The organism is Streptomyces sp. RKAG290 (assembly GCF_023701695.1).
GTDB lineage: Bacteria > Actinomycetota > Actinomycetes > Streptomycetales > Streptomycetaceae > Streptomyces.
The window spans coordinates 6,776,630-6,834,300 of record NZ_JAJOZC010000001.1; the positions used below are offsets into that span (position 1 = coordinate 6,776,630).

37 protein-coding genes and 9 pseudogenes (2 of these 46 running past the window's edge) are annotated in these 57,671 nt (G+C 70.7%); 15 read left to right on the top strand and 31 right to left on the bottom strand.

All coding sequences use genetic code 11. The annotated features are described in order from the left end of the window. From LNW71_RS30045 to LNW71_RS30055, 3 genes are all read left to right on the top strand, one after another. Nucleotides 1–1,552, top strand: the 3' portion of a protein-coding gene (locus LNW71_RS30045; RefSeq protein WP_250971063.1) for an amidase. Its footprint begins 8 nt before the window's first position; the window shows 1,552 of its 1,560 coding nt (coding positions 9–1,560); its start codon lies beyond the left edge, outside the window; its stop codon occupies nt 1,550–1,552. A gap of 112 nt (nt 1,553–1,664) precedes the next feature. Next, nucleotides 1,665–3,095, top strand: coding sequence for an MFS transporter (locus tag LNW71_RS30050; protein WP_250971064.1), 1,431 nt, complete (start codon nt 1,665–1,667; stop codon nt 3,093–3,095). A 47-nt stretch (nt 3,096–3,142) separates the two neighbouring features. Then, nucleotides 3,143–4,390, top strand: coding sequence for an amidohydrolase family protein (locus LNW71_RS30055; RefSeq protein WP_250971065.1), 1,248 nt, complete (start codon nt 3,143–3,145; stop codon nt 4,388–4,390). Here LNW71_RS30055 and LNW71_RS30060 read toward each other — a convergent pair. Then, nucleotides 4,360–4,926, bottom strand: coding sequence for a GNAT family N-acetyltransferase (locus tag LNW71_RS30060; RefSeq protein ID WP_250971066.1), 567 nt, complete (start codon nt 4,924–4,926; stop codon nt 4,360–4,362). The two genes, LNW71_RS30055 and LNW71_RS30060, sit on opposite strands and share 31 nt — an antisense overlap. A 13-nt stretch (nt 4,927–4,939) precedes the next feature. Next, nucleotides 4,940–5,518 (bottom strand): XRE family transcriptional regulator, encoded by a 579-nt coding sequence (locus LNW71_RS30065; protein ID WP_250971067.1) that lies wholly within the window; start codon nt 5,516–5,518, stop codon nt 4,940–4,942. A 163-nt stretch (nt 5,519–5,681) separates the two neighbouring features. On the opposite strand from LNW71_RS30065, the gene LNW71_RS30070 reads away from it, so the two are divergent. Then, nucleotides 5,682–6,119, top strand: coding sequence for a hypothetical protein (locus tag LNW71_RS30070; RefSeq protein WP_250971068.1), 438 nt, complete (start codon nt 5,682–5,684; stop codon nt 6,117–6,119). 3 nt (nt 6,120–6,122) lie between these two features. Here LNW71_RS30070 and LNW71_RS30075 read toward each other — a convergent pair whose 3' ends face one another. The 4 genes and pseudogenes from LNW71_RS30075 to LNW71_RS30090 all read right to left on the bottom strand — a co-directional run bounded on the left by LNW71_RS30075 (nt 6,123) and on the right by LNW71_RS30090 (nt 11,756). Then, entirely contained in the window at nt 6,123–7,475 is a 1,353-nt protein-coding gene (locus LNW71_RS30075; protein WP_250971069.1) for a chloride channel protein, read from the bottom strand. A 178-nt stretch (nt 7,476–7,653) separates the two neighbouring features. Next, complete coding sequence (locus LNW71_RS30080; protein WP_250971070.1) at nt 7,654–9,069, bottom strand: DUF2252 domain-containing protein; 1,416 nt, start codon at nt 9,067–9,069, stop codon at nt 7,654–7,656. Nucleotides 9,070–9,241: 172 nt separating this feature from the next. Beyond that, nucleotides 9,242–11,010: pseudogene (locus tag LNW71_RS30085) on the bottom strand (cation:proton antiporter). A gap of 188 nt (nt 11,011–11,198) precedes the next feature. After that, the gene (locus LNW71_RS30090) at nt 11,199–11,756 is read right to left on the bottom strand and encodes a hypothetical protein (RefSeq protein ID WP_250971071.1); all 558 of its coding nucleotides are present in this window, start codon (nt 11,754–11,756) and stop codon (nt 11,199–11,201) included. 208 nt (nt 11,757–11,964) lie between these two features. On the opposite strand from LNW71_RS30090, the gene LNW71_RS30095 reads away from it, so the two are divergent. Beyond that, nucleotides 11,965–12,195 carry a DUF6011 domain-containing protein gene (locus tag LNW71_RS30095; protein WP_374119466.1) on the top strand — a complete coding sequence of 77 codons (231 nt, stop codon included), beginning with the start codon at nt 11,965–11,967 and terminating at the stop codon, nt 12,193–12,195. A gap of 4 nt (nt 12,196–12,199) precedes the next feature. On the opposite strand, the gene LNW71_RS30100 is transcribed toward LNW71_RS30095, so the two are convergent. After that, the gene (locus tag LNW71_RS30100; RefSeq protein WP_250971072.1) at nt 12,200–13,081 is read right to left on the bottom strand and encodes an acyl-CoA thioesterase II; all 882 of its coding nucleotides are present in this window, start codon (nt 13,079–13,081) and stop codon (nt 12,200–12,202) included. A gap of 43 nt (nt 13,082–13,124) precedes the next feature. Continuing rightward, entirely contained in the window at nt 13,125–15,638 is a 2,514-nt protein-coding gene (locus tag LNW71_RS30105) for a DEAD/DEAH box helicase (protein WP_250971073.1), read from the bottom strand. A gap of 160 nt (nt 15,639–15,798) precedes the next feature. On the opposite strand from LNW71_RS30105, the gene LNW71_RS30110 reads away from it, so the two are divergent. Next, a complete protein-coding gene (locus LNW71_RS30110; protein WP_250971074.1) occupies nt 15,799–16,590 on the top strand; it encodes a metal-dependent hydrolase in 792 nt (263 codons plus the stop codon). Nucleotides 16,591–16,794: 204 nt separating this feature from the next. Here the strand turns inward: LNW71_RS30110 and LNW71_RS30115 are convergent. Beyond that, a pseudogene (locus tag LNW71_RS30115) lies at nt 16,795–18,575 on the bottom strand (ABC transporter ATP-binding protein). Continuing rightward, a pseudogene (locus tag LNW71_RS30120) lies at nt 18,572–20,436 on the bottom strand (ABC transporter transmembrane domain-containing protein). Before LNW71_RS30120 ends, LNW71_RS30115 begins: the two co-directional pseudogenes overlap by 4 nt. 268 nt (nt 20,437–20,704) lie before the next feature. On the opposite strand from LNW71_RS30120, the gene LNW71_RS30125 reads away from it, so the two are divergent. After that, nucleotides 20,705–21,439, top strand: coding sequence for a L,D-transpeptidase family protein (locus tag LNW71_RS30125; protein ID WP_250971075.1), 735 nt, complete (start codon nt 20,705–20,707; stop codon nt 21,437–21,439). Here the strand turns inward: LNW71_RS30125 and LNW71_RS30130 are convergent. Next, entirely contained in the window at nt 21,430–24,369 is a 2,940-nt protein-coding gene (locus LNW71_RS30130) for an FAD-binding and (Fe-S)-binding domain-containing protein (RefSeq protein WP_250971076.1), read from the bottom strand. The two genes, LNW71_RS30125 and LNW71_RS30130, sit on opposite strands and share 10 nt — an antisense overlap. 42 nt (nt 24,370–24,411) lie before the next feature. Further along, complete coding sequence (locus tag LNW71_RS30135; RefSeq protein WP_250971077.1) at nt 24,412–24,855, bottom strand: MarR family transcriptional regulator; 444 nt, start codon at nt 24,853–24,855, stop codon at nt 24,412–24,414. A gap of 185 nt (nt 24,856–25,040) precedes the next feature. On the opposite strand from LNW71_RS30135, the pseudogene LNW71_RS30140 reads away from it, so the two are divergent. The 6 genes and pseudogenes from LNW71_RS30140 to mltG all read left to right on the top strand — a co-directional run bounded on the left by LNW71_RS30140 (nt 25,041) and on the right by mltG (nt 29,845). After that, a pseudogene (locus tag LNW71_RS30140) lies at nt 25,041–26,845 on the top strand (ABC transporter ATP-binding protein). 160 nt (nt 26,846–27,005) lie between these two features. Next, nucleotides 27,006–27,704 carry a TetR/AcrR family transcriptional regulator gene (locus LNW71_RS30145; RefSeq protein ID WP_250971078.1) on the top strand — a complete coding sequence of 233 codons (699 nt, stop codon included), beginning with the start codon at nt 27,006–27,008 and terminating at the stop codon, nt 27,702–27,704. Between the two features lie 56 nt (nt 27,705–27,760). Then, nucleotides 27,761–28,294, top strand: a pseudogene (locus tag LNW71_RS37070) (FAD-dependent oxidoreductase); the annotation flags it as partial. 5 nt (nt 28,295–28,299) lie between these two features. Beyond that, nucleotides 28,300–28,554: a hypothetical protein gene (locus LNW71_RS37075; RefSeq protein ID WP_374119547.1), complete on the top strand. Its 255-nt coding sequence runs from the start codon at nt 28,300–28,302 to the stop codon at nt 28,552–28,554. Nucleotides 28,555–28,577: 23 nt separating this feature from the next. Further along, nucleotides 28,578–28,898, top strand: coding sequence for an FAD-dependent oxidoreductase (locus LNW71_RS37080; RefSeq protein WP_374119467.1), 321 nt, complete (start codon nt 28,578–28,580; stop codon nt 28,896–28,898). A gap of 104 nt (nt 28,899–29,002) precedes the next feature. Beyond that, nucleotides 29,003–29,845, top strand: coding sequence for an endolytic transglycosylase MltG (gene mltG, locus LNW71_RS30155; RefSeq protein WP_250971079.1), 843 nt, complete (start codon nt 29,003–29,005; stop codon nt 29,843–29,845). Between the two features lie 41 nt (nt 29,846–29,886). Here the strand turns inward: mltG and LNW71_RS30160 are convergent, their stop codons facing one another. From LNW71_RS30160 to LNW71_RS30180, 5 genes and pseudogenes are all read right to left on the bottom strand, one after another. Then, nucleotides 29,887–30,975, bottom strand: a complete 1,089-nt coding sequence (locus tag LNW71_RS30160; protein WP_250972193.1) for an NAD(P)-binding domain-containing protein — start codon at nt 30,973–30,975, stop codon at nt 29,887–29,889. 67 nt (nt 30,976–31,042) lie between these two features. Then, entirely contained in the window at nt 31,043–32,251 is a 1,209-nt protein-coding gene (locus LNW71_RS30165; RefSeq protein WP_250971080.1) for an LLM class flavin-dependent oxidoreductase, read from the bottom strand. After that, the gene (locus tag LNW71_RS30170; protein ID WP_250971081.1) at nt 32,248–33,276 is read right to left on the bottom strand and encodes an ABC transporter substrate-binding protein; all 1,029 of its coding nucleotides are present in this window, start codon (nt 33,274–33,276) and stop codon (nt 32,248–32,250) included. The genes LNW71_RS30165 and LNW71_RS30170 overlap by 4 nt, the downstream gene beginning before the upstream one ends. 31 nt (nt 33,277–33,307) lie before the next feature. After that, nucleotides 33,308–34,083, bottom strand: a pseudogene (locus LNW71_RS30175) (ABC transporter ATP-binding protein). Then, a complete protein-coding gene (locus LNW71_RS30180) occupies nt 34,056–34,949 on the bottom strand; it encodes an ABC transporter permease (RefSeq protein WP_250971082.1) in 894 nt (297 codons plus the stop codon). The pseudogene LNW71_RS30175 and the gene LNW71_RS30180 overlap by 28 nt, the downstream one beginning before the upstream one ends. A 381-nt stretch (nt 34,950–35,330) precedes the next feature. Between LNW71_RS30180 and LNW71_RS30185 the strand changes: the two genes are divergently transcribed. After that, complete coding sequence (locus tag LNW71_RS30185; protein ID WP_250971083.1) at nt 35,331–35,753, top strand: YjbQ family protein; 423 nt, start codon at nt 35,331–35,333, stop codon at nt 35,751–35,753. A 225-nt stretch (nt 35,754–35,978) separates the two neighbouring features. Here the strand turns inward: LNW71_RS30185 and LNW71_RS30190 are convergent, their stop codons facing one another. The 8 genes and pseudogenes from LNW71_RS30190 to LNW71_RS30225 form a co-directional block, all read right to left on the bottom strand. Beyond that, entirely contained in the window at nt 35,979–37,244 is a 1,266-nt protein-coding gene (locus tag LNW71_RS30190; RefSeq protein WP_250971084.1) for a DUF6357 family protein, read from the bottom strand. A gap of 178 nt (nt 37,245–37,422) precedes the next feature. Beyond that, nucleotides 37,423–38,076, bottom strand: a complete 654-nt coding sequence (locus LNW71_RS30195; RefSeq protein ID WP_250971085.1) for a DUF6357 family protein — start codon at nt 38,074–38,076, stop codon at nt 37,423–37,425. A gap of 137 nt (nt 38,077–38,213) precedes the next feature. After that, nucleotides 38,214–38,653 (bottom strand): annotated as a pseudogene (locus LNW71_RS30200) (hypothetical protein). A gap of 130 nt (nt 38,654–38,783) precedes the next feature. After that, nucleotides 38,784–39,311 carry a hypothetical protein gene (locus LNW71_RS30205; RefSeq protein ID WP_250971086.1) on the bottom strand — a complete coding sequence of 176 codons (528 nt, stop codon included), beginning with the start codon at nt 39,309–39,311 and terminating at the stop codon, nt 38,784–38,786. Then, nucleotides 39,308–40,525 (bottom strand): hypothetical protein, encoded by a 1,218-nt coding sequence (locus LNW71_RS30210; RefSeq protein WP_250971087.1) that lies wholly within the window; start codon nt 40,523–40,525, stop codon nt 39,308–39,310. Before LNW71_RS30210 ends, LNW71_RS30205 begins: the two co-directional genes overlap by 4 nt. Then, on the bottom strand, nt 40,522–40,779 hold the full coding sequence (locus LNW71_RS30215; RefSeq protein WP_374119540.1) for an AAA domain-containing protein: 258 nt from the start codon (nt 40,777–40,779) through the stop codon (nt 40,522–40,524). Before LNW71_RS30215 ends, LNW71_RS30210 begins: the two co-directional genes overlap by 4 nt. Beyond that, entirely contained in the window at nt 40,710–43,526 is a 2,817-nt protein-coding gene (locus tag LNW71_RS30220; RefSeq protein WP_250971089.1) for a DEAD/DEAH box helicase, read from the bottom strand. The genes LNW71_RS30215 and LNW71_RS30220 overlap by 70 nt, the downstream gene beginning before the upstream one ends. Before the next feature lie 12 nt (nt 43,527–43,538). Beyond that, nucleotides 43,539–45,221, bottom strand: a complete 1,683-nt coding sequence (locus LNW71_RS30225; RefSeq protein WP_308294528.1) for a hypothetical protein — start codon at nt 45,219–45,221, stop codon at nt 43,539–43,541. 341 nt (nt 45,222–45,562) lie between these two features. Here LNW71_RS30225 and LNW71_RS30230 point away from each other — a divergent pair, with 341 nt between their 5' ends. Continuing rightward, complete coding sequence (locus tag LNW71_RS30230; protein WP_250971091.1) at nt 45,563–46,168, top strand: class I SAM-dependent methyltransferase; 606 nt, start codon at nt 45,563–45,565, stop codon at nt 46,166–46,168. A 104-nt stretch (nt 46,169–46,272) separates the two neighbouring features. Here the strand turns inward: LNW71_RS30230 and LNW71_RS30235 are convergent, their stop codons facing one another. From LNW71_RS30235 to LNW71_RS30260, 6 genes and pseudogenes are all read right to left on the bottom strand, one after another. Beyond that, nucleotides 46,273–48,576: a glycoside hydrolase family 92 protein gene (locus LNW71_RS30235; RefSeq protein WP_250972194.1), complete on the bottom strand. Its 2,304-nt coding sequence runs from the start codon at nt 48,574–48,576 to the stop codon at nt 46,273–46,275. An 80-nt stretch (nt 48,577–48,656) separates the two neighbouring features. Next, nucleotides 48,657–49,706, bottom strand: a pseudogene (locus tag LNW71_RS30240) (glycoside hydrolase domain-containing protein); the annotation flags it as partial. A 297-nt stretch (nt 49,707–50,003) separates the two neighbouring features. Continuing rightward, on the bottom strand, nt 50,004–51,254 hold the full coding sequence (locus tag LNW71_RS30245) for a HEAT repeat domain-containing protein (RefSeq protein WP_250971092.1): 1,251 nt from the start codon (nt 51,252–51,254) through the stop codon (nt 50,004–50,006). A 264-nt stretch (nt 51,255–51,518) separates the two neighbouring features. Further along, nucleotides 51,519–53,026, bottom strand: a pseudogene (locus LNW71_RS30250) (DUF4246 domain-containing protein). 186 nt (nt 53,027–53,212) lie between these two features. Continuing rightward, nucleotides 53,213–56,071, bottom strand: coding sequence for an NHLP bacteriocin export ABC transporter permease/ATPase subunit (locus LNW71_RS30255; protein ID WP_250971093.1), 2,859 nt, complete (start codon nt 56,069–56,071; stop codon nt 53,213–53,215). Nucleotide 56,072: 1 nt separating this feature from the next. Then, nucleotides 56,073–57,671, bottom strand: the 3' portion of a protein-coding gene (locus LNW71_RS30260) for an NHLP family bacteriocin export ABC transporter peptidase/permease/ATPase subunit (RefSeq protein WP_250971094.1). It continues 675 nt past the right edge of the window; 1,599 of the gene's 2,274 nt are visible here — the last part of the coding sequence; the start codon falls outside the window, past its right edge; it ends in the stop codon at nt 56,073–56,075.

The window sequence follows — 57,671 nt, forward strand, 5'->3', positions numbered from 1 at the left end:
GCCTTTCGCCACCCTGACCGAAGCCGCATCCGCCCTGCGGTCGGGCGCCGTCGGCAGCCGTGAACTCGTCGACGCCGCGCTCGCCGACGCCGAGGTCCTCGATCCGCTGCTCGGTGTGTACGTGACCCGCTTCCCGGAACAGGCGCTCGCCGCCGCCCGTGCGGCCGACTCCCGCCCGGCGGCCGAACGCGGACCGCTGCACGGGCTGCCCCTCGCCGTGAAGGACAACCTCGCCACGGTCGAGGGCCCGGTCACCGCGCAGAGCCCCGCCCACGACCCGCACTGGTGGCGGGGGCGCGACGCAGTCGCCGTCGCCCGGCTGCGCGGCGCCGGGGCCGTCGTCCTCGGCAAGACCACCATGGCCGAGTACGCCATGGGCCGCCCCGACCCCGCCCACCCCTTCCCGGTGCCCCGCAACCCCTGGGACCCCGAGCGGTGGACCGGCGGGTCGAGCACCGGAAACGGCGCGGGCATCGCCTCCGGGCTCTTCCTCGGAGCCCTCGGCACCGACACCTCCGGCAGCGTCCGGCTGCCCGCGGCGCTGTGCGGCACCACCGGTCTGAAAACCACCTTCGGACTGCTGCCCACCGACGGCTGCCTGCCGCTCAGCCCCTCGCAGGACGTCCTCGGGCCGATGGCCGTGAGCGCCGCCGACTGCGGGCTCCTGCTCGACGCACTGACCGGACGAGCGGGGCACACGCCCCGTTCCGCAGGGCTGCGCGGGCTGCGCATCGGCGTCCCGTACGGCCTGCTCGACGCGCCGGGCGTCACCGGGCCGTGCCGCGCGGCGTTCCAGGAGGCCTTGCGGACACTGAACGAACTCGGTTGCGAAACAAGGGAGTTCGAACTCCCGGAGTTCGGGGAGCTGCTCGCGGTCAACGCGGTCACCATGCTCGCCGAGGCCTTCGCCGAACACGGCGAGCGGCTCGCCGCCGACTGGGACGGACACGGGAGGGGCTTTCGCCGGCTGGCCGCCGCCGGCGGACTGCTCCCCGCGCACCTCTACCTCCGCGCCCAGCGCACCCGCCAACGGCTCACCGCGGCACTGCTGGAGCGGATGGACGGCCCCGCCGGGGCCGACCTGATCGCCACCCCGACCTGGCCCGCCCCCGCACGCCCGTACGCCCAGGAGACCGCACCCGGCGACGAGCTCAACCTCACCGCCGTCTGGAACCCCACCGGCTTCCCCGCCCTCGCGCTGCCCATGGGCGCCGATCAGGCCGGACTGCCGCTCTCCCTCCAACTGGCCGGCCGCCCCCGCAGCGAGAACACCCTGCTCGGCGCGGGCGAGGCCTTCCAGTCCGTCACCACCTGGCATCTGCGCCGGGCCGCGCCCGACCCCAGGCACCGGCCCGCCCCGCTCCGGGACCCGGACCGCACCGAACAGGCGGCCGCCGCCCCGGGGCCCGCCGTACCCGGCTCCGCCCATGCCCCGGCCGGGGTCGAGGAGGCGCTGGCAGCTGTCGGCATCACCCCGGGCCCGGCCGACCTGGCCGTTGTCCGGGCCGTGGCCCACGCACTCGTCGCAGCCGGCCGGCAGCCCGCCGCCTGATCCACCGGGCCCACCCGTATCCGCGCTTCGCGAAGTGCCTGTGCCCGAACCCTTCCTGTCCCACCACCACCTGCCGCGCCCGTGGGCGCGGCCGTGCCCAAGTGGAGATCCCATGTCGCGTATCCAGCCCACCGCGGGCGCCGGCGCGCCGGGCCTCGGCGGCGCCCGCGTCGCCGCGGTCGTCGGATTCCTGGTCTTCGTCGAACTGACCAGCGGCATCATCCAGGGGATGATGCCGACCCTGCTGCCCGAACTCGGCGCCGTCCTCGACATCGGTGCGGGCGACCTCAACTGGGTCAACGCCGCGCAACTCCTCGCCGCCGCCGTCTCCGTACCGCTGTTCGGCCGCCTCGGGGACATGTACGGCCACCGGCGACTGCTGCGCATCGCGGTGCTGTGCCTCGTCGCCGGTTCCGTCCTGGTCGCATGGGCGCCCTCCTTCGAGGTACTGCTGGTCGGGCGCGTCCTGCAAGGGCCGCTCGCCGCGCTGCTGCCCCTGGAGATCGGACTGGTCCGCGACCGCCTGGACGCCCCGGGCGCCCGTAGCGCCATCGCACTGCTCGTCGGCGCCCTCACCTTCGGCGCCAGCGCCGGAATGGTGCTGGCCGGTCTCCTGCGCGAAGTCATCGACTCGGTGCACGGCGTGCTCTGGATCCCCGCCGCCACCACCGTCCTGTGCGCCGGCGTCGTCTTCTTCCTGGTGCCCGAATCGAAGACCCGCGCCCCGGGCAGGGTCGACTGGGCCGGCGCCGGCCTCCTCAGCGTCGGACTCGCCACCCTGCTGCTCGGCATCTCCCAGGGCCCCAAGTGGGGCTGGAGCGACGCCTGGACGCTGACGCTCTTCGCGGTCGCCGCCTGCACGCTCGTCGTCTGGGTGCTCGTCGAGCTCCGCGTCGCCCAGCCCGTCGTCGACATCCGCCTCACCGTGCGCCGGACCCTGCTCCCCGTGTACGCGGCCAGCTTCCTGCTCGGCACCGCTCTGTTCGGCGCCCAGACCGCCGCAGTCCTCTTCATCTCCGCACCCGCCGACAAGCTCGGCTACGGATTCGGCTACGACGCGCTCGGCATCGCCTGGCTCATGCTGCCGTCCGGCGTGATGGCGTTCGCCGCCTCACTGGTCGCCTCCCGCCTCTTCCGGCTGATCGGCGGGCGCGGTGCCCTCGCGCTCAGCGGCTTCCTCATGGCGGTCGGCTATGTGTTCCTGATCGTGGCGCACGGTGAGCCCTGGCAGTTCGTCGTCGTCAACGCCGTCGTCGGCTCGGGTGTCGGCCTCGCCCTCAGTGCCATGCCCGTCCTGATCGTCGACGCCAGCCCGCACGAGCGCACCGCGATCGCCACCGGTATCTACAACACCGCGAAGACCGTGGGCGGTTCCGTCGCGGGGGCCGTCTTCGCGGCCATCCTCACCGCCATCACCTTCAAGGGCACCGAGATCCCGACGGTCGACGCCTACATCACCGTGTGGTGGTGCTGCGCCGGCGTTTCGGTCCTGGTCGCCGTCGCGGCAGCCGTCGTGGCCCGGCCCCGGACCGCCGTCAACTGACCCACCACCCCGCACCGATCCGCACATTCCAGGGAAGGAACAGCGCCATGCCCGCCCCCACCACCTCCGTACTCCTGCACAACGGCCTGCTCATCGACGGCACGGGGGCCGAACCGGTCCGCGACGGCGCGGTGCTCATCGAGGACGGGCGCGTCCGCTGGGCGGGCCCCTCCTCGGACTGTCCAGGGGCCCCGGAGGGGACCCGGCGCATAGACGTCCGGGGTGACACGATCCTGCCGGGATTCATCGACTGCCACGTCCACATGGCCGCTCCCGGCACCGCGATGAGCCACGCCGAGATCGCCACGATGCCCCGCAGCCTGCTCACCTTCCTGGCCGCACCCCGGATGAAGCAGACCCTCGAAGCCGGTGTCACCACGGCCCGGGACCTCGGCGGCGCCGACGCCGGACACCGGCGGGCCGTCGAGTCCGGGCTGCTGGTCGGCCCCCGGCTGCTCGTGGCGGTCGCCATGCTCAGCCCGACCGGCGGCCACGGCGACTTCCGGGCCGGGAACGACGACCGCGCCAACGACACCACCATGGGACGGCTGGCCGACGGCACCGCCGAATGCCGCAAGGCGGTACGCGGCGTGCTGCGCCAGGGTGCCGACTGCGTGAAGATCGCCGCGACCGGCGGCGTGTGGAGCCCCACCGACCAGCCCGACGACGACGGCTTCCTGGAGGACGAGATCCGCACCATCACGGAGATCGCCGCCGGGCACCGGGGCAAGAAGGTCGCCGCCCACGCCCAGGGCAGGGGCGGGATTCTCAACGCCGTACGGGGCGGGGTCGCCAGCGTCGAGCACGGCTACGAGATCGACGACGAGGCCATCGACCTGATGCTGGCACGCGGCACCTTCCTGGTGCCCACCCTCACCACCGCCCGCACCGACCCCGACCCGCAGAAGGCGGCGCCCTGGGCGTACGCGAAGAAGAAGCACTGGCAGGAGGTCGCCGGCCGGCACATCCCGCACGCCATCGAACGCGGGGTGCGGGTGGCCATGGGGACCGACTGCGGCATCGCGGAACACGGCACCAACCTGCGCGAGCTCGGGCACCTCGTGGACTGCGGCATGACGCCGATGGGCGCGCTGCGCGCCGGCACCGCGGACGCCGCCGAACTCCTCGGCCTCGCCCACGAGATCGGCACTCTGGAGCCCGGCAAGCGCGCCGATGTCGTCGTCGCGCGCGGCAACCCGCTCGACGACATCCGCGCCCTCGGCGATCCGGGCAACGTCCTGCTGGTCATGAAGGACGGCGTCGCCTACAAGGACGTCGACGGGCTCGCTGCCTGAGCCCGTGCCGGCTCGCCCGCGGCGACCGCCTTGTAGTAGAAGGTGGTCGGCTTCAGGACACCTGCCGGATCACCGGCGTAGTCCGGCACCGATCCGCACTCCGTCCAGCCCGCGGAGCGGTAGAGCCGCTCCGCGGCGCTGCCGCTCTCGGTGTCCAGCACGAGCAGCGTGACGCCGTCCTCGGCCGCCGAGTGCTCGACCGCTTCCAGCAGCGCGCGGCCAAGACCCCGGCCGCGCGCCGACGGACGGATCATCAGCTTGGTCACCTCGGCGCGATGACGGGCGTTCGGCAGCGGCGCCCGGACCAGGCCGACGGTGCCCGCGATCCGCTCGCCGTCCCGGGCGATCCAGACCTGAAGACTTCCGGCCTCCACGGAAGCCGCCCGCTCCCGCCACCAGCAGGCGGCCGCGCCCCGGTCCAGCGGCGCGAGGAACCCCACGGAGGAGCCCGTCTCGACGGTCTCCACCAGGAGGGCGGCCAGCTCATCGGCGTACGTGACCAGTTCGGGTCCGGACACGGGGACGATCTCGGTCATGCGGCAGGTCCTTTCACGGCAGAACAATCATCAGTGCATAACGGACCCTGTCCGGGCCCGGGCAGTGGAAACGCGAAGGACCACGCAGCCGGAACCGCAGACAGTCGCCGGCGCGGACGCTGTGCACGGTGTCGGACACGGTGATCTCGACCGTGCCCTCCAGGACCCAGACGTGCTGCTCCAGACCGGGGACCGGAGGATTCTCGTACGCGATCACGGCGCCCGCGTCGAGAGTGCCTTCGATGATCTCCCCGCGCAGACCGGTGTGCGGCGGCGAGACGGAGCGGCGCACGAAGCCCGACCGCTCGTCCCGCCACACCGTCTGGCGTTCGGCCGGCACGAGCTGCGGTGGCTCCGCCTCCACCTCCAGCAACAGCCGCGACATGGTCCGCTCGTGGACGGTGCACAGCCGGCCGAGCAGGGCGGCGGTCGGACTCAGCTCACCGCGCTCCAGCCGCGAAAGGGTGGAGCGGCTCACCCCGGTGCGCCGCGCCAGCTCCTCCAGCGACCAGCCGCGCTCGGCGCGCAGCTCGCCCAGCCGTGCCGCGAGCCTGGCGTCGACGGAGCCGGGCCCGGCGTTCTCGTCTCTCACAGCAGAGATTCTATCTCCATGATGAGAATTTCTCGTCCGGTCACCCGCCTGCGAATGCGCCGTGCTGCCGCTCGGGTGCTCTCGTGCCACGCTAGGACCCGGGGGAGGTCCGGCCGGGCCCGTCGGGTCCTGCCGGGTGGCTCTGCTACCCGAGGAGGCCGACATGGCCAGTACCGGCAACGAACCGCGAGCGGCACGCAGTACCGCTCCGGGCACGCGTCACCCCTTCGAGACGGGATGGACCGCGTTCGCCGCGATCCTGATGATCTTCGGCGGGGCCATGGCGATCTTCCAGGGGATCTCGGCCATCGCCAAGGACGACGTCTTCGTCAGCACGCGCAACTACGTCTTCCAGTTCAACCTGACCGGCTGGGGCTGGATCCACCTCATCCTGGGCATCGTCATCCTCATCGCCGGCATCGCACTGTTCACCGGCGCTATGTGGGCACGCGTCGTCGGTATCGTCCTGGCAGGACTCGGCGCGCTCGCCAACTTCATGTGGCTGCCGCACTATCCGCTGTGGTCCATCGTGCTCATCGCCATGGACGTCTTCATCATCTGGGCGCTCTGCGCGGGACCCGGGAAGCGGGACGACTTCTGACGCTCAGGGCGTGGGATGGGGCGATGAGTGCGTGGTCGCGAACGCGGCCGGCGGCGGAGTGATCCTTAGGGTGACGACGTAGGAGACCACGACCGAGACGATCACCAGCGGCATGACGGTGAGACCCTCGGACCCCAGCAGCAGCGTGGCCAGCAGCACCGACGTCATCGGAAGCTTCAGCATCGCCACGCACATCGCCCCGATCCCCATGGCAAACCCCGACGTCAGGTTCAGTCCCGGCAGATGGGAGAGCGCCATGCCGCCCGCGGCCCCCACGAACATGGCCGGAAAGACCGGCCCGCCCCGGAAGGCGCTCAGGGAGGCGCAGTACGCCAGCGCCTTGCACGCGATCAGCACCAGGAGGGTGGCCGCGGAGTAGCCCGCACTCCCGGAGAGCAGCGGGTCGAGCGCGTGCTCTCCCGAGTACAGCACTCCGGACGCGTCCCTCCCGGTGCTCTCCGCGTACACCAGGGCCATGGCGCCGACGAACAGCCCGGCCAGCGCGGTGGCCACCACCCTGCGCCGCTCCACCCGCGGCTGGAGGAACAGTGCCAGCCGGTGGATCCCCGCACCGGCCAGGGCCGCCGCGACCCCGAGTGCGACGGCCCAGCCGAACTCGGCGACGGAGGGGCCGTCCGCGTGCGGCACCTCGTGCAGGGCCAGCGAATACGTCCCCAGCCCGGTCCACGAACCCAGACCGGTGAAGATGAGCGCGCCGATCCCGGCCGCGAGGAGCCCCGGCACCAGGGCCACCCCGAGCATCATCCCGGCCAGACCCGAGGCCTCCATCAGGAGGAACGCACCGAGCAGCGGAGAGCCGAGCAGTGCGCTGACCGCGGCGAAACTGCCCGCGGCTCCCACCACGGCGACCGCTCCCGGGTCCAGGCCCGGCCTGACCAGACGTACCGCGTACACGGCCAGGCCGCCGCCGAGCGCGATGAGCGGCGCCTCCGGGCCGAGCACCGCACCGAGGCCGAGGGAGACGAGCGCCGCGAGCGCGATCCCGGGGAGCTCTGCTGCGGACGGTGCGCCGCTGCTCACCAGCCCCTCCGCGGGCTTGTGCCCGCCGATCCCGGGGAGATGGCGGATCGTCAGCCCCACCAGCAGCCCGGCCACCCCGAGCAGGGGCACCGGCCACCACGACGGTGTGCCGTCGAAGCCCAGCGCCTCGGGCAGGTCGTGATAGGTGAGCGACTGGAGTTCGGAGACCAGCGCGAGGAAGCCGAACGCGGCCGCCGATACCGGGACTCCGAGGATCGCCACCATCACCAGCAGGACCGCGTAGCCGCGGGTGCGGATCAGCTCGACGGGGTCGGGCGGCTGTGCAGCGGTCGTTCCGACTGGCTCGGCCGGCATGCTCATTGTCTCCTCGGCATCGGAAAACCCGGGGACGCCCCGTCCACAGGCGTCCACAAGGTTGATACCACGATGTGGTGACTTGGGCGTTGTGCCCACACTGTGCCGTTGTGGTCGTGGCGGAGCACGGCACGCGCCGTGCGGACCGCAGGGCGCCCGCCTGTCCGGGGCAGGCCCCCTAGCGGGCAGCCTCCTCGGCCGCGGGAAGCCGGCCGGCCCGCACGGCGTCGACCAGCGCCTGGTGATCGCGCTCGTTACGGTCGGCGTACGTCTCCGAGAACTGCTGGAGCGCACGGTCGAAGACATCGCCGCCGCCCAGATAGGAGGCGATCGCGATCCGGTCACCGGACCGGGCGTGGGCGCGGGCCAGCGTGGCGCCGCAGACCTCGCCGAAGGCGCTCATGCCCCTGGGCACCATCAGTTCCGGCTGGGCGATGCCCTTCCAGTCCCGCAACTGCCGGACGTAGAAGTCCCGGCGTCTGCCGTCGATCCCGTCCACCCGCTCCCAGCCCAGGAAGATGTCGCTCGCGGCCTGCATCAGCCGCTGCCCCGCGACCACCCGCTTCCCCTGGTTCGCGTACGGGCTCGCGCCTGCATAGGGCGCAAGCGCCGAGGTGTCGGCCTCCTTGGCCTGCAGGAAGAGCGGATCCCCGCTGTCCCGGCCGAGCAGCAGGACGATCCAGCACCGGGTCCCGACACTGCCCACGCCGACCACCTTGCGGGCCACGTCGACGAGGCGGAAGCCCGACAGCAGGGTGCGCCGGTCGGAGGCCAGACTGCGGCCGTAGCCGGCGATCAGCTTGCGGAACTGCTCCTCGAACGCGCCCCGCTCGACCTCGGGCAGCAGGTCCTGCACGGGTACCAGCAGCGGTGGGTCCGCGGCGATCCGCAGCCGCCCGTCCACCACCTCGGTCAGCTTGTCGAAGGCCTGCAGACTGTCCCGGGTGCGGGCCTTCGCCATGGCGCGGTCCAGCCCCTTGCGGCCGCGCTTCTTCAGCTGCTCCGCCGCCACGGCGCGCATCCGGTCGGCGTCGGTCCGGGCGTACCACACGTCGAGATGGCGCATCCCGGCGAACCTGATCATCGACTCCCGGTACGACCTGACGGTGGCGAGCACCACGTCGGCGCGCTCCCGGTCGGAGAACCCGTTGGCGCGCCCCGCGATCACGAGGCTGGCCGCCAGGCGTTTGACGTCCCATTCCCAGGGCCCCGGCAGCGTCTCGTCGAAGTCGTTGATGTCGAACAGGAGCTGGCGTTCGGGGGAGGCCAGCAGCCGGAAGTTCAACAGGTGCGCGTCTCCGCACAGCTGGGCAGTGATCCCGGAGTCCGGGGTGGTGGCCAGATCGGCGGCCATCACCGCCGCGGCGCCGCGGTAGAAGCGGAACGGCGACTCGGTCATCCGCCCGTAGCGGAGCGGTACGAGTTCGGGGACCCTGGTCGCCGACTGGGAGCCGAGGATGTCCAGCGGGTCCCGACGGCCGGCGGACGCTTCGAAAACCGCGTGGGCGGACCGCGGCGTGGCGCGCCGGGCGGCCTTGCCCCGTGCCGCGCGTTCAGCTGGTGTCGCGGAAGCGACGCCGTGGACCTGAGCCATCGGGATCTCCTGACCGCTCTCTGCGGGCACGGTGGGACAGCGGTGCCCGGCGTCCTCCGATCATCTCCGCTCCGGCCGGTTCCGGCATTTCGCGGTCCGTCCCGTCGTCGCGGGGGAGGATCCGGCGCCTCGCGAGGCGGCTGCCCGCCGGAGCGGGCGTCGCAGATGGCTCTCAGCCCGTCCGGACCCCGGCGGGCGGGCCCAGCAGGACGAGCGTGTCACCCCGCTCCGGTGCCGGGGCGCGCGCGGCGGTGACGGGCGAGAGCCGGCCGTCGGGGCGCACCACGAACAGCAGCTCGTGCCCGGCCGGGACCAGGCCGTCGAACCGCCGCGTCACCACCCGCGCCCCGGCCTCGTACCTGCGGGTCAGCTCGGATCCGGTGAGCCCGGCGCCGAAGAGCGACGCACCGCCGGTGTACGGGGCCACCACGCCGTGACTCGCGGAAGGCGGCCCGAGCCGGTGGACCGCACCCTCGACGCTCTCCCGGAGCGTCATGGCGGCGAGAGCGTTGAAATCGTCCTCGTCGGTGAGCAGCAGCACACCGGTGATCCCTTCGAGCTCGGCACCGGCTCCGGTCGCCGAAGCGAGCAGTTCACCGGGGCCAGCTGGAGCCCGGCCTCCTCGATCCGCGCCCGCTCGCCGTCCGCGCCCGCCCACATCAGGACGTCCAGCCCGGCCGAGCGCAGCGCGCGCGCCAGGTCGACCGCCCAGGGCGCGCCGCCGACCAGCAGGGGCCTGGACCGTGCCGGGCGCAGCACGCCGAGCCTGCGGGCCACCGGGAACGCCGTCAGCCCGTACAGCATGACCGTGGCGACGATCACCACGAAGGTGGCCGGCAGGATGCGCTGGGCGCCGGCGATGCCCTTGTCGACCAGGGTGGCCGAGAACGTCGAGGCCGTGGCCGCGGCGACGATGCCGCGCGGCGCCATCCAGCCGACGAACCACCGCTCCCCGCGCCCCATGTCGGTGCGGGCGGCCGCGAGATGGGCGACCAGAGGTCTCGTCACGAGGACGAGCAGCGCGACCAGGGCGAGCGAGGGCAGCACCACGTGCCGCAGCGATGCCGGGGTGACCGTGGCGGAGATGGAGATGAACAGCAGACCGATGGTCAGGGAGACCAGCGTGTCGAAGAACGGACGCCTTGCCGGCATGTCCAGGCCCGGGAGGTTGGCCATGGCCAGCCCCATGACGACGGCGGAGATCAGCCCCGTGTCGTCGCGCAGCGCGTCACAGGCCGCCGCGACCCCGATCGCGGCGGCCAACTGCACCGACGTCGCCAACTCCTCGCTCAGCGGCACCCGGCGCAGCACCAGCCACAGCAGACCCGCACCGAGCACACCTCCCGCCAAGCCGACTCCGACGCTGGCGGCGAACTGCCCCAACTGGTGGGCGAAGCCCGGCCGGTCGCCCGCCAGGACCCCGTGGAAGACCAGCGCCCCCAGGATGCCGCCGACCGGATCGATCAGCGAACCCTCCCAGATGAGGACGCGCTGCAGCCGCTCGGTGGGCCGCACGAAGCCGAGCAGCGGACCGACGACCGTGGGGCCCGAGACGACCAGGATCGATGCGAGCATCACCGCAGCGGACATCGACATGTCCAGGACCGGCACGGCGAACAGTGCGGCGGACACCACGGTGAGCACGGTCCCGATCCACAGCAGCCGGACGACGACGCGGCGCGTGTGGCCCTTGAGCCTGCTGAGATCGAGCCCGAGACCGGCGTCGTACAGGATCACCGCCACCGCCAGCGACACCAGCGGGGAGAAGGAACTGCCCAGCAGCCGCTGCGGATCGACGGTGTCCGTCAGCGCGCCGGCGGTGAAGCCGACCGGCAGCAGGACGAGCAGCGCCGGCACGCGCAGCCGGCCTGCCAGCAGCTGCGAACCGACGGCGAGCACCACGATCAGACCCAGGCCCACGAACACCTGATTGTCCGTCACAACCGCGCCTCCTCCGGTGAGTGCGCCGGGACAGCGCTTCCGCCCCGTGGATCACCGCGCGCGACCACCCTCCGTGGCGAGGAGCGACAGGAAGGGAAGGGCTCGCACCGGGGGCGGGCCGAATGCCCCGCTGTCCGCCCGATGGGCTAACGGAGCACTCGGGCCGACGGCCCGGCGCGCCGTGAACGTCACGTACGGCTGTCGTCCCACGGCGTGCCGATCCAGCTGTCGAAGGTGCGCACCAGCGCCGCCAGGGCGGCCGCCAGCCGCCAGTCGACCCACGTCGCGTGCACATGGACCTCATCGTCGTCCGACCGGAACTCCAGCGGGACCTCCCGGCCCGCCCGCCAGACGATGCGGCGTGGCCCCCGGGCCACGTCACCGCCGCCGCTCAGCAGGCTGCCCACGCCGATGGCCACCTGGACGGGGAACAGCAGCCACCACACGTACCACCAGAAGATCCGGCCCTTGAACCCGACGGCCTCGGGGCAGCCGGTCTGGGTGACCGTCCAGCGGGTTCGCAGGCCCTTCCCCGACAGCGCCTTCTCGCGGACGAACGTGCCGATGAGCTCGCCCTGGCCGCCCCGTACCTGGTACACCGACACGCCTTCGGCCGCCGAGGCCGTGACCAGTGTGGCCAGCCGCGAACGGCGCTCGGGGTCCGCCCACAGGACGAAGGAGCGGGTGCCGTCCTTCCGGGCCGCGAGGTACGCGGGTATGCCGCCGGGCGGCAGTTCGCGCTCCACGTGCGCGACCGCCCGGGAGGTGCTCCCCGGCGCGTCGGCGAGGCTGACGACGTGCCCGACGGGACGGGCCGCGCCCGGTCCGGCCGCCTTCTCCGACTTCTTGTCCGGGGGACGGACTTCAATCTCAGGACGCTGGTCACCTGCGGACTCCTGTGGGTGTGCGGTCGGGAAGTCGCAGAGTAGACCGGGGGCTTGAGAAGATCGATGCGTGGAGTCCCCCGAGCCCTTCCCCCGATCCGGCACCGAGCCGCTGCCCGAAGCCGAGCAGGCGGCGGTCCGCCGCCCCGTGCGCTGCCGCATGTGCGGCCGCCCGCTGACCGGTACGGCGTCACGCCGCACCGGACTCGGCCCGTCCTGCGACGCCAAACTGCACCCGGCTCCGCCCGGCATCCGCACCCGCCGTCACGAGGTGGAGCAGGACCCGCTGCCCGGCACCTGAACGGTCAGGAGGACGGCTCGCCCAGGCGGCGGAAGAGACCCTCCTGCACCACGGACACCAGGAGATTGCCCTCGCGGTCGTAGATCCGGCCGCGCGCCAGACCCCGCCCGCCCGTCGCCACCGGCGACTCCTGGTCGTACAGGAACCACTCGTCGGCCCGGAACGGACGGTGGAACCACATCGCGTGGTCCAGCGACGCCATGTCGAAGCCGCGCGGGCCCCACAGCGGCTCCACCGGGATGCGCACCGCGTCCAGCAGCGTCATGTCACTCGCGTACGTCAGCGCACAGGTATGGACGAGCGGATCGTCGCCGAGCGGGCCGACCGCGCGCATCCAGACCGCACTGCGCGGATCCGCGTCCCTGATCTCCTCCTGCGTCCAGCGCAGCCGGTCGACGTACCGGATGTCGAAGGGCTGGCGCCGCGCCATCCGCTCCAGCGCGTCGGGAAGCGCGCCCAGGTGGTCGCGCACCTCCTCGGCGACGGTCGGCAGCTCCTCCGGGTCGGGCACGATGCGCGCCGGCGGCAGCTGGTGCTCGAACCCTGCCGCCTCCGGCCGGTGGAAGGACGCCGTCAGGTTGAAGATGGTCCGGCCCTGCTGGACGGCCGTCACCCGGCGGGTGGTGAAGGACCGGCCGTCCCTGACCCGCTCGACCTCGTAGACGATCGGCACCCCGGGACGGCCCGGCCGCAGGAAGTAGGCGTGCAGCGAATGCACCGGCCGGTCCCCGTCGGTGGTGCGGCCGGCCGCGACCAGGGCCTGCCCGGCCACCTGCCCGCCGAAGACCCGCTGCAGGGACTCCTGCGGGCTGCGGCCACGGAAGATGTTGACCTCGATCCGCTCCAGGTCGAGCAGGTCGACCAGGCGCTCGGCGGGGTTCGTCATGCTGTTCGTCTCCACTCTCGCGGCGCCGTCGGTACGGACGCGCTCACAGCTGGCCCACGGAGGTGACCCGCAGGACGGCCCGGCCCTCCTCGTCGGACGCGGCCAGATCGACCTCGGCACTGATGCCCCAGTCATGGTCGCCGTTCGGGTCGGCGAATGTCTGCCGGACCCGCCAGAGACCGTGCTCGGCGTCCTCGTCGATCTTCAGCAGCTTCGGCCCGCGGGCGTCCGGGCCCGTGCCCAGCTCCTCGTACTCGTCCCAGTACGCGTCCATCGCCTCGCCCCACGCGTCCTCGTCCCAGCCCGCGTCGGCGTCCAGCTCGGCCAGGTCGCGGACCCGGTCCAGCGCGGCCAGCTCGACCCGGCGGAACATCGCGTTGCGCACCAGCACCCGGAACGCACGGGCGTTGGCCGTGACCGGCTTGACCTCGTCGGCCCGCTCCTGCGCCTGCTCGGCCGTCTCCACCTCGGGGTTGGCCAGCTGCTCCCACTCGTCGAGGAGACTGGAGTCGACCTGCCGGACCATCTCGCCGAGCCAGGCGATGAGGTCCTCCAGGTCCTCGGACTTGATGTCGTCCGGGATGGTGTGCTCCAGCGCCTTGTACGCGCTCGCGAGGTACCGCAGCACGATGCCCTCGGTCCGGGCCAGCTCGTAGTTCGAGGTGAACTCCGTGAACGTCATGGCGCGTTCGTACATGTCACGGATCACCGACTTCGGCGACACCGGGTGGTCGCCCACCCACGGGTGGCCCTGCCGGTACACGTCGTACGCGTGCCACAGCAGCTCGCTCAGCGGCTTCGGGTACGTGACGTCCTGCAGGAGCTCCATCCGCTCCTCGTACTCGATGCCGTCGGCCTTCATCTGCCCGACCGCCACCCCGCGCGCCTTGTTCTGCTGCGCGGCGAGGATCTGACGCGGGTCGTCGAGCGTCGACTCCACCACCGACACCATGTCCAGCGCGTACGACGGCGAGTCCTTGTCCAGCAGCTCGAACGCCGCGAGCGCGAACGTGGACAGCGGCTGGTTCAGCGCGAAGTTCTGCTGGAGGTCGACGGTGAGGCGCACGATGCGGCCCTCCGCGTCCGGGGTGTCGAGCTGCTCCACCACGCCGCCGTCCAGCAGCGAACGGTAGATGGCGATCGCCCGGCGGATGTGGCGCAGCTGCGCCCGGCGCGGCTCGTGGTTGTCCTCCAGCAGGTGCCGCATCGCCTCGAAGGCGTTGCCGGGACGTGCGATGACCGACAGCAGCATGGTGTGCGTGACCCGGAAACGGGAGGTCAACGGCTCCGGGTCGGACTGGATCAGCTTGTCGAAGGTGGTCTCCGACCAGGACACGAAGCCCTCGGGTGCCTTCTTGCGGACGACCTTGCGCTTCTTCTTCGGGTCGTCGCCGGCCTTCTTGACCGCCTTCTCGTTCTCGATGACGTGCTCGGGGGCCTGCGCGACGACGAAGCCCGCCGTGTCGAAGCCCGCCCGCCCGGCCCGGCCCGCGATCTGGTGGAACTCACGGGCGCGCAGCGTGCGCACCCGGGTGCCGTCGTACTTGGTGAGCGCGGTGAACAGAACCGTGCGGATGGGGACGTTGACGCCGACGCCGAGCGTGTCCGTACCGCAGATCACCTTCAGCAGACCTGCCTGCGCGAGCTTCTCCACGAGGCGGCGGTACTTCGGGAGCATGCCCGCGTGGTGCACACCGATGCCGTGCCGCACGTAGCGGGAGAGGTTCTGGCCGAACTTGGTGGTGAAGCGGAAGTTGCCGATGAGATCGGCGATCTTCTCCTTCTCCTCCTTGGTGCACATGTTGATGCTCATCAGCGACTGTGCCCGCTCGACGGCCGCCGCCTGCGTGAAGTGCACGATGTAGACCGGCGACTGCCGGGTCTCCAGGAGCTCGGTGAGCGTCTCGGTGATCGGCGTCAGACGGTACTCGTAGCTGAGCGGCACCGGACGCGTCGCCGAGCGCACCACGGAGGTGGGACGGCCGGTGCGGCGGGTCAGGTCCTCCTCGAACATCCTGACGTCACCCAGAGTGGCCGACATCAGGATGAACTGGGCCTGCGGCAGCTCCAGGATCGGGATCTGCCAGGCCCAGCCGCGGTCCTGCTCCGCGTAGAAGTGGAACTCGTCCATCACGACCTGGCCGATGTCCGCGTACTTCCCGTCACGCAGCGCGATGGAGGCCAGCACCTCGGCCGTGCAGCAGATCACCGGGGCGTCGGCGTTGACCGAGGCGTCGCCGGTGAGCATGCCGACGTTCTCCGTGCCGAACATCTTGCACAGGTCGAAGAACTTCTCCGAGACCAGTGCCTTGATCGGCGCGGTGTAGAAGGTGACCTTGTCCTGGGCCAGCGCGGTGAAGTGCGCACCGGCCGCGACCAGGCTCTTTCCCGAGCCGGTGGGGGTGGAGAGGATCACGTTGGCCCCGGAGACCACCTCGATCAGCGCCTCCTCCTGAGCGGGATAGAGGGTGATGCCCTGCTTCTCGGTCCATGACGAGAATGCCTCGAAGAGGGCGTCGGGGTCGTCGGTCGGGGGCAGCTGATCGATAAGGGTCACGCCCCATCTTGCCTGCCTTGTGCCCGGATGAGGGAACCGGACGACGCCGCGAAGATCACGGACGATACGCTGCCCACTCAACTCGGCCGCACCGCAACGACGGTGGCCGGAACTCGCACGTAGGCAACACCTGTCAACATTTACGGGGGCGGCAACACTCATGATGGGACCGGCACACTCTCTGTCAGGGGCAGCGGCCTGGCTGGGGGTGGGCGCGGCTGCGACTGCCGCGGGACACACCATGCCGTGGCCCGTACTGGTCGTCGGCGCGCTGATCACCGCGGGCGCGGCGCTCGCCCCGGACCTCGACCACAAGTCGGCGACCATCTCGCGCGCCTTCGGGCCGATCTCCCGCGGCGTCTGCGAGGTCGTGGACAAGATCTCGCACGCCGTCTACAAGGCGACGAAGATGCGGGGCGACTCGAACCGTAACGGCGGCCACCGGACCCTGACCCACACCTGGCTGTGGGCGGTCCTGACCGGCGGCGCAGCCTCCGTCGCCGCGATCACCTGTGGCCGGTGGGCCGTGCTGGCGATCCTCTTCGTCCACCTGGTCCTCGCCGTCGAAGGACTGCTGTGGCGGGCCGCCCGGGTGTCAAGCGACGTCCTCGTGTGGCTGCTCGGCGCGACCAGCGCGTGGATCCTCGCGGGCGTCCTGGACAAGCCGGGCAACGGTTCGGACTGGCTCTTCAGCGCGCCCGGCCAGGATTACCTCTGGCTCGGGCTGCCGATCGTGCTCGGCGCCCTGGTCCACGACATCGGCGACGCGCTGACCGTCTCCGGCTGCCCGATCCTGTGGCCGATCCCGGTGGGACGCAAGCGCTGGTACCCGATCGGTCCGCCGAAGTTCATGCGGTTCCGTGCGGGCAGCTGGGTGGAGCTGAAGGTGCTGATGCCGGTGTTCATGGTGCTCGGGGGAGTGGGCGGCGCAGCCGCCATGAACTTCATCTGACGCCCGCGCCGCTTCGTCCGGCGGAGATCGGGGGACCTCGCCCGGCGCCGCCGCACGCGGACCCCGGCTCCGCAGGCCGGCGGCCGCGGGCGAGGACAGGCAGGTCGGCAGGCCCCGGGCGAGTGGTGTCCGAGACGGCCGTGGAAGGCGCCTCCTGCGACGGAGGCGCCTTCCACGGCGGTACGGGACCGGTGCCCGCCCCCGTCAGCCGTGCCAGGACCGCCACAGCGCCGCGTACGCGCCGTCCGCCGCCACCAGCTCGTCATGGCTGCCCAGTTCACTGATCCGGCCCTGCTCCACGACCGCGATCACGTCCGCGTCGTGCGCCGTGTGCAGCCGGTGGGCGATCGCCACCACCGTGCGGCCGTCCAGCACCCGGGCAAGCGAGCGTTCCAGATGGCGGGCCGCCCTCGGGTCGAGCAGCGACGTCGCCTCGTCGAGCACCAGCGTGTGCGGATCGGCCAGTACCAGCCTGGCGAGCGCGATCTGCTGGGCCTGCGCCGGGGTCAGCACCAGACCGCCCGAGCCGACCTCGCTGTCCAGCCCTCGTCCAGGGCCGCTGCCCAGCCGTCCGCGTCGACCGCGGCGAGCGACGCCCACAGCTCCGCGTCCTGGGCGCCGGAACGGGCCAGCAGCAGATTGTCCCGCAGCGAGCCGACGAACACATGGTGCTCCTGATTGACCAGGGCCACGTGCGTACGTACCCGCTCCGCCGTCATCTGCGACAACTCCGCGCCGCCCAGCGTGACTTCACCGGTACGCGGGGCATAGATCCCGGCCAGGAGCCGGCCCAGCGTGGACTTGCCCGCGCCTGACGGGCCGACCAGCGCGAGCCGTGTACCAGGAGCGACGTCGAGCGACACCTTGTGCAGCACGTCGAGACCGGCCCGGTAGCCGAAGTGCACCTCGTCGGCGCGCACGTCCCGGCCGTCCGGGGCCACCGCCTCGTCGCCCGCGTCCGGCTCGATGTCGCGGACGCCCACGAGGCGCGCCAGCGACACCTGGGCGACCTGCAACTCGTCGTACCAGCGCAGGATCAGGCCGATCGGATCGACCATCATCTGGGCGAGCAGCGCGCCGGTCGTCAGCTGTCCGACGGTCAGCCAGCCCTCGATCACGAACCAGCCGCCGAGCATCAGGACCGCGCCGAGAATGGTCACGTACGTGGCGTTGATCACGGGGAAGAGCACGGACCGCAGGAACAGCGTGTACCGCTCCCAGGCCGTCCACTCCTTGACCCGCTGGTCCGACAGGGAGACCCGGCGCGCACCGAGCCGGTGCGCCTCGATGGTCCGCCCGGCATCCACCGTCTCCGCGAGCATGGCCGCGACCGCCGCGTAACCGGCCGCCTCCGAGCGGTACGCGGAAGGCGCCCGGCGGAAGTACCAGCGGCAGCCGACGATCAGCACCGGAAGCGCGATGAGCACCGAGAGAGCCAGCGGGGGAGCGGTGACGGTGAGCGCGGCGAGCAGCAGCCCCGCCCAGACCACTCCGATCGCCAGCTGCGGCACCGCCTCGCGCATGGCGTTGGCGAGCCGGTCGATGTCCGTGGTGATCCGCGAGAGCAGATCGCCCGTACCGGCCCGCTCCAGCACACCCGGCGGCAGCCTGACCGACCGCACGAGGAAGTCCTCGCGCAGATCGGCCAGCATCTCCTCGCCGAGCATCGCGCTGCGCAGCCGCATCATCCGGGTGACGACGGTCTGCACGACCAGCGCGACCGCGAACACCGCGGCGGTGCGCTCCAGATGGAGGTCGGTGACCCCGGTGGACAGGTCCTCGACCAGCCCGCCCAGCAGATAGGGGCCGGCGATCGAGGCGACCACCGCGACCGTGTTGAGTGCGGTGACGACCGTGAACGGCCGCCGGTGGCGCCGGATCAGCTCCCTTGCGTAGCTCCGTACGGTCGTGGGGGTGCCTACCGGCAGGGTCGTCGCCGACTCCGGGGCGGCTGGGTCGTACGCCGGTGGTGCGACGCCGATCATGCCCTCTCCTCGACTTCCTCGATCGTGTCGATCGCGTTGATTGCTTCGCCCTGGTCCGGTTCCCCCGGCGGCGCCGGGACCGCGATCTCGTCGTCGGTCTCGCGGGTGACGACCGCCCGGTACCGGGGTTCGCTGCGCAGCAGTTCGCGGTGGGTGCCGACGGCCACCACCGTGCCCCGGTGGACCAGCGCCACCCGGTCCGCCAGGTCGAGCAGCAGCGGTGACGACGCGAAGGCGACCGTCGTACGGTCCTCGCGCAGTGCCTTGATGCCTGCGGCGACCCGCGCCTCCGTGTGCGAGTCGACGGCCGAGGTCGGCTCGTCGAGCACCAGCGCCTCCGGGTCGGTCACCAGCGACCGGGCCAGGGCGAGCCGCTGGCGCTGGCCGCCGGAGAGCGACCGGCCGCGTTCGGTGATCCGGGTGTTCATCGGATCGCCGTCGGAGTCGACGGACGCCTGAGCCAGCGCGTCCAGGACGTCGCCGCACTGCGCGGCCGACAGCGCCTCCTCGGCAGTGACCCGCCCGGACGACGGCACGTCCAGCAGTTCGCGCAGGGTGCCGGAGAGCAGCACCGGGTCCTTGTCCTGGACCAGCACGGCAGTCCGGGCGGCGTCCAGTTCCAGCTCGTCCAGGGGTACGCCTCCGAGCAGCACGGACGGCACCTCGCGGTCCGCCGGCTCCTCCTCGGCCGCACCGGCCTGCGACACCGCCGGCTGGGCATGACCACCGAGCCGGTCCGCCAGCCGGCCGGCCTCGTCCGGATCGCCGCAGACCACCGCGGTGAACAGGCCCTCGGGGGCCATCAGACCGGTGGCCGGGTCGTACAGATCGCCGGTCGGAGAGGCGTCCACCGTCGACGGCCGGGCGACCCGGCTCAGCGAGAGCACCCGGACCGCGCGCTGGGCGGACGGCCGCGAGAAGGAGTACGCCATGGCGATCTCCTCGAAGTGCCGCAACGGGAACAGCAGCAGCGTCGCCGCGCTGTACACCGTGACCAGCTGACCGACGTCGATCTTTCCGTCCCGGGCCAGCGCCGCCCCGTAGGTGACCAGCGAGATGAGCAGCACGCCCGGCAGCAGCACCTGGATCGCCGAGATCAGCGACCACATCTGCGCACTGCGCACCGCGGCCTTGCGGACCTCCTGCGAGGCACGCCGGTAGCGCCCCAGGAACAGCTCCTCGCCGCCGATACCGCGCAGCACGCGCAGCCCGGCCACGGTGTCCGACGCCAGTTCGGTCGCCTTGCCTGCCTTCTCGCGCTGGAAGTCGGCGCGCCGGGTGGCCCGGGGAGGAGCGGCAGCACCGCCAGGGCGAGCAGTGGCATGGCGAGCGCGACGAGCACGCCCAGCGAGGGCAGATAGAGAACGAGCCCCACGCAGATGATGACGAGAGCGGCCGCGGCGGCGGCGAAGCGGGAGAGCGCCTCGACGAACCAGCCGATCTTCTCCACATCGCCGGTGGAGACCGCCACGACCTCACCCGCGGCCACCCGGCGGGTCAGCGCCGAGCCGAGCTCCGCGGTCTTGCGCGCCAGCAGCTGCTGGACCCGGGCGGCGGCGGTGATCCAGTTGGTGACGGCCGTCCGGTGGAGCATGGTGTCGCCGACCGCGATCAGCACCCCGAGGACCGCGATCAGCCCGCCGGCCAGCGCGAGCCGGCCGCCTGACCGGTCGACGACCGCCTGGACGGCGAATCCGACGGTGAGCGGCAGCCCGGCGATGGAGCACTGGTGCAGCAGACCCCAGGACATGGACTTGAGCTGTCCGCGGATCTGGTTGCGGCCGAGCCACAGCAGGAAGCGAGGGCCCGACCGGACATCGGGATCGCCGGGATCCGAGTACGGAAGATCGCGAATTTGCATGACGTCCCAAAGATCGGAAGGGGCTGAGATCCGCGGGGGATCCAGAGACACGTGGGGAGAAACGGCTGGGGGGACCAAACCGTCCAAGCCTCGCGTCCTGCCGGGGCCGAGGCAAACCCTTTTACGTGACGGGACGGTGACAGCGGCACGGCCCCGGCCGGGCGATGCGGCAGGTACCCGCAGGTACGGGGGTAAAGATTCGGCACGCATTCCCCGCGGCCCGCACGGCTGGGCGAAGGCGAAGGCCACGGAGTGCGACCATGGGCGAATGCATATAGCCGGTGCGGTACGAGTGGTGGTCTCGGCGGCTGCCTGCGGTGTCCTGCTCACGACCCTCACGTCGTGCGGTGAAGGACAGGACGCTAAGAAGGGCGACGCGCGGTCGGCCGACGCCCCGAAGAAGGCGGCCCGGACCGTCGACCTGAAGCGCATCCCGGACGTGGGCGACCGGATGCAGTCGAAGATCCCGGCCGAATCCCGTCAGGTGGTCGCTGTCTACGGCGAGGGCAAGAACAGCGCGGACTCCACCGTCGTGCTCTACACCAAGTCCGGCTCCACCTGGGACAAGGCCGCCGGCTGGAAGGCCCACAACGGCAAGAAGGGCTGGGCCGCCGACCACCACGAGGACGACAAGCGCAGCCCGGTCGGCGTCTTCACCCTCTCCGACGCGGGCGGTGTGCTGCCCGACCCGGGCTCTCGTCTCCCGTACACGGAGTCGGCGTCCATCCAGGCCCCGCACTACTGGGCCAAGTCCCACTGGCACGACTTCGACTACGTCATCGCCATCGACTACAACCGCGTCAAGGGCACCCCTCCCAACGATCCGACGCGGCCCGAAGGGCAGACCAAGGGCGGCAGCATCTGGCTGCACATGGACCACGGCAGCGGCACCTCGGCCTGCGTGAGCCTGCCGAAGCCGGCCATGCAGAAGCTGCTGCGCACCCTTGACCCGAAGCAGCACCCGGTCGTGGTCATGGGCGACCGGGCCAGCCTTCAGGCCTGACCGGGACCGGGCCGGGTCGCCCGCTCAAGCTCCAGCAACGCCGAGTGGTACGAACGGCCGGTCGCCCGGTCCATGCCGATCTCGCACATCCGGTTGGCCGAGAGGTACGTGTCGTACTCCCGGGTGTTCACCTCGGCGGCCTCCTTCGCGGTCGCCGAGGCCGTCAGTTCCTCGTGCAGCATGCCGCGGTCGCCCGCGAAGCCGCAGCACGAAGCGTCGTCCGGGATCACGACCTCCTCGGCGCAGGCCTCCGCGACCGCCCGCAACTGCTCCACATCGTCCAGGTGTTCCATCGAGCAGGTCGGATGGAGGACGGCGGAGCCGGTCCGGCGCAGCACCGTCAGCCTCGGCAGGAGTTCGTCGGCTGCCCAGACCAGGGAGTCGACGACGGTCAGCCGGCGGTGCAACTCCCGGTTGTCCTCGGTCAGATACGGCACCACCTCATGGGCGATGCCCAGCGTGCACGAGGAGGCGTCGACGACCAGCGGCAGCTTTCCGCCGCCGGTCCAGCCCCAGGCGGCGGCCACGATCCGGTTGGCCATCACGGCGTTCGCGCTGTCGTAGCCCTTGGAGTGCCAGATCGTCGCGCAGCAGGTACCCGCGACGTCCTGCGGGATCCAGACGGGCCGTCCGGCGCGGGCCGACACCGCGACCACGGCCTGCGGAAGCGACGGGCCCTGATGTCCCCCGGGCCCGCCGAAGATGCGGTTGACGCAGGCCGGGTAGTAGACCGCGCTCGCTCCGGCCCTGGACGTACGGGGCAGCGCGCGGGCGGCGGCGCCCGGGATCTCCGGCAGCCATGCGGGTACCAGATCGGGGCGCACGGCCCGGCGGGCGAGACCGGTGACGCCTTCGAGCAGCCGGTCGTCGATCCGGCCGGCCGCGGCGACCGCGAGCCGGGCCGCCGTCTCCACTGCGCGGAAGTGCTTCGCCGTGAGCGCGGCGATCCGTTCCTCGCGCGGGGAGTGCCGCTGGTGGCGGAAGTCCTTCATCATGGCGCCCGTGTCGATCCCGACGGGGCAGGCGAGCTTGCAGGTGGAGTCACCGGCACAGGTGTCGACGGCGTCGTAGCCGTACGCGTCGAGCAGTCCGCTCTCCACCGGCGAACCGCCCGACTGCCGCATCATCTCCCGCCGCAGCACGATGCGTTGGCGTGGTGATGTGGTCAGGTCGTGGCTGGGGCAGGTGGGTTCGCAGAATCCGCACTCGATGCAGGGGTCGGCCACCGCCTCGACCTTCGGGATGGTCTTCAGCCCGCGCAGATGCGCCTTCGGGTCGCGGTCCAGGACGATCCGCGGCGCCAGCACCCCGTCGGGGTCGATGAGCTGCTTGGTACGCCACATCAGCTCGGTCGCCCGCGGCCCCCATTCCAGCTCCAGGAACGGTGCGATGTTGCGGCCGGTGGCGTGCTCCGCCTTGAGCGATCCGTCGAACCGCTCCACGGTCAGCCGGCAGAAGTCCGCCATGAAGGCGGCGTACCGGTCGACGTCGGAGGGCTTCGCCGCGTCGAAGGCGAGCAGGAAGTGCAGATTGCCGTGCGCCGCGTGGCCCGCGACGGCGGCGTCGAAACCGTGCTCGGCCTGGAGCGACAACAGCGCCTCGCAGGCGTCGGCCAGCCGGGCGGGCGGTACCGCGAAGTCCTCGGTGATCAGTGTCGTACCGGACGGCCGGGAGCCGCCGACCGCGGTGACGAAGGCCTTGCGGGCCTTCCAGTAGCCGGAGATCGTCCGGGCGTCCCGGGTGAACTCATTGGTCACCGAGGTGACCGGCCGGACCAGCTCCAGACCCCGTACGACCCCGGCCGCCGCCTCTTCGTACGCCTCCTGCGCGGCCTCGTCGGGGGACCGGAACTCCACCAGGAGCGCCGCGGTCTCCCTCGGCAGCCCGGCCCAGTCGCCAGGCACTCCCTGGACGCTGACGGAGGCGCGCAGGGTGTTGCCGTCCATCAGCTCGACGGCGATGGCGCCCGCCTCGTTGAACAGCGGGACCGCGGCCGCCGCCGTGGTCAGGGACGGGAAGAAGAGCAGCGCGGTGGAGACGCGGCGGTCCAGCGGCAGCGTGTCGAAGACGACCTCGGAGATGAAGCCGAAGGTCCCCTGCGACCCGACCATCAGGCCGCGCAGGATCTCCACGGGTGTCGAACCGTCCAGGAAGGCGTCGAGGCGGTACCCGTTGGTGTTCTTGATCTCGTACTTGGCCCGGATCCGGGCGGTGAGTCCGGCGTCGGCCTCGATCTCCGCCTTGAGCGCGAGCAGTCCCGCGCAGAGCCGCGGCTCCGCGTGGGCGAGGTCCTCGTCCGCCGTGGGGTCGCCGGTGTCCACCACCGTGCCGCTGGGCAGCACGAAGGTGAGCGAGGAGACGGTGCGGTAGGAGTTACGGCTGATGCCCGCGGTCATCCCGGAGGCGTTGTTGGCGACGACCCCGCCGACCGTGCACGCGATGGCGCTGGCCGGGTCGGGGCCCAGCAGCCGGCCGTGCCGGGCCAGGGTGGCGTTGGCCCGCATGATCGTCGTCCCCGGTCGGATGCGGGCCTGCGCGCCGCCGTCCAGGACCTCGATGCCCGCCCAGTGCTGCCGGACGTCGACCAGGATGTCCTCGCCCTGCGCCTGGCCGTTCAGACTGGTGCCCGCGGCCCGGAAGACGACCTTGCGGCCCCTGCCGTGCGCGTACGACAGGACCGCCGAGATGTCGTCGATGTCCTCGGCCACGACCACGACCTGGGGCACGAACCGGTAGGGGCTGGCGTCGGAGGCGTACCGCACCAGGTCGGAGATCTTCCACAGGACCTTCCGCGCACCCAGCAGCGCGGTGAGCTCGCCGCGCAGCGGCTCGGGCGTCCCCGGGGCCTGCGCGTCGGGCACGCGGTCGTGGGTGGGCCTGCGCACCGCACCGGGGCGCAGGGCTTCCGGTTTCGGCTCCAGCAGCGGCATGTCGAGGTCCCCTCGGCGGCTCGTGCGGTGCTTCGCACCCGATCAGCAGCGGCGCTCCGGCATTCCGTTGACCAGAGCGGTGAGCAGTCCGCCGAGCACCTCGCGCTGCTCGGCGGTCAATGGAGCCAGGATCTCCTCTGCGGCCGCCCGGCGCGCGTTGCGCAGCGACCGGAGAGTGGCGATCCCCTCGTCGGTGATCTCGATCCGCACCACCCGGCGGCTGTCCGGATCGGGGGCGCGGCGCACCCGGCCGCTGGCCTCCAGACCATCCACCAGTGTGGTCACGGCGCGCGGGACGACATCGAGGCGCTGCGCGAGATCCGCCATCCGCGGCGGCCCGTCGTAATGCGCGACGGTCCGCAGCAGCCGGAACTGCGCCGGAGTGATGCCGACCGGCTCCAGCTGACGGCCCTGAATGCGCTGGAGTCTGCGGGTCAGCCGCAGCAGCTGTTCGGCGAGCATGCCGTCGGGGTCGGGGGAGTCCATGAGGGGAACAATATCAGGACCATGTGCATTGTGAGTACAGGTAACAATGAGCTATGCTCTTATCCGGCCGGTTGTCGCGGGAATTCCGACGGACCGGCTCCCCGACTTTCGCGGACCGCCGACGCGCCTGGCGCTACAGGTAGCCGCACCCCCTCCCTGTAGTCGCACGCCTGACGAAGGAGCCCATGAAACCCGACGAACCCACGTGGACGCCCCGCCCAACGATGCCGAGCAGCCGCCCGCCGAGCTGCGTCGCATCCTCCGCCTCTTCCATCCGTACCGTGGCCGCCTCGCGGTGGTCGGACTGCTCGTCGGCGCTTCGTCGCTGGTGTCGGTCGCCTCGCCGTTCCTGCTCCGCGAGATCCTCGACACCGCCATCCCGCAGGGGCGGACCGGGCTGCTCTCGCTGCTCGCCCTCGGCATGATCCTGACCGCCGTGATGAACAGTGTCTTCGGTGTGCTGCAGACCCTCATCTCCACCACCGTCGGCCAGCGGGTGATGCACGACCTGCGCACCGGGGTCTACACGCAGCTGCAGCGGATGCCCCTCGCCTTCTTCACCAGGACCCGCACGGGTGAGGTCCAGTCCCGGATCGCCAACGACATCGGCGGCATGCAGGCCACCGTCACCTCGACGGCGACGTCCCTGGTCTCCAACCTCACCGCGGTCATCGCGACCGTCGTCGCGATGCTCGCACTCGACTGGCGGCTCACCGTCGTCTCGCTCCTGCTGCTGCCGGTGTTCGTCTGGATCAGCCGCCGGGTCGGCCGCGAGCGCAAGAAGATCACCACCCAGCGGCAGAAGCAGATGGCCGCCATGGCGGCCACGGTCACCGAATCGCTCTCCGTCAGCGGCATCCTGCTCGGCCGCACCATGGGCCGCTCCGAATCGCTCACCAAGGGTTTCGCTGAGGAGTCCGAGCGGCTGGTCGACCTCGAAGTGCGCTCCAGCATGGCCGGACGCTGGCGGATGTCGACGATCGGCATCGTCATGGCCGCCATGCCGGCCGTCATCTACTGGGCCGCGGGCATCACCTTGCGATCCAGCGGGCCCGCTGTCTCCATCGGGACGCTCGTCGCCTTCGTCTCGCTCCAGCAGGGCCTCTTCCGGCCCGCGGTGAGCCTGCTCTCCACCGGGGTGCAGATGCAGACGTCCCTCGCCCTCTTCCAGCGGATCTTCGAGTACCTCGACCTCACCGTGGACATCACCGAGCCGGAGAACCCGGTCCGCCTGGACAAGATCCGTGGCGAGGTCCGCTTCGAGAACGTCGACTTCAGCTATGACGAGAAGAGCGATCCCACGCTCAGCGGCGTCGACGTGACCGTGCCAGCCGGCGGCAGCCTGGCCGTCGTCGGCCCCACCGGCTCCGGCAAGTCCACCCTCAGCTATCTGGTGCCGAGGCTGTACGACGTCACCGGCGGCCGGGTCACGCTCGACGGTGTCGACGTGCGCGATCTGGACTTCGACACGCTCGCCAGGGCCGTAGGGGTGGTCTCCCAGGAGACGTACCTCTTCCATGCCTCCGTCGCCGAGAATCTGCGCTTCGCCAAACCGGACGCCACCGACGCCGAGATCGAGGCAGCGGCCCGCGCGGCTCAGATCCACGACCACATCGCCTCACTGCCCGACGGCTACGACACCCTCGTCGGTGAGCGCGGCTACCGCTTCTCGGGCGGTGAGAAGCAGCGACTGGCCATCGCCCGCACGATTCTGCGTGACCCCCCGGTGCTGATCCTCGACGAGGCGACGAGCGCCCTCGACACCCGCACCGAATTCGCCGTGCAGGAAGCGATCGACGCGCTCTCCGCCGGACGCACCACCCTCACCATCGCCCACCGGCTCTCCACCGTGCGCGACGCGGACCAGATCGTCGTCCTGGACGGCGGGCGGACCGCGGAGCGCGGCAGTCACGAGGAGCTGCTTGAGCAGGACGGGCGTTATGCGGCCCTGCTCCGCCGGGACTCCCAGCTCGCTCCCGCGGCGAGCTGACCGGCCGGACCGCACCCCTGCGGTCCCCCGCCGGGCACCCGTCCTCCGCCGGCTCCCCGTCCGCGTGAGGCGGGAAGGCAGCGGTGATCGGCTTGGTGCCGGCGCCGACCCGCTCCAGAACGAACTTGTTCGTTACGAACATGTTCGTTATGGTGAGTGCATGACGTCCCGAGCTCCCGCACCCCGCAGTCGCCGCGAACGGCCGGCCAAGCCGGCTCTCACCTACGACGGGATCGTCGCCACCGCGGTGGCGATCATGCGCGAGGAGGGCCTGCAGCGCGTCACCATGCGCCGCCTGGCCCAGGAGCTCGACACGGGACCGGCCTCGCTGTACGTGTACGTGGCGAACACCGCCGAACTGCACGCGGCGATCCTGGAGGAGCTGCTGGGAGCCGTCGACCTGAGCCCATCCCTCGCCGGGTCCGCCGGCGACTGGCGCGACCGGCTCACCGCGGTCCTCGGCTCCTACACGTACACCCTGTTCGAGCACCCCAGCCTCGCCCGGTCGGCGTTGGTGGCACGCCCTTCCGGGCCGAACTACCTGGCCCTGGTCGAGGCGGTCCTGACCCTCCTGCACGAGGGGGACGTGCCCGACGCGCAGGCGGCCCGAGGTGTGGACGTGCTGCTGCAGGTGGCTACGGCCGCCGCCGTCGAGCAGTCCACCCGGGGGCAGGACGCCGACGCGGAGGACGAGCACAACGCCCTCGTTGCCGTGCTGTGCGGCGTGAGCGCCGCGCAGTATCCGCGGATCGCCGCGCTCGGTGCCGACCTGGCCGCCGGCTCCCCCGATCAGCGCCTGGACTGGATCTTCCGCGCGGTCATCAACGGGACACGGACCACCCCGGTCACGCCCGACTGAACGCCCCGGCCCGCACCGCACCGTCGGCGGGCGCCCCACGACTTGGAGGCATCACCATGAGCACCACACACCACCCCATCGCGATCATCGGCGCCGGCCTCGGCGGTCTCACTCTCGCCCGTGTACTGCACGTGAACGGGATCGAGGCGGCCGTCTTCGACCTGGAGGCCGACCGGAACGCCCGCACCCAGGGCGGCATGCTCGACATCCACGAGGAATCCGGCCAGGACGCCCTGCGCGCGGCCCAACTGCACGAGCGCTTCAGGGAGAAGGTCCACCCCGGCGGCGAGGCCATGCGCGTCCTCGACAAGCACGCCCGGGTGCTGTTGGAGCAGAAGGACGACGGCCAGGGCGACCGTCCCGAGATCGACCGAGGAGACCTGCGCGATCTCCTGCTCGACGCGCTCCCCGAGGACACCGTGCACTGGGGAAGCAGGATCACCGGCGCCAGACCGACCGGCTCAGGGCAGCACGAGGTCACACTCGCCGACGGCAGCGTCTTCACGACCGGCCTGCTCGTCGGGGCGGACGGTGCCTGGTCCCGCATCCGCCGCTGCTCTCCGATGCCGTCCCCGCCTACACGGGCATCTCCTTCGTGGAGCTGGACCTCTTCGAAGCCGACACCCACCACCCCGAGTGCGCCGAACTCATCGGCGGCGGGATGTTCTTCGCACTCGGTGACCACCGCGGATTCCTCGCCCACCGGGAATCCGACGGCAGCCTCCACATCTACACGCCCTGCGTGCCGCCGAGGACTGGCTGTCCACGATCGACTTCACCACCGCCGACGCCGCCAAGGCCGCACTGGCCGGGCACTTCGCCGACTGGGCACCCGCCCTGCGGCGGCTGATCACCGACGCCGACGGCGCGCTGGTGCCGAGGCTCATTCACGCACTGCCCGTCGGACACCACTGGAAGCGCACCCCGGGCATCACCCTGCTCGGCGACGCCGCCCACCTGATGTCGCCGTTCGCGGGCGAAGGCGCCAATCTCGCCATGATCGACGGCGCCGACCTGGGCCGGGCACTCGCCGCACACCCGGGTGACATCGAGGCCGCGCTGGCCGCCTACGAGGCACCGATGTTCACGCGGGCCGAGAGGACCGCCCAGGACACCGCGGAGAGCCTGGAGATGATCTTCAACGATCACGCGCCGCAGCCGCTCGTCGACATGTTCACCTCGGCCGAGGGGTGATGAGTTCCGGACGCCGGCCCCTGCGCTCACTCCCGCGGTGCGGGCCGCGTGTCGCCGGAGGCGGGGTGCGGGACGGCGGCATCGGCGCGGGATAGCGTGCCCGCATGGTGAACGAGACCCCGGACACCCCGCGCCGCCGCAAGCTCCGTCCGACCCGGCGCGGCCGGCTGGTGCTGCTCATCGCCGCCGTGCTCGTTCTCGGGGTGGCCGCCGCCGTACTCGTACCGCTGCTGACGAGAGAGCCCGAGCGGACCCGTTCACTGGTGGTTCCCGAGGGGTGGCGGGCCTCCCAGGTGTACGCGGCCGTGGACAAGGTGCTGGGGGAGTCCTCCGGCACCACGGAGAAGGCCCTCGCGACGGCGGACCTGCCCCTCCCGGCGGAGGCGAAGGGCAACCCCGAGGGCTACCTCTTCCCCGCGACCTACCCCGTCACCGACGACAGCACCCCGCAGAGCCTGCTCCGCTACATGGTCGACACGGCGGTCGAACGGTTCGGCGCGGAGCACATCACGGCCGGGGCGCAGCGCAACAACGTCACCGTCTACCAGACGGTGACCATCGCCAGTGTCGTGCAGGCGGAGGCGGACACCGCGGCCGACATGGGCAAGGTGGCCCGGGTCGTGCACAACCGGCTCGCACGGGACATGCCGCTCCAGATGGACTCCACCCTCAACTACGCGCTGAACCGCAGCACCCTGGACACCACCGCGGGCGACACGAAGATCGACAGCCCGTACAACAGCTACGCCCGCAAGGGCCTGCCGCCCACCCCCATCGGCAATCCGGGCGAGCAGGCGATGGCGGCCGCGATCAGCCCCACTGCGGGCCGTTGGCTCTACTTCGTGACCGTCGCGCCTGGCGACACCCGCTTCACCGACGACTACGCGGAGCAGCAGCGCAACGTCGCGGAGTTCAACCGCAACCGCCACGGCGCAGGCAACGGCTGAGCGGGCCGCCCCCCTTCCGGCGTCCTGGCGCCCGGCGCCGGTCAGGCCGCGGACGCCGCCCGTTCCGCCACCGGCCCGGTCCGCTCCAGCAGCCGTCCGATCGCGCGCACGGCGGCCCGCCCGGCCCGGTTGGCACCGATCGTGCTGGCGGACGGCCCGTACCCGACGAGATGGATGCGCGGGTCGCGCGCGGCCTGTGTCCCCTCGACCCGGATGCCGCCACCGGGCTCGCGAAGTCTCATCGGGGCGAGATGGCCGACGACGGGCCGGAAGCCGGTCGCCCAGAGGATGACATCGGCCTCGACCGTGCGCCCGTCGTCCCAGGCCACGCCGGACGGGGTGATCCGGTCGAACATCGGCAGGCGGTCGAGCACCCCCGACTCACGGGCGCGCCGGACGGCGTCGGTGACCGGCAGACCCGTCACGCTCACCACGCTCTGTGGAGGCAGCCCGCGCCGCACCCGGTCCGCGACCATCGCCACGGCCGCCCGTCCCTGGTCCGCGCCGAACGGGCCCTCGCGGAAGACGGGTGGCCGGCGTGTCACCCAGTACGTGTCCGCCGCCACGCCGGCGATCTCCATCAGGTGCTGGGTACCGGAGGCCCCGCCGCCCACCACGACCACCCGCCGGCCGGCGAACCCGTCCGGCCCCGGGTAGTCCGCCGTGTGCAGCTGGCGGCCCCCGAAGGTGTCCTGGCCCGGATAGCGCGGCCGGAACGGCCGGTCCCAGGTCCCCGTCGCATTGATCAGGGCCCGGGTCGCGTACGTACCCTCGGAGGTTTCGACGAGCAGCCGTCCCCCGTCGCCCTCCCGGACCGCGCTCACCCCGACCGGCCGGTGCACCCGCAGGTCGAAGGTGCGTTCGTACGAGTCGAAGTACTCGCCGATCACCTCGGACGAGGGCCTGCTGTCGTCGGCGCCGGCCAGCTCCATGCCGGGCAGCGCGTACATCCCGTGCACCTTGCCGTACGTCAGCGACGGCCAGCGGAACTGCCAGGCACCACCGGGGCGCGGGGCATGATCGAGCACCACGAAATCACGATCCGGCTCCAGGCCGGCGCGACGCAGGTGGTAGGCGCTGGACAAGCCCGCCTGTCCAGCACCCACCACCACGACATCCACCTGCGGCACCCCGACGTTGTTCACGCTTCTACCAACTATGCCGGGGTCGTGGATCTTCCCGCAGGCTCTGGGCGGCTCAGCGCCCCCCGGCGAACAGCAGCGGCGCCCCACCTGGTGCGGAGGCCGGCCGGCCGTTGACCGCGGGCACCCCCAGCAGGGGGGACGCCGGCACGGTCGACAGCAGGCCCCGGGCCGCGAGCTCCGGGGTGACGCCCTCGCCGAACCAGTACGCCTCCTCAAGGTGCGGGTACCCGGAGAGCACGAAGTGCTCCACACCCAGGGCGTGGTACTCCTCGATCCGGTCCGCGACCTCCTTGTGGCTGCCGACCAGCGCGGTGCCCGCGCCGCCCCGCACCAGGCCGACGCCCGCCCACAGATTCGGTGCGATCTCCAGCTTGTCGCGCGAGCCGCCGTGCAGCGCCAGCATCCGTTGCTGCCCCACCGACTCGCTGCGCCCCAGCGCCTGCTGGGCCGCGGCGATCGTGTCGGCGTCGAGGTCGCCGAGCAGCCGGTCGGCCGTCGCCCACGCCTCGCGCGAGGAGTCGCGCGAGATGGTGTGCAGCCGGATGCCGAACCGGACCGTGCGCCCCTGCTCCTCGGCCAGCCCCCGGATCCAGTCGATCTTCTTCTTCACGTCCGCGGGCGGCTCGCCCCACGTCAGATACACGTCGGCGTGCTCGGCCGCGACCGGCCCGGCCGCAGCCGACGAGCCACCGAAGAAGATCTCCGGCAGCGGGTCCGGCGGCAGCGCCGTCAGCCCGCCCTCCACCTGATAGTGCTCACCGTCGAAGTCGAACGGCTGCCCGCTCCACGCACCCCGCACCACCGACAGGAACTCCGCGGTCCTGGCATAGCGCCGGTCGTGGTCCAGGTGGTCGCCGAACCGCCGCTGCTCCGTGGAGTCGCCACCCGTCACGACGTTGAGCAGCAGCCTCCCGCGGGTGATGCGCTGGTACGTCGCGGCCATCTGCGCGGCGAGCACCGGTGAGATCACGCCCGGCCGGAAAGCCACCAGGAACTTCAGCCGCTCGGTGTGCTGGGCCAGCGCCACCGTCGTCAGCCACGCGTCCTCGCACCAGGTCCCGGTCGGCGTCAGCACGGCCTCGAATCCCAGCTGCTCCGCGGCCTTGGCGATCTGCGCCAGATACTCGATATCGGGTGCGCGCACCCCGCTGACCGGAGTGATCCGGTCCCGCTTGATCCCGCCGTCGGTGTACGCGTGCCGGTCGACGAGCGTGCGCCCGTCGCCGCCCGTGGGGAGGAACCAGTGCAGGTGGACGTTCATGAGGAGGCCTTTCCGTACGTGCGGGGAGCTGCCGAGGAGGGCGGCAGGTCGCGGTTGAAGCGGGTGTCGACGTAGTCCTTGAAGGTGAAGCGGTGCGGGATGAGCTTCAGATCGGCGAAGGTGTCCGCGATCTCCTGCTCCGAGGCGATCGCCGCCGGATCGATGGCGACGGCGACCCGGGTGCCGGCCGTCAGCTTGACCGCGTCCAGCGCGACCTCGTAGGGCAGGCCGGTCTCCTTCGCCCAGACCTTCGCCCACGCCCCGGGGTGCTTGAACACCCACTTCTGCGCCCGGTTCAGACGGACCAGCAGATCGCCGATGGCCTTCGACTTCCCGGAGTCCTTGAGCGCGGCGGGCGCGGCGACCTGGAACCCGAGGCCGTTGACGACGCCCTCACCCGTGGTCAGCACCCGGGCCTTGTTGCCGCGCAGCACCTGAGAGGTGTACGGGTCCCAGATCGCCCAGGCGTCGACCTTGCCCCGGCTGAACGCGGCCAGCGCGTCGGCCGGCTGGAGATACTTCAGCTTCACGTCGGAGAGGCTGAGCCCCGCCTTCTTCAGTGAGCTGATCAGCTGGAAGTGGGCGGAGCTGCCCTGGGCGACCGCGATCGACCTGCCCTTGAGCTGGGCGGGGCTCCGCAGCGGCGAGTCCTTGGGGACCACGATCGTCTCACCGGCCGAGGAGCCGTGCGTGGCCCCCACCACCGCGATCTTGGAACCGGCGCCGGCGGCGAACACCGGCGGGGTGTTGCCGACCCCGCCGATGTCCACGGCCCCGGCGTTGACCGCTTCGAGAAGGGGTGGTCCTGAGGTGAAGGTGGACCACTTGATGCGGTAGTCGAGGTCGTCCAGCTCTCCGGACGCGCGCAGGAGGGCTTCGTAACCCCCCTTCTGGTCACCGATGTTGAGCGTGATGCTGCCCTTTCCGTCGGTGTTGCTCGCGGTGGACGCGGAGGTGGCACCGCCGCAGGCGGTGAGCAGCAGGGCGAAGGGCAGCAGCAGGGCGGGCAGGGTACGTCGGTTCATGTCGTCTCACTCCGGTCCGGGTGGGGAGGGTTCAGGGGGTCTCTGCGGTCGGGGCGGGGCTCTCCACGCCGAGCTCAGTGAGCAGCCGGGTGCGCAGCGCGGCGAACTCGGGCGTGCCGGGGCCGCGAGGGCGGCCCAGGGCGACCGGCGTCTCGTACGCGATGACGCCGTCCCGCATCACCAGCGCGCGGTCGGCGAGCAGGAGTGCCTCGTCCACGTCGTGCGTGACCAGCAGCACGGCGCAGCCACGGCGCTGCCAGAGCTCGGCCACCAGTTGCTGGGCCTTGATCCTGGTCAGCGCGTCGAGCGCGCCGAACGGCTCGTCGAGCAGCAGCAGATCAGGCTCACGTCCCAGCGCCCGGGCCAGCGAGGCACGCTGCGCCTCACCACCCGAGAGCGTCCTGGGCCAGGCCCCGGACCGCTCGGCGAGACCCACCTCCGCCAACGCCTTCTCTGCGACCGCGCGTTCGGGCTTGCCGGGCAGCCCGAGCAGGACATTGCGCCAGACCCGCTTCCACGGCATCAGCCGCGGCGCCTGGAAGGCGACTGCCCGCCGCTTGGGGACCAGGACGGTCCCCTGGATCTCCCGGTCGAGGCCCGCGAGCACCCGCAGCAGAGTCGACTTGCCGCATCCGCTGCGACCGAGCAGAACGGTGAACTCCCCGGCTCGCAGGGTGAGATCGAGCCCGTCGACCACGGCCCGGCCGTCGAAGGAGCGCGTCAGCCCTCGACGCGTACGGCAGCCTCCGGCAGCGCCGATGAGGCGGGGGAGGGGGCGCTCACTGGCCCGTGAAGGTCGGTCGCCATTGCAGCAGCAGCCTTTCGAGAATGCGGACGATGACATCGGCGGTGAGGCCGAGGAAGGCGTAGACGACCAGGCAGACGACGATGACGTCGGTCCGGAAGAACTCCCTGGCCTGGTTCATCAGGAAGCCGATCCCGGCATCGGCGTTCACGGACTCGCCGAACACCAGCGCAAGCCACGCGGTCGCCAGCGAGTAGCGCAGCCCCGTCATGGCCCCGGGCAGCGCGCCAGGAAGCACCACATGACGCACCAGGCCCCACCGCCCGAGCCCCAACGACTCACCGGCCTCGATGAGTTGGGGGTCCACGCCGCGAATGCCCGCGTACACATTGAGATACAGATGGAAGGCCACGCCGAGCGCGATCAGCGCCACCTTCGGAGCCTCACCGATTCCCAGCCAGATGATGAACAGTGGGATGAGCCCGACCCAGGGAACGGTGCGCAGCATCTGCACGCTCGCGTCGACCAGATCCTCACCCAGCCGGGAGAGCCCGGAGACCAGCGCCAGCGCGGTCCCGACGGCGCCGCCGAGCACCAGCCCGACCGCGACCCGCTGTAGCGAGATGCCCATCGCCGAGGTCAGGGTCCCGTCGGCGATCAGATCCGATCCGGCGCGGGCGATGGTGCCGGGCGAGGCCAGTATGTCCGGATGCAGCACACCGGTAGCACTGAGCACCTGCCACAGGGCCAGCAGGAGCAGCGGGCCGACGGTGCGCCGGAGCCACCGGGGCACGTTCCGCAGCCGCGTTCCACGGGCGGCGGCCGGAACGACGGGCTCCAGGACGAGCGGACTCCGGTGGACCGAAATCTCGGGCGAACCGGATTTCGGGGATATATCCGGCGGTGCGAGAGCGTGGTCGAGTGTCATGAGGGCTCCATGAGCGGTTCACGGGCAGGGGGAGGGCGCACCCCGGCGCCCGGCCGCCGGACGGCCGCGCCACCGCGGCGGCAGGGCTACCGCGACGGGATGACGGGACGCAATACGACGGGACGGGCGCGACAGAACGCGTACGACGTCAGGAACGGGCGGCTGTGCGCCCGGGTCTCACTGACGGAAAAAGCGCTGAGAGAACGTCAGCAGCCGCGACAACACGCGGCGGAAGCCACCCGCAGCAGGTCGATGTGACCGCGCGAAGTGAGCAGAGCTGATCGGAACATGGCGCTGAACGTAGCCACCCTCAAGGAAGCGGTCAATGCCGTCTCGGCACGTGGACGCGCGATCTTGCCGTACGGGCAGGAGAATGAGGACATGTCCTCTGCCTTCACCACCAGCGTCCTGCACATCGCCACGGGAACGACGGAGACCGTCACCGATCTGACCTCCGACTGCGAGCAGTTCCTCACCCGGACGGCCGCCGGCCGCGACGGCCTGCTCAACATCTTCGTACCGCACGCCACCGCCGGCATCGCCGTCCTGGAGACCGGCGCGGGCAGCGACGACGACCTTCTCTCGGCCCTGCACGCACTGCTCCCCGCCGACGACCGCTGGCAACACCGCCACGGCAGCCCCGGCCACGGCCGCGACCACGTACTCCCCGCCTTCGTGCCGCCGCACGCGACGCTGCCGGTGATCGCGGGGCGGCTGGAGCTGGGGACGTGGCAGTCGGTGTGCCTGGTGGACACCAACAAGGACAATGCCAACCGTCAGGTCCGGCTGAGCTTCCTCGGTTAGTGGGTCGCCGGACGGAAACGTGCAGGGGAAGCCCGGCCGCGCCGACCGAGTGGTGCGCGTCGATGTGATTCGATCCGGAAGCCGGCATCGGCGGTGGGTTGCTGCACCTGGAACAGCAGGGTGCCTACGGTGACCCTGGCCGGAAACGTCAGCGGCAGCGCGGCGACCGGCCTCCGTTCGGGTTCTCAGCGGCGGGTGGCACCGGTGACGGCAGGCGTCGACGGACTACCTGGCGTCGCGCTGCCGGCGCGCACGCTCGAACTCGGCGTTGTCCGACATCCAGGAGCCGTGCTGTTCGAGTGCGGCGCAGCCGCCGCGGACGAAGGTGCTCACCAGGTTCCGGTATCCGCTCATCCCGTCGACCAGGCTGTACTCGACCCGGTACTCAGGATCCGACCCGCCGCCTTCACCCTCGTGCACTGTCGTGACCCGGGCTATGGAGTCCGCGTAGAAGTGGAGCTGGATCCCTTCGCCCCTCTCCTCGTCCTCGATGGTGAACACTTCGTTGTCCGCGGCGGAGCGATCGCCGACGAACTCCCAGAACTCCGCGGTGGCAGTGCGGGGATTGCCGGCAAGCCACTTCTTCTCGACGCCCTTGTCGTCGGTGAACGACAGGGCCGTTTTCCTCGCACCCGCGCCGAAGCGGTCGCGGTCGCCGGCAGCCTTCTCGTCATCTTCCATGGGCGTGCTCCGGGAGCGGTCCGCGGCCTCCGTGCACAGCAGGAAGCTCACGGTACGCACCGCGTCATCGACGAGCTCAGGGTGTGCGCGCCGCACGGCCGTGTCGACCGCCGTCGCCATCCGGTCCCAGTCGCGCTTGTCCGTGGCGCGCTTTCCCCGTCGCGGATCGCGGCCGATCCGCATACCGGCGCACGCCTGCTCCGCGGTGGCGATCACCCGCATGACCTCGGGCAGCAGCGCGGGGTCGACGGCATCGGGCTTCCGCCTCGGAACCGTCGAGCCGTGCAGGTACTGGCCCGTGTAGCTCAGAATCGACGCGTCGAGCGGACCGAGTACTGTTCCGCGCTCGGCACGACGGCGGTTCGCGTGGTACTCCTGAGCGCGCTTCCCGTCGGACGTCTCCGTCGCCGCGCGCATCGCGGCGCAGACCTCACCGCTCTCGAGCAGATCGATGTCGGCCCCATGGGCGATGAGCCGACCCCGGTCCCACGGGATGCGTTGGAAGAGCGCGTCGAGGTCCGAGGGTGAGGAGAGGAGGATCGGGTCCAGGAGCGCGACGGCGGCGTTCTCGTCGAGCCGGCCCCGGGTTCCGGCGGCGTCGCACAGCGGAAGGACCGCACTCCACAGCAGCAGGTGTCTGGCCAGGTCCTCCTGGATCACCGCAAAATGGGCTTCCCCGATCGAGAACGTGAACGTGCGAGGCTCATGGTTGGCGTCGGCCCCGGCACCGAGCATCAGCTTCAGCTGACCGTCCTCGCGTATCACGTTCGGGATCCAGCCGCTCCTGCGCGTGAAAACGATGTCTCTCATGGACTCAGTCTTCCATCAGAAGAGACCGGCGAGTCCTGCCCGCACCGATCTGACCAGCCGCTTTCGTGTACACCCACGCCGTCGGCGCGAGCAGGCCGTCATGCCGACGCGAGCAGGCCGTCGTGGTCGAGTCAGACGTTGTACCTGAACTCCGCCGGGTCCGTCCCGAACCAGCTGTTCACGACCAGCGTTCGAATTCGACGTCGAGGCGTATGTCGGTGCGCACCCAGACTTCGCCATCGGCGGCCTCGGCCGGGGCGGCGACTCGTTCGAGACCGAGGAACTCGATCAACTTGAGCAGTTCGGCTCGGTCAGCCGGGTCATCGCCGACATCATGCGAGTCGAAGAAGACGTAGTACTGGTCACTCGGGTCCACGATGCCCGAATTCGCCCAGATCCGAGCGACTTCTTCGATTGCCGCGGCTTCGGTCGTGATCGTGGCGGCGCGGGTAGCACCGCGAGTCTCCGGCGACGCGTCGAGGTCGGCGAGGTCCGAGAACCACTGGCCGAAGTGGTCGAGGCCGACGTAGCCCTTCTCGAAGAACAGCATCGCGCTCGGCAGATAGCGATTGGCCCTGTCGACCTTGAGGTATTCGAACCGGTGTTGGTCCGCCACTTCGATCCGGGCGATCACACCTTGACCGGTCATGAGCACCAGTCTCTGGCCCGCCGGTACATCTTCGATGGTGTAAGTGTCGGAGTCTCGCTCCCGGAAGAACGCGGAGAATGCTACGTACGCTTCCTGAGCGTCGCCCACGGAGACCCGCTGGTCGTTACCGTCACCGACCACGAAGACGAACTGTTTCGGTCCGGGGCTGTAAGGGCGAGCCATATGTGTCCTTCGTGTCCTTCGTTCAGTCTTCCGCGTCGTTCAACCCGTTCCCGGTGACACCTCGTGTGCAGGGCGTGGCGATCCATGAACCGGTGGCCGAGGTCAGCTCTGCGCGAGTGTGCGCTGCCGGCCCCTGCTCAGCGCCGGCCGGTCGCCAGGATGACGAGGAACTGGCCGCCGCCCGGCTCGATGTCGGCGGTCACCGGCAGTCCCGGCACCAGTCGGGAGAACCGGTCCACCAGCCAGTCCGCCGCTTCCTGGGCGTCCCGCCTGGTCGGACAACGGCCCACCATCTCGCGGCCCCCTTGCGCTCCAGCCTCCCGGCAACGGTGATCAGTGGGGCGGGATCGACCACGTAGGGGCGGTCCGGCCAGGGGATGACGACCTTCACCGCGCCCTTGCGGGTGTTGCATCCGCGGTGCGCGAGCCGCTCGGCGACCTTGGCCTTCCGGTCGGCGGTCCGGCTGTCGACACTGGGCCCCCGCGGGTCGTTCACCGACTCGTCCGGGTCGACCGCTTCGTCACACACCCAGCAGCGCCAGCCGTCGCGCTCGGCCACATCATCAAGGAGACTCATCCGAGCAAACTAGCGTGCTCGGCCGCCCCCTGCGCACCAGGGGCTCCGGCAGAGTCCTCACACCGGACGACGTGCTGCAACGCCTGGCAACCAGCGGCGGGTGCGGCCGAGCCTGGGCCGCCGGCCCGGATCAGCTCCCGAGTTCGGCGTAGCGGACGATCTGGACCGTCAAGCCGATGACCATGAACGTCTCGGTCAGTGCGATCGTCACCAGTGGCCAGGGCGTCGGGCCGAGCAGCCAGTAGACGGCAAGTGCCGCAAGGGGTGCCCCGCAGAACGTCATCAGGTCCACGGCGAGCTGGAACCGCTTCCGGGAGCGGCGGCGCGTGTCGCGACGATGAGCGGACTCCCAGCCGAAGACAGCTGTCCGGACCGACGCCAACTCCTGGAGACGAGGCGACAGGTCGTCGCGTATGTACCGGCCGACGGCGGAGATCTTCTCGTCGTTGACCAGGTAGGTCCATCCCAGGACTACGGACAACGGGGGGAGCAGCAGCAGCATTTCGAGGTGGCCGCCCCGTGCGAGGGTGGAGCCGATCACCGCCGCCATGACGCCGAGGGTGGCGTAGATGAGGTTGTCGCGGAAGCCGATCCTGGCTCGTTGCTCCTGCTTGATGTGCTCGTACTCGGCAAGCAGGAGTTGGCCGATGTCAATCACAGTTGTTGATTCTCCAGACGAGCCAGTTGGGCTTCCAGACCGCTGAGTCCTGTTTTCGCCGCGCCGCTGCGGACATCGGACAAGCCAGGTGTTTTCAAGCGTAGTTGGTGGGCGAGGCGAGCGATGAGTTCTTCCGCGCCTGGTCGAGTGACCTGCCGGCGCGAGCCCATCCTCTGGTCCAGTCGGTCCAGAAGGGCGCGCTTGCGTGGTGTTTCCTCCGGGCACCAGAGACGGAAGAAGCGGCTGCCCGCCATCCGATAGCTCCCGATGCGGGAGAACGGGATTCCCTTCTCGCCGAAGGCGGAGGAAGGCAGCGAAACCGACCAGGTGCCGTCGTCGTCCTGTTCCGGGGCAACCGTGTCGAGGCCCTGCTCGCTGAGCCATTTCCGGGCCGACCGCAGGAGGCGCTCGTCCGCCTCCGCGTCCAGCTCCTCGTTGTCGAGAGCACTGATCAGCTCCGATGTACCGGCGCAGAGCGCGCTGAGCTCCGGGTCATGGGCCGTCCCCGCCTCTGCCTGGCCGTAGATCAAAAGCCCCTCCCGGCCACGCACCAGGTAGACGGGCAGGAAGACGAGCGTCTCGCTCAGACACTCCACGGCGTCCAGGGCGACCGGGAGGTTGAACCGGGCCCTGTCCTTGCGGCGCTTGAGGCGGTCCAGAGCCGAGCGGTCGAAGCCGGATGTCACGGCGACCGGTGTGAAGCGCGGGTAGCGCGTGCTGCGCTGCGCCCGGTCCATCTCTTCGGCGGACAGCAGCGTCACGACCTCGTCGTCGTAGTGGGCCCGGGTCAGTGGGCTGCAGCTCAGTGCCTCGAAGTACAGCTGGCGTCGGTCCTGGCGGGTGACCACGTAGCGGATGTCGTCGTCCACGGAACGCTGTCCCAGCGGCGTCAGGCGCAGCCGGCCTCCGGGCCCCTCCTGCGTGTGGCCGATCGCGGTCAGGAAACGCACGGCCTGCGCGACCAGGGCGCGGTCCAGTGCGAAGAACGCCGCGAGCTCGTCGACGGTCTCCAAGGAGCCGTGGCGCAGCCCGCGCTCCAGGAACCGGTCGATCAGGAAGAAGTCCTCGCCCTCGGTGATGTCGGCGCGGATCTCCACCTTCCACACCGGCAGCAGCAGTGCGTAGAGCCGGGTGGGCACGATGCCCTGTCCGAAGGCGGCATCCTCCAGGACCCGCTCTTCAGGGAAGTTCATCAGCCTACGTGCGGTGGTCATGGCCGCCCGCCCTTCCGGGTACGGCCGGCGGCATCCCTCGGGTCCGGGACGGTCTCGTCGAGGACGGCCATGACCTCCCAATAGTCCCGCAGATCGCCACGTTCGAGCAGATGCTGATGCAGGTCGCCGATGAGAGTGCGGAATCCTGGATCGTCGGCACGCATCAGCGTGCTCAGATCGCCGGTCAGGACCAGCTGGCTCTTGGCCCGTGTGAAGGCGACGTTGGCACGGCGCAGCTCCTTGAGGAAGCCGATCCGGCCCCCGGGTTACTGCGGGTGAAGCCGTACAGGACGACGTCGCGCTCGCCACCCTGGTAGGAGTCGACGCTGCCGACCGAAGCATTCGCGAGCTGGGAGTCACCGATCAGCGGAGTCAGGAAACGGACGACCTCCAGCCGCTGCGCAAGGTAGGGGACGATCACCATCCACTCGGCACCGCGGCGGTGGTAGAACGCGGCGAGCCGCGCCAGCAGACGCGCTTCACAGGGGTTGAAGGGGCCCTTCTGGCCGCGGCCCTCGGTGCGCCCGCGCCCGGACTCGCGACGCACGCGCTCGGGCAGCGAGGCAGTGTCGACGAAGGCCATCGGGCTCGCGAACAGGGGATCGCGGTGACTGTGGTCCTTCTCCGTGAGCAGTTCTCCCCGGTAGAAGGCGGTCGAGATGAAGTCGGCGATCTCGGCGGGCATGCGGCGCTGACGGGTCAGCTGTACGACATGCGAAGAGGGCAGTCCGGCGCGCAGGCGTTCCAAGGCGCTCTGTGACATCAGCCGGATCAGTTCGGGATCACCGATGCCCTGGGCCCATTGGTCCACGTCGGCATCGCGGAAGGGCGGCAGTTGCCGGTCATCCCCGACCAGGACGCCACGGCGGACCCGGGCCAGCGGCACCAGGGTGTCCGCGATTCCGATCTGGCCTGCCTCGTCGACGATTCCCAGGTCGAAGTCGACGCCGGACAGTTCGGCGCGTGACGCCGCGCCGATGCAGGTGGCGCCCACCACCTGGGCGTAGCGGACGAGTTCGGGCACCAGCTGCCCCGGGTCCAGGCCGATGGCGGCTCGCCACTGCTGGGTCAGTTCCTGGCGTTGCGAGAGAACCGGGAGCCAGTCCTCCAGCTGCTCGTGCAGGGCGCGCAGCGCGGTCGCCCCATCGGCTGGATCCAGCAGGCGGGCCGGCAGCGTCGCGCGCGGCACGACCGCGCGGAGCGCGTGGACGGCCATGTCTGCTGCCTCGTAGGCGGACTGAACACTCTTGGCGAGGTGGCCTTCCGCCGTCCGGCGTGTGGTTCGGGCCGCGATGACAGCGGGATCCTCGCGGGCCGCGCGTTCTGCCTCGGCGCTTGCCGCCCCGGTCCGCCGGAGGATGCCGGGGGCGAGCGCGTTCAGCCTCTCGATCTCGGCTGTCTCGATGGCGAGCTCTGCTTCCCGGCGGCGGGCCCGGTAGCGGTGCAGGCGACCGATGAACAGGAGATGGGAACGCCGTCGCGCGGAGTGGGCCTTCGCCCGGAGCCACTCGGCACGCTCGGCCCGGTTCTCCAGGATCGACCGCCGTTCTTGTTCCTCGAGCCGCAGCGCCGCCAGCTGCTCCTGGGCCGGTGCGGCTGCTGCCCGGATCGCCGCGTGCAGGCGCAGGTCAGCGGTCCGCGTTTCCTCGGCGTGGCCGTCGACCTGCTGAATGCGTGCGCCGAGCTCGGCTGTCCACGGTTCTACGGCTGCCGCCTCCTGGTAGGCCTGCGTACGCTGGGCCATGGCGTGCCGGATCTCTTCGGAGAGGCTCTCCGACTGCTCTTCCAGGAGTAACGGTTTGACGTCGGCGTGCACCTTGCTCTCGTCCCCGACCCGGATCACCACGAGATCCTGGGGAAGCCGGGCCAGCACGTTGTCCACGGCACGGTTGGTGTGCGAGGTGACGAGCACCCGTCCGCCGTCCGCGGCGGATGTGGTGGCGGCGGTGTGGGCGATCTCCGTGATGGTCCGGGTCTTGCCCGTGCCGGGCGGGCCGAGCACCACCAGCAGGTCCTGGGTGGTCAACGCCTTCCGAAATGCCTGGAGTTGTTCGGGGTCGAGCTCCTGGTGCGGTCGCGCGCGGGTCGGCGGGATCGGGCTCACCTGGTGGTCGACCACGGCAGGCAGGAGGCCGGGGTTCCTGGAGTCGCCTGCGCGGAGGCTCGCTACGGCCTGTCGCTGCTTGTTGAAGATCACGCTGGTGGGGACGAGCTCCAGAGCGCCGCGCGGCGGCAGCCGGTCCCACGACACGGGCTGGTCGAAGCGGACGGTGATGTACCCGCCCGCTGCCCGGCCCACCTTGCCACGGGTCTCCGTGTCGCCCTGAATGCGGACGAAGGCGCCGGAGGCCGGCAGCTCCGGTCCGATGAGCTGGAATTCGTAGACGGACTGCGGGGCGCTGCCGCGCTTGCCACCAGTGGCCGTGAAGCCCTGGTAGGGGAAGGGGGCGGCTTGGCGCGCCTCCCGGGTGGTGATCTCCTCGGTGGCGTCGATGAGGCGGTCCACCGAGTCGAGGAACTCCGACTGGGCATCGCTGGTGGACCGGACTTCCGGCTGATCCGGCCGCGCCCGGCCGAGGCGCTGCCAAGCCTCTTCGAGGACCTTCCACTGGGCGTCCGAGCCCGCCGGTACGGCCGGCAGCTCGAACACCATGTGCCAGGCCGGCGGGCGCACCACGAGACAGGACCTGGCGAGGCGTGTGTGGTCGGCGAGGCGCAGCGGATCGATGTGCTTGACGAGGTAGCCGGTCCCTCGGTGCGTCGCCTCGAGACGTATTCGGTACGCACGTGTGTGAACCAGCAAGGACGGCCTGTACTTGCCACCGGCGGGGCTGAGGATCGCGGCCGCACCGGCTTTCTGCTTGTTCAGGTCGTGCACGATCTGGGAGACGTCCGCCGGCAGACCGGCGCTGACTCCGGCCTTCGAGCGAAGCTGGTCGTCGAGACCGAGGCCGGGGACGAGAACCAGCGGAGCGCGAAGGGCGATGGTGGACAGGGGCATCGGCGGCGCTCCTCAGCGCTGGGGCGGCGGGACGGATGCCAGCTCGCGTGCGGCGGAGAGCAGAGCGAGGCGGAGGGTACGCGCCTCAGGGCGGGCCCCCGGGTCCTGCCGCAGCGCACCGGCGACCGCGCGGACGAGACTGTCCGGTACGGCGTCCGAGCCGCGGTAGGCAGGCAGCCCGGGGCCGGGGATCCGGCCGGTCAGTGCGCGGTGGAGCAGCGCGCCCAGCTGGTAGACGTCGGTGGCGGGCCCGGGCCGGACACGGGAGCCGTGCCGCTGCTCGGGCGCCTGGTAGGGCCCCGCGTTCTCGCCGGGGCGGGGCGGCACGGTGGCAAGGCCGAAGTCGCGCAGCACCATCCGGGGCCGGTGCATGACGACCGCGGTCGGCCGGAGCGCGCGGTGCGAGAAGCCCGCGCCGCTCAATCGTTCGAGAACCTGGGCCACGTCGGCGAGCCCTCTCACGAGGGACCACAGGCGCTGCGGATCCGTCGGCGTCGGCGACTCGGGCAGCAGCTCATGGACAGTCTCCATGGGGCTGCCGCGCCTCGGGTCACCCGGCCAGGCCAGGGCGAGCGTCGAGGTCTTCCCGCTGCGGGTCAGCTGTACGACGTCGGGGCCACGGAGCCTGCGGCACAGCTCGGCTTCCTGTTCGAGCGCGGCCAACGGGTCGAACTGGTTCGGGCCGGCCGGCGGTCCTGTCCGTTCGACCTGGCGCAGCCAGGCGTAGGCGCCGCGACCGCCCCCGCTGGGCACCACGCGTGCCACTGCCTGACGTCGCATCACTTCGCCGTCCCGCGACTCGTGAACGAGGTCATCGGGGCTCTCGTACAGCAGGTACTGCTGTCCCGCAACGTCGACGACGGGCCGGCTGTCCCAGGCGGCCGGCTCGTGGGAGCGGTCGGGGGCGGACACCACGACCACGGCGGTTCCGCCGCGCGACTCCCGGGCGGCCTGCCGTTTCGGGCGCAGGTCGCGGAGCACCCGCATGGCGAAGGCGGCGGCGTGCCGCGCCGCCGCCTCCTGCGAGCCGGTGGCGTCGCGGGCGGATTTGTCCGGGCCGGCGAAGTCGCTGATGCCGCGGATGGACAGGGCCCGCACAGCGCCGCTCATCCTGGTCGCGTGGGTGACGCCGTGGCTCTCCATGTCGACGGCCACCGCATCGTTGTAGTGCAGGCGGATCCGTCGAGCCGTCTCGGAGTCGCGGGAGCCGACCAGTACGTCACCTGACGCGATCGGCTCGAAATGAACCTTGGGCGGTGTGGAGAGGCGGGCGTCCGGGCGGAGAAAGGCCCAGGGTTCGTTGCGACGGGCGGAGCGAACCAGTTGATCCATGTCGTACTCGGGCGACCAGGTGTCAGGGCGGGCCGCGAATCCGTCCAGGCTCTCGCGTCCCCCGTGGTAGCCGTGAACCTTGCTGGCCACGACGACGTCACCGAGCTGGACATGGTCCTTGAGCGCACCGGCGACGCCGACGAACAGCACAGCCTCGGCGTCGAAGCGCTCGATCGCGGACTGCGCGACGAGCGCCGCACGGGTGTTGGTGGGGCCCGTCTCCGCCAGCGCCACCTGCCAGTTGAGACCCGGCATCCGGCCCACGTCGAGAAGGGTGCCCTGCGGCAGTTTCTCCTCGTGGACGTCGACCATGTGCCGGCGCACCGCCTCGTGTTCCACCTGTAAAGCAGTGAGCACGACCACAGTGGGCCGTTCTCTGCCCGCTACCCCCAACGGAAACCCTCACCTTCACAGGTCTGACACCGAACCTCGTCACTCCCGGCTGTCGTCCCGCTCCGCGTGCGTGGGACGCGGCAGGAACGAGCACTCTAGCCTGGCCCGCCGAAGCGTATTCGTGGGCCGGTCCCGCCTGATGACGCCCGCTGCCGGAACAGTTCGGAACGAGCCAGGCCGGTGCCTCGTCGACGGTCGCCCAAGGTTCTTCAGGCCGCCCGACTCCGACCGGAACACCCCAGGATGTGGCCTCAGCGGTGCGCCCGGCCGCTGCTTCGCGTAGCCGCACCGGCGCCCTGTAGGTTGGCCTGATGAGTCGCTGGACGGAGCTGACCGGAGAAACATCCGGGGAGGACTACGCCGCACGATTCGCGGCCCTGGCCCGAAGTGGCAAGGACGTGCACGGTGAGGCGCGGTTCTGCGCAGCTCTCGCGCCCGCCGGAGCGCGGGTGCTGGACGCCGGGTGCGGTACCGGACGCGTCATGATCCGGCTCGCGGAACTCGGGTACGACTGCGTCGGGGTCGATCTTGACGCGTCGATGCTGGCAGTGGCGCGGGAGCAGTCGCCGGACCTGCCGTGGTTCCAGGTCGACCTGGCAGAGTTCGAGCCGGCCCGGCTGGGTATCGCAGCGGACTTCGATCTTGTCGTTGCCGCGGGCAATATCTTCCCGTTGCTCGCCCCCGGCTCCGAAACCGCGGTGGTCGAGCACCTGTCCGCGGCCCTGCGCCCGGGCGGCCTGCTGGTCGCCGGCTTCGGCCTCGACGAGGCCCACCTGCCTGTGCCGCCCAGCCTCACGCTGTCGGAGTACGACGACTGCTGCGCCGCGTCCGGCCTCACCCTCGTCGACCACTTCGCCACCTGGGACGCCGACCCCTACGACGGCGGCGGCTATGTCGTCGGCGTCCACCGTCGATGAGGACGTGGTTCGTCCTTCACTGATCGACGGGAGGCCCGGTGCTCACCAGCACCGGGCCTCCCGTCGATCGCTGCGAACCCGTGTCGCAGGGTCGGTTGCGACGGTCAGTGCTCCAGGGTCATCGCGTAGATCTCGAGGTCGCTGTCGCGTTGCCAGTCGAGCCCTCCGGACCCGGGTGCGACCCATGCCGGCACGGACGGTGTTGCCAGGGAGAGGGACCGGACCTTCTTCCCGGACTTCAGTGGGACGGTCGTTTCGTAGAGTGATGCCTTGGTGGTCGTCTTCCCGGTTCCGGCCTTGAGCTGGTACGCGGTCGTCAGCGCGACGGAGTTGCCGAAGTCCGGAGTCCTGTTCGCCCAGCCGGTGAGTTCGAGCGGAACCGTCGCGGTGCTTCCGTCGGTGTAGGTGACGACGGCGGTGGCCGACGCGGCGCCGGTACTGCCGTTGTCGGAAGCGCCCACGATGTGGAGGCTGTCGTAGTTGCCGGAGGGCAGGGCGATTGCCTGGCCGGTGGACTTGACGAAGTTCCGGCTGCTCCCGGAGGTCGGGGGCGCCTGGTAGGTCACCCCGCCGAGGACGACCGGTCCCGGCTCGGGCAGTTGGTCGGCGGCGTAGCTCAAGCCCGTGCCGTCGAAGTTCCCCTCGCCCGGCGCAGCGAGTGTGGCGACGCCGTCGTTGTTGTAGGCGGAGTTGAGATCGACGGCGCACGAGGTGTCCGTCTTGATGGCGCAGTTCCCGGACTTCTGCACCACGACGGTGACGGTCTTCCTGACCGGAGCGGCTCCGGGGAGTTCGGCGGTCACCGACACCTCGTAGGCGCCTGCCTTGGTTCCGGCCGGCGTGGTGATCCGCAACCGGTCGTTCATCTGGGCGGGGAGTCCGTTCGAGTCGGCCTTCGCCGTCGCGCTGGACGGGGACACCGACCACCCCTTCGGCGCCGTCGCGGTCACGGTGGCCCGCGCGGTGTGCGGAGACGTGGCCAGCAGCGTCAGGTCGACCTGCTGCCGCGAGGCGTGATCGGCCGTGGCCTCCATGACGACCTGGTCAGGCGCAACGTCGGCGCTGAGCCGGTGCTGCGGATTCGGCGCCGTGTTGATCGACGGCGGGGCGTCCTTCGCGGCTGTCGCCCACGCCGTGGGCTCGGTGCTCAGGGCGTAGTCGATGCGCCCGCCGTGGGCGATGTCCGACTGGTCGACCCATGCCTTGTCCCAGGCCTTGCCGTTCACCGTCGCGGAGGCGATGTAACGGTTGGCCATGCTGGTGCGGGGCGCGGAGATCGTCAGGGTCCCGCCCTGCGTCTTGCCGTAGTGACCGATCCGCACCTGCGCGTTCGGGAACTGCGGAGTGGTGAGGACGTCGAAGTTGCCGCCACTGGTGGTGGGGTAGAGCCCCAGCGACGACATCACGTACCAGGCGGACATCTCACCCATGTCGTCGTTCCCGGGGATGCCGCCGGGGCTGTTCGTGAACAGGGTCTCCTGGGCCTTGACCACGGTCGCGGTGTAGCTGGGCTGCCCGGTCCACGCGTAGAGGTACGGCGCGATGAGGTTCGGCTCGTTGTTCGGGTTGTACTTGGTGGAGCCGTAGTAGTTGTACGGGTCGCTCACCCAGGCCGTGCGGGCCGTCCCTGCCGGGTCGGTGAGGAGGTCGTCGTAGGCGAAGAAGTCGTTCAACCGCTTGTTCGTCGCGTCCTCGCCACCCAGCATGCCGACGAGCCCCGCCGGGTCCTGGGGCACCAGCCACTGGTACTGGCTCGCGTTCTGCTCGTGCAACGCATGGTCGCTCGTGACCGGGTCGTACGGGGTCAGCCAGGTGCCGTCGGCCGCGGTGCGGGGCCGGAACTGGCTGGTCTGCGTGTCGAAGACGTTCTTGTACGACTGGCCGCGCCTGGCGAACATCGCCGCGTCGGCCGCGTGGCCCAGCCCCTTCGCCATCAGCGCCAGCGACGCGTCGGCCGCCGCGTACTCCAACGTGGCCGACGTGCCGTAGTAGCAGTCGTTGTCGTTCGACTTGGTCGGGCAGCAGTTGCCGCTCGTGTCCCCGCGGCAGTCGGCGTTCGACTTGATGTTGAGGCCGTAGGGCACGTATCCGCGTTCCGCGTAGTACGCGGCCCCGGCACGCCCGTTCTCACGGACGTCGGCGGGCGGCACCTCGGTCGCGTTCGCCCGGAGGTACTTGTACGCCTCTTGGGCGTCCGCTCCGGTGAGCAGCCCCTTCGACCAGCCCTCGACCAGGAACGGCGTGACCGGGTCACCGGTCATGATGTTGCCTTCCTCGTTCTCCAGGTACCAGCGCGGAAGTGCGCCGCCCTCCCGCGCGATCGCGAGGATCGACATGTCGATGTCGTGGGCGACCTCGGGGACGAGCATCTCGAGGAGCTTGTTCTGCGTCCGGTAGGTGTCCCACAGCGAGAGGTTGCTGTAGGGGTGTAATCCCTGGCGGTGTGGATCTTCTTGTCGGCTCCGACGTAACGGCCGTCGACGTCACCGATGATGTTCGGGTCGACCATGGAGTGGTAGAGCGCCGTGTAGTACGCGACCTGCTGGTCGTGCGAACCACCACCGATCGCGGCCTTGTGCAGCGTCGTGTTCCACTCGTCGTTCGACGCCTTGTGTACGGCGTCGAAGTCGAATCCGAACTTCCCCGTCTCCGCGGTGAGGTTCTTGCGGGCGCCGTCGAGTCCGGTGAAGGAGAGCCCCACCTTCGCGACCACGGGAGCGTCGTTCTTCCTCGTGTCGAACGACACCCATGCTCCGTTGGCCCCCTTGGCGGCCGACGCACGGGAGCCCGGGCTCCGGTCGGTGCCCTTCCAGGTGCCGTACGAGGCGAACGGCCGGCTGAGCTGTGCGACGAAGTAGGTCTTCTTGGAATCCTCGACCCACCCCTCGATCGTCCGGTCGCCGACGACGTGGATCTCGGAATCGCTCACGCCGGCACCGGCGTTGAACAGTACGTTCGCCTGACTCGTCCGCGGGAACTCGTACTGCTGCCACCCGGTCCGTGCGGTCGCCGTCAACGAGGCGGTCACGCCGTACTTGTCGAGCTTCGTCCGGTAGTGGTCGGGCCCCGTCGTCTCGTTCTCATGACTGAAGGTCGACGCGTACTGTGCCGGATCGGTCGAACTCACCGCGCCGGTGGTGGGCATCATCGGCAGGTAGTTGAACCGGCACCCGTTGATCGTCGTCTGACTGAACCCGATGACCGTGTCGGAGGACTCCTTGTCACACCCCGTGCCGCCGGCCGTCTTCATCAACGGACTCTCCTGCACCAGTCCGAACGGCGCGCCCGCGGCAGGGAAGGTCAAACCCTCGTTCTCGGTCCCGATGAACGGATTGACCAGCTTCGTCAGATCGGTCCCCGCTCCCGGCGTCGCGTCGGACGCCGCCGTCGACTGCGTGGCGGCATCAGCGCTCCCCGCAGCCCCGGTGACAGATCCCGCGGCGGCGAGGGCGATACAGAGCGCAGTCGCCCCCAACCGGTTCCTCAGACGCTGTGCCGCCGACCCGGTCCGGGTCGGTGCGTATCGCGTTGATGGCATACCACTCCCGTCGTGCGCTACTCGTAGACATCGTTGTCATTGACCGCACGTGACGCTAGATCGTCTCCTGCACCCCTGCAAGGGGTTACTGCCGCGTCACTTGGCCGAGATGGCGACCGTTGCCGTCGGCGGCCTGCGAATTGGGTGATGGCTGCGAGCGGAACGGAACAGAAGTCGGGTGCTCCGAGTACGTCCGGAGAGTGCTGTCAGAACACGAAAAGGCGCTTCGGAGCTGCAAGTTCCGGACGTCTCACGCCCCTGAGCCCGGCGTCCGCACTCGGGCCGTGCCCGGCCGTACTAGATACGCAGCGCCCCGGTGAACACCTCGTGACCCACTCCCGGCCGGGTGATCGCGAGCCAGCCGTGGCCACGCAGAGTGGTGTCGGACGCGACGGTGTTCGGGTCGAGGGAGAGGGCACCGGCCGCTTCGTTGGTGTCGGACTCCGCGGTGGCGTTGGGCTCGTGACCGTCCTCGTCGGGGCTGAGGGGCGTCTCCCAGTCCATGGGATCGCCCTCCCACTGCGGGTCCTCGTAGCGCCAGTACCGGCGACGCGGCACGCCGTCGATGGCGACCGCCCAGACCATCGAGTCGCTGTGCGCGTCCTGGCAGTAGAACTGCGCCTGCCCGCAGGCGGCACTGAGGCGGCTGAGGAGATCATCGACGTCCCAGGCCAGCTGTCCCAGCGGGGTGTCCGCGTAGACCAGCCGCCAGCCGTCCAGTTCCGGGGTGACGAACACCCGGAACGCCGCGTGCCGAGTGCCGTCCGGGTCCGTGATCTCCGCGGTGTCGTTCTCCATGGCGGAGAGCCCCATGGAGATCGTGCAGGGGATGCGGTCGTGCAGTCCCATGGCGTCGAAGAGGCCCTGGTACGTCTCGCCGGGGACGGCCAGCCATTGGTGGTCGGGCAGGGGGACCGGGGCGTCCTGGGACGTCTTGATCCGGACGAGCCGCTCCAGGGCGCGGCGGTCGCGCGCGTCGAGCCGGTCCGCGCCGCCGATGAGGGCCAGTGCGGACAGCGCGTGCCGCCTCAAGTGGGCGGGGCCGTCCCGGCGGATGGCCCGCAGCGCCGGGGCGGCTCCCGCACCGATGGCCCTGACGGTCTTCTCCGCCTGGTAACGGGTGTAGGAATCAGCGTCGTTCAGGAACGGGACGACGTCGGTCAGCGTGCCGGCGGCGGCCTCGCCGAGGTTCTGCAGGCCCCACAGCGCCTGCTGCCGGACCTCCTTCATGGGGTGGGACAGCGTGGCCGCGTACTGCGGGATGCACCGTTCGTCGAACCCGCGCAGCACGTGGCCCAGTTCCCACCAGTCGGGAACCTTGTCGGCACGGGCGCGGGCCGCCACCGCGGCGTCGAACGCGGCGGGGCCTATCAAGTGCAGTGCGTCCCGCAGTCCCCAGAGGGCCGGCCGGCTCACCTTGCCCAGCGCGGCGACGAGTCCGGGCGCTGCGGCGGCGCCCGGCTCGGCCAGGCGCCGAACGATGTCGGACGTCGGCTCTCTCTGCTTTGTCGCCTGTTCGAGCTCGGCGATCAGCGCGGCTTGATCCATGCGGCAGACGATATCCAAGGGGACTGACAACACCCCCGGACTGCTGCGGAGTTCGCCTCCCGCAGGTCCGGGGGTCCGTCGGGTCCGCGGCACCGGCACGGTCCACGGCATGGCGGGAGGCGGGACATACGGCGCCAGCTTCACGGACGAGGCGAGACGTTCCGGCCGGAGAGCGCCGCCGGGGCGGCCTGAGCCGCCTCCGGACGGAACCGGGTCCGGCTCGGGCGGACGCCGGGCCGGACCCACCCCGGCCCTGAACGAGGTTCAGTGCTCGCAGAGGGAGAATTCTCGTTCGTAGAGCTGCTCGTTGTGCTCGTCGACGAAGAACTTGCGTTCCTGCATGAGTTGTTCGCGGTAGTTCCTGGCCTGTTCAAGCGTCATGGTCGAGGTGTCGGACCATGGTTGTTGCGGGGGCACATCGGACGTCGAGACGATCTCTTCCGACGGGTCGACCAGGAAGAACGCGAGAATTTTGCGATGTCCCGGACGGCTGGGTTCCGTGAGGCGGAATGAGCCGACGCGGTGTTGCAGGACGTTCGGGAACGCCAGGCAGCGGCCCGCCGGGGTCGATGCCGATCCCAGCGCCTGGTTCAGTGCGTCTTCGTTCTCCAGGCCGTAGACCTCCCGCATGCCGTTGTCGTCGCTCTGTTCGTAGAGCGGGTCGTCGAGTGCCGCCCGGAAACTCAGCCGGCTCTCGGTGATGTTCTCGCTGTCCCAGTAGTAGATGCCGGTCGAGACGATCCGCTCGTTCAGCATCCCCTCGACATGCCAGGAACCGCCGGAGTACTCGGGCTTTTCCGGAGTGAGGTGAATGGTGGCGAGCTTGACGATGACCTGGAGACGGCGGCCGCGCAGGTCGACCCGGGCGGATCCGTCGGGCAACTCGGGCGGGGTGAAGTCCGGGGCGTCCGGGATGGCCGGACGGCGGGTCTCCCACCAGTTGTCGTGCGCCTCTTCCCAGACGCGGACGGCCTCTGCGTAGGTCTCCTTGTCGCTGTAGGAGGACTTGTCCGGATACTCCGGCTCCGGGTCGTACCACCCGTAAGGATCGGCCTCGATCCGCAGGGGCCGGGGATGGCGCAGATCGGTGAGCACGTTCTCCAGCAGAGGGAGCATGCGTGCGAACAGGTCCGGCAGGACACGGGCCAGTTCCTGATGAGCCTCGGGGTGGACGTTGTTGACGTACGAACGGAACGCGGCAGTGCCGTCGTCACTGACATCGACGTCCGTGGGCAGCCACTGGAACTTCTCCGAGAACTCGTACTTCGAGTAGCGGTCCGTCGGGTTGTGCCAAGCACGCTCGTGCTCGCCGCTCACCTCTCTCACCAGACAGAACAGTGAGGGATGAACCAGGTCGACCACTTGGCCGTCGGATCCGGGATGCCAGTCGCGTTCTTCCTCGGGACCTGTTCCAGAACCCGGACCGCCTCGCGCAGCCGGGACCCGAGCTCGTCGTCGACCAGCGTGTCCGACTGCCACACCCCGTCGACGGCGGACACCTCGATACCGGTCCGCCCGTCCCGAAGTGTCGCGTAATGCACGAGTTCGGCAAGCACGTAACGAACCTGCGCTTCGGTGAGCCCCTGGGCGATCGCTTCCTGCGTCCACCTGGCGACGACGGCGGCATCGTTCATCTTGTCGAACCACCCCGGCTTCGCCCGAATGTGAGAGCTGCACTGCATCATCTGGAGTTCGCGCAGAGTTCGGGGCGTGGCGAAGGATATGGAACGGGAAGCATGAAAGGGCAGCGGATAGGCAGACAGGCCAGTCAATTCTCTGGTCCTCCGAGTCGGTGTGGTGGCCGGAAGGATACGTCAGCGCACTGACACCGCAGCCGCGGTACCTGTCATCACCGGTCCAGGAGCGAGACGGGCGGCAGCCGATGACACCCGCCAGGGACCACGCACGTGGTCTCGGGCTCCCTCGACGAGCCGCCCCCGCGAGCCGAGGCCGCCTGCTCAGTTCATCTGACGCCGCACCAGCTCATGGAGCTGCCCGTCCGTGTCCGCGAGGAGTTCGGCGGGCGGTCCCTCCTGGACGACCCGGCCCTCCGCCATGACGATCACGCGGTCGGCGTCCATGACCGTGGACAGCCGGTGCGCGATGACGACCCGGGTGGCCCGCAGGGACTTCGTGCTCTCGATCACGGTGCGCTGGGTCTCGTTGTCGAGCGCGCTCGTGGCCTCGTCGAGGAACAGGATGCGGGGGCGCCGGACAAGGGCCTGGGCGATCATCAGCCGCTGGCGCTGGCCGCCGGAGATCGAGCCGCCGCCGGAGATCATCGTGTGCAGCCCCATCGGCATGCGCTTGATGTCCTCGGCCAGGCCCGCCATGGCGGCGGCCTCCCATGCCTCCTCCTGGGTGAAGACCTCGGCACCGCAGATGCAGTCCAGGATCGATCCGGACAGCGGCTGGGCGTTCTGCAGGACGACCCCGCACTGACGGCGCACGGCCGCCGGGTCGAGCGCCGTCAGATCCTGACCGTCGTACAGGACACTGCCCGAGGCCGGTTTGTCGAAGCCGATGAGGAGCCTCAGCAGGGTCGACTTGCCGCATCCGCTCGGGCCCACGACCGCGACGAACTCGCCCGGGCGCACGCTCAGCGACACGTCGTCGAGGACGACGGGCCCGTCGTCGGAGTAGCGGAAGGACACCCCCCTGGCCTCGATCCCGCCGGACAGCGCGCCCGGCTGGGTGCTGGCGCCGCGTACCTCGGGGGCCTCGTCCAGCACCGGCTTGATCTGCTCGAACATCGGCAGCACGGCGGCGGCGGACACGAACGCCCCGGTGAGCTGGGTGACCGCCGTCAGCAGCATCGTCACGGACGTGTTGAAGGTCAGGAACTCCGCGGCCGTCAGGGACCCGCGTGCCGGGCCCGCCAGCAGGACGAAGATGACCAGCGAACACAGCGGGAGATAGACCGCGTTCAGGACCGTCGTCAGATTCTTGATCCGGCCCGCCCGCTTCTGCAGCTCGCGGCTGCGGGCGAACTCCGCCGCCCACGCCCCGTACGCGAAGCTCTCCGCCGCCGCGACCCGAAGCTTGGGCAGTCCGCGCAGCGTCTGGAACGCCTGGTTGTTGAGCTTGTTGCCCAGTACGACCAGACGGCGCTGCCAACGGAGCTCCCACATGCCCATGGTGAGGAACACCCCGGCGATGACCACCAGCATCGCGACGGCGGTGAGAGCCAGCGGCACGCTGAACCAGAGCAGCAGGCCCAGATTCATCACCCCGAGGGTGCCCGCCTGCACCACGACGGGGCCGGTGCCGGACAGCACCCTGCGGATGGAGCTCACCCCCATCGCCGCGCTCGCCAGTTCTCCCGTGGAACGCTCGGTGAAGAACTTCGTCGGCAGCCGCAGGAGCCGGTCCCAGACCGCGGGCTGGAGCGTGCTCTCGATCCGCCCCTCCATCCGCAGGATCGTGAGGTTCTGCAGCAGCATGAAAGCCGCCGAGACCACGCCGGAGATGATGACGGCCAGTGACACCTGCACGATGAGGTCGTTCTGGGCGTGGGGCACATAGACGCCGAGCACCCTGCCGGTCGCGATCGGCACCAGCGCCCCCAGGGCCACCGTCACCAGCCCCGCCAGCACCAGTCTGCGCAGGTCGCCCCGGGTACCGAACAGGCCGAACCGCAGCAGCTGCCTCTTGCTCAACGGCTGCTCCGGCAGCGGCCGGTAGAACATCACCGCTCGCTCGTCGATCTCCTGCGCGGCGGAACTGCCGACCCGGCTGCGCCGCCCCGTCAGCGGGTTGACCGCCTCGTAGCGGCCACGGCGCCAGAGCAGGGCGACCGGTGCTCCGGACGCGGCCCGACGGCCCACCAGCGGCCCGGAGTTCTCCCGCCACCAGCGCCCGTCGAGCCGCACCGCCCGGGAACGGACGCGCGAGGCGACCGCGACCCGCTCCACCGGGTCGATCCGGTCGCTCACCGCCGCGCCCGTCGCGGGCTCACCGAGGACGATCCCGGAGTCGCGGGCCACCAGCCGGCAGGCCGCGTACACCGCGTCGTCCGAGGCTCCCGGCGCGGGCGAGGAACCCCGCCGGGGCCGGCCGATCGAAGTGAGCAGCGCCTGGTCGGCCTCCTTGCGGACGGCCTCGCCCGCCTTCATGCCCGCCGCGGTCCGGTCCTCGTGCGCGCGCTCCAGCTGCTCGATCCAGCGGTCCAGCGCCGACAGCAGGCGGTACTGCTGATTGACCATCCCCTGCCACATCGCCGCCTCGACGAGCAGGTCACCCGCGGCTTCGGCGCTGAACGCGGCGCCGTACTGCACACTCCCGGGCGACACCGGCAGCCACAGGATGTCGTCGTCTCCCGCCGCCTCGTCGAGGGTGGTCCGCCCGTCCAGCGGGGCCTCGAACAGCACCCGCCGGCCGCGGCCCACACCCAGCGAGAAGGCGTGCTCCAGCAGGCTCAGCGTGGCGTCCCCGGTGTCGTAACTGCTGCTGTACTGCCCCTCGTACGTCCCCTGGTCGGCGTACTCCGGCCGGTACAGCTCACGCAGCGGGATCCGGCGCAGCACGCACTCCTGGAGCGGCCGCCCCACCAGGGTGTGCTGCGGGCCCTCGACCGGACCCAGCACGAGGGTGCCCGGTTCGAGCCGGCCCAGGAAGTGCCAGTGCCCCTGCTCCGCCGCGTCCACCGCGAACAGGTCGAGGGCGCCGCCCACGACGAGCCACAGCACCTGCGGGCCTTCCAGTGACAGGCTCCGCAGCCCGGCGCAGTCGACCGGCTCACCGAGAGCTCCCAGCGCGCCGATGACCGGGTCCTGCCCGGGAGCCTCCGTGCCCGCGAGAGGGTGTGCGGATGCCACGTCAGTGCTCCCTGACCAGATCGGCGTACGGGCCCCCGGCGGCCACCAGGTTCTCGTGCCGGCCGCGCTCCACGACCGTCCCGTGGTCCAGGACCACGATCTCGTCGCTGTCGCGCACGGTGCTCAGCCGGTGCGCGATCACGACACAGGCACAGCCGCGCCGCCGCAGGTTGTCGATGATGATCCGCTCGGTCTCGGCGTCCAGCGCGCTGGTGACCTCGTCCAGGACCAGGATGCTGGGGCGGCGCACGAGCGCCCTGGCGATCTCCAGCCGCTGACGCTGCCCGCCGGAGAAGTTCCGGCCGTCCTGCTCCACCCGGCTGTGGATGCCACGGGGGCGGCGGGCCACGACGTCGTACAGGGCGGCGTCCCGCAGGGCTTCGGTGACGGCCTCGTCCGGGACCGAGGGATCCCACAGCGCGACGTTGTCCCGGACCGTCCCCTCGAAGAGGAAGACGTCCTGGTCGACGAAGGACACGGACGCGGCCAGCGCGCCCCGGGGTATGTCCTCCAGGCGCTGCCCGTCGATGCGGATCGTGCCCTCCCACGGACTGTAGAGACCCGAGATGAGTCGCGAGACCGTCGACTTGCCGCTGCCCGAACCACCGACGAGCGCCACCTGCTGACCGGGCCCCACGGACAGCGAGAAACCGGTGAGCAGCGGCTTGTCGAGCGGGCTGTAGCCGAAGGTGATGTCCTCCAGCGTCACATGGCCCTTGAGGCGGCGGGTGCTCGCGGCCGGCTCACGGCGCGAGTACAGCGGGTCGACCGGGAAATTCTCCACGTCCTTGAGCCGGGCCACGTCGGCCGCGAAGTCCTGGACCCTGCCCGCCACCCCGTTGAGCCGGGTGACCGGAGCGGTGAAGCGGGTCACCAGGGACTGGAAGGCGACGAGCAGGCCGATCGACAGGTGCCCCTCGACGGCCCGCAGTCCGCCGATCCACAGGATCAGCGCGCTGTTGAGCGTCGCGAGTGCGGGGGCGACGATGCCCAGCCAGGCGCTCGGCACCCCGAGGCGCTGCTGCTCCTCCAGCGTCGTCGCGTGCTGCCCGGCCCACCGGCGGAAGTACCCGTTCTCACCTCCGGTGGCCTTCATCGTCTCGATCAGCTGGAGCCCGGTGTACGAGGTGTTCGTGAGCCTGGCGCTGTCGGCCCGCAGCTTCTGGGTGCCTACGGCCCGCATCCGTACGACGATGCGCATGGCGACCACGTTGAGCAGCGCGATGCCCACTCCGATCACGGTCAGCTGGGGGTCGTAGGTCCAGAGCAGGAACGCGTAGAGGAGGACGACGATGCCGTCCACGCCCGCCGCGGTGAGATCCCGGGCCAGGGTCTCGGCCACGGCGTCGTTCGACTGGAGGCGCTGGACGAGATCGGCGGGGCTGCGCTGCGAGAAGAAGGTGACAGGCAACCGGAGCAGATGCCGGAAGAAGCGCGCGCTGCCGAGCGTGGAGGCGATGATGCGCCCACGCAGCAGATTCGCCTGTTGCAGCCATGTCAGTGCGACGGTGAGGGCGACCATGGCGCCCATCGCGGCGAACAGCACGCCCAGCAGCGAGGTCTGTTCACCAATCATGAACATGTCGATATAGGTACGGCT

What these genes read in the sequence shown, in the direction of transcription:
- LNW71_RS30050 (WP_250971064.1), top strand. Translation starts at nt 1,665, where the DNA reads ATGTCGCGTATCCAGCCCACCGCGGGCGCCGGCGCGCCGGGCCTCGGC.
- LNW71_RS30055 (WP_250971065.1), top strand. Translation starts at nt 3,143, where the DNA reads ATGCCCGCCCCCACCACCTCCGTACTCCTGCACAACGGCCTGCTCATC.
- LNW71_RS30060 (WP_250971066.1), bottom strand. Translation starts at nt 4,926, where the DNA reads ATGACCGAGATCGTCCCCGTGTCCGGACCCGAACTGGTCACGTACGCC.
- LNW71_RS30070 (WP_250971068.1), top strand. Translation starts at nt 5,682, where the DNA reads ATGGCCAGTACCGGCAACGAACCGCGAGCGGCACGCAGTACCGCTCCG.
- LNW71_RS30075 (WP_250971069.1), bottom strand. Translation starts at nt 7,475, where the DNA reads ATGCCGGCCGAGCCAGTCGGAACGACCGCTGCACAGCCGCCCGACCCC.
- LNW71_RS30080 (WP_250971070.1), bottom strand. Translation starts at nt 9,069, where the DNA reads ATGGCTCAGGTCCACGGCGTCGCTTCCGCGACACCAGCTGAACGCGCG.
- LNW71_RS30100 (WP_250971072.1), bottom strand. Translation starts at nt 13,081, where the DNA reads ATGACGAACCCCGCCGAGCGCCTGGTCGACCTGCTCGACCTGGAGCGG.
- LNW71_RS30110 (WP_250971074.1), top strand. Translation starts at nt 15,799, where the DNA reads ATGATGGGACCGGCACACTCTCTGTCAGGGGCAGCGGCCTGGCTGGGG.
- LNW71_RS30125 (WP_250971075.1), top strand. Translation starts at nt 20,705, where the DNA reads ATGCATATAGCCGGTGCGGTACGAGTGGTGGTCTCGGCGGCTGCCTGC.
- LNW71_RS30130 (WP_250971076.1), bottom strand. Translation starts at nt 24,369, where the DNA reads ATGCCGCTGCTGGAGCCGAAACCGGAAGCCCTGCGCCCCGGTGCGGTG.
- LNW71_RS30135 (WP_250971077.1), bottom strand. Translation starts at nt 24,855, where the DNA reads ATGGACTCCCCCGACCCCGACGGCATGCTCGCCGAACAGCTGCTGCGG.
- LNW71_RS30145 (WP_250971078.1), top strand. Translation starts at nt 27,006, where the DNA reads ATGACGTCCCGAGCTCCCGCACCCCGCAGTCGCCGCGAACGGCCGGCC.
- mltG (WP_250971079.1), top strand. Translation starts at nt 29,003, where the DNA reads ATGGTGAACGAGACCCCGGACACCCCGCGCCGCCGCAAGCTCCGTCCG.
- LNW71_RS30165 (WP_250971080.1), bottom strand. Translation starts at nt 32,251, where the DNA reads ATGAACGTCCACCTGCACTGGTTCCTCCCCACGGGCGGCGACGGGCGC.
- LNW71_RS30170 (WP_250971081.1), bottom strand. Translation starts at nt 33,276, where the DNA reads ATGAACCGACGTACCCTGCCCGCCCTGCTGCTGCCCTTCGCCCTGCTG.
- LNW71_RS30180 (WP_250971082.1), bottom strand. Translation starts at nt 34,949, where the DNA reads ATGACACTCGACCACGCTCTCGCACCGCCGGATATATCCCCGAAATCC.
- LNW71_RS30185 (WP_250971083.1), top strand. Translation starts at nt 35,331, where the DNA reads ATGTCCTCTGCCTTCACCACCAGCGTCCTGCACATCGCCACGGGAACG.
- LNW71_RS30190 (WP_250971084.1), bottom strand. Translation starts at nt 37,244, where the DNA reads ATGAGAGACATCGTTTTCACGCGCAGGAGCGGCTGGATCCCGAACGTG.
- LNW71_RS30195 (WP_250971085.1), bottom strand. Translation starts at nt 38,076, where the DNA reads ATGGCTCGCCCTTACAGCCCCGGACCGAAACAGTTCGTCTTCGTGGTC.
- LNW71_RS30210 (WP_250971087.1), bottom strand. Translation starts at nt 40,525, where the DNA reads ATGACCACCGCACGTAGGCTGATGAACTTCCCTGAAGAGCGGGTCCTG.
- LNW71_RS30220 (WP_250971089.1), bottom strand. Translation starts at nt 43,526, where the DNA reads ATGCCCCTGTCCACCATCGCCCTTCGCGCTCCGCTGGTTCTCGTCCCC.
- LNW71_RS30230 (WP_250971091.1), top strand. Translation starts at nt 45,563, where the DNA reads ATGAGTCGCTGGACGGAGCTGACCGGAGAAACATCCGGGGAGGACTAC.
- LNW71_RS30245 (WP_250971092.1), bottom strand. Translation starts at nt 51,254, where the DNA reads ATGGATCAAGCCGCGCTGATCGCCGAGCTCGAACAGGCGACAAAGCAG.